Origin of the sequence: Plantactinospora sp. WMMB334 (genome assembly GCF_049179095.1) — a bacterium.
Taxonomy (GTDB): domain Bacteria; phylum Actinomycetota; class Actinomycetes; order Mycobacteriales; family Micromonosporaceae; genus Plantactinospora.
In genome coordinates, this window is record NZ_JBMHME010000002.1 from 6092351 (window position 1) to 6149542 (window position 57192).

50 protein-coding genes and 2 pseudogenes (1 of these 52 running past the window's edge) are annotated in these 57192 nt (G+C 72.7%); 23 read left to right on the forward strand and 29 right to left on the reverse strand.

What is annotated here, in order from left to right:
• Positions 1–1009: pseudogene (locus ACN27G_RS26135) on the reverse strand (hypothetical protein) (its annotated part extends 365 nt beyond the left edge of the window); the annotation flags it as partial.
• Between the two features lie 1845 nt (positions 1010–2854).
• On the opposite strand from ACN27G_RS26135, the gene ACN27G_RS26140 reads away from it, so the two are divergent.
• Positions 2855–3499: a TetR/AcrR family transcriptional regulator gene (locus ACN27G_RS26140; protein WP_421495392.1), complete on the forward strand. Its 645-nt coding sequence runs from the start codon at positions 2855–2857 to the stop codon at positions 3497–3499.
• A gap of 60 nt (positions 3500–3559) precedes the next feature.
• On the forward strand, positions 3560–3787 hold the full coding sequence (locus tag ACN27G_RS26145; RefSeq protein ID WP_421495393.1) for a DUF3107 domain-containing protein: 228 nt from the start codon (positions 3560–3562) through the stop codon (positions 3785–3787).
• Positions 3788–3869: 82 nt separating this feature from the next.
• Here ACN27G_RS26145 and ACN27G_RS26150 read toward each other — a convergent pair whose 3' ends face one another.
• Entirely contained in the window at positions 3870–4583 is a 714-nt protein-coding gene (locus ACN27G_RS26150; RefSeq protein ID WP_421495394.1) for a ferritin-like fold-containing protein, read from the reverse strand.
• 398 nt (positions 4584–4981) lie between these two features.
• On the opposite strand from ACN27G_RS26150, the gene ACN27G_RS26155 reads away from it, so the two are divergent.
• From ACN27G_RS26155 to ACN27G_RS26165, 3 genes are all read left to right on the forward strand, one after another.
• Entirely contained in the window at positions 4982–6724 is a 1743-nt protein-coding gene (locus ACN27G_RS26155; protein ID WP_421495395.1) for a DEAD/DEAH box helicase, read from the forward strand.
• Positions 6724–7869, forward strand: a complete 1146-nt coding sequence (locus ACN27G_RS26160) for a class I SAM-dependent methyltransferase (protein WP_421495396.1) — start codon at positions 6724–6726, stop codon at positions 7867–7869. The genes ACN27G_RS26155 and ACN27G_RS26160 overlap by 1 nt, the downstream gene beginning before the upstream one ends.
• A 241-nt stretch (positions 7870–8110) precedes the next feature.
• On the forward strand, positions 8111–8533 hold the full coding sequence (locus ACN27G_RS26165) for a helix-turn-helix domain-containing protein (protein ID WP_421497465.1): 423 nt from the start codon (positions 8111–8113) through the stop codon (positions 8531–8533).
• A 33-nt stretch (positions 8534–8566) separates the two neighbouring features.
• Here ACN27G_RS26165 and ACN27G_RS26170 read toward each other — a convergent pair whose 3' ends face one another.
• Positions 8567–9484 (reverse strand): hypothetical protein, encoded by a 918-nt coding sequence (locus ACN27G_RS26170; protein WP_421495397.1) that lies wholly within the window; start codon positions 9482–9484, stop codon positions 8567–8569.
• Between the two features lie 352 nt (positions 9485–9836).
• Here ACN27G_RS26170 and ACN27G_RS26175 point away from each other — a divergent pair, with 352 nt between their 5' ends.
• Positions 9837–10799, forward strand: coding sequence for an NlpC/P60 family protein (locus tag ACN27G_RS26175; RefSeq protein ID WP_421495398.1), 963 nt, complete (start codon positions 9837–9839; stop codon positions 10797–10799).
• Between the two features lie 111 nt (positions 10800–10910).
• Here the strand turns inward: ACN27G_RS26175 and ACN27G_RS26180 are convergent, their stop codons facing one another.
• Positions 10911–13094: a DEAD/DEAH box helicase gene (locus tag ACN27G_RS26180; RefSeq protein WP_421495399.1), complete on the reverse strand. Its 2184-nt coding sequence runs from the start codon at positions 13092–13094 to the stop codon at positions 10911–10913.
• A 243-nt stretch (positions 13095–13337) separates the two neighbouring features.
• On the opposite strand from ACN27G_RS26180, the gene ACN27G_RS26185 reads away from it, so the two are divergent.
• A complete protein-coding gene (locus ACN27G_RS26185) occupies positions 13338–16016 on the forward strand; it encodes a hypothetical protein (protein WP_421495400.1) in 2679 nt (892 codons plus the stop codon).
• 86 nt (positions 16017–16102) lie between these two features.
• Here ACN27G_RS26185 and ACN27G_RS26190 read toward each other — a convergent pair whose 3' ends face one another.
• Both ACN27G_RS26190 and ACN27G_RS26195 read right to left on the reverse strand, forming a co-directional pair.
• Positions 16103–16852, reverse strand: coding sequence for an SDR family NAD(P)-dependent oxidoreductase (locus ACN27G_RS26190; protein WP_421495401.1), 750 nt, complete (start codon positions 16850–16852; stop codon positions 16103–16105).
• A 168-nt stretch (positions 16853–17020) separates the two neighbouring features.
• On the reverse strand, positions 17021–17611 hold the full coding sequence (locus tag ACN27G_RS26195) for a TetR/AcrR family transcriptional regulator (RefSeq protein WP_421495402.1): 591 nt from the start codon (positions 17609–17611) through the stop codon (positions 17021–17023).
• Positions 17612–17831: 220 nt separating this feature from the next.
• Between ACN27G_RS26195 and ACN27G_RS26200 the strand changes: the two genes are divergently transcribed.
• Complete coding sequence (locus ACN27G_RS26200) at positions 17832–19166, forward strand: DHA2 family efflux MFS transporter permease subunit (RefSeq protein WP_421495403.1); 1335 nt, start codon at positions 17832–17834, stop codon at positions 19164–19166.
• Positions 19167–19239: 73 nt separating this feature from the next.
• Here the strand turns inward: ACN27G_RS26200 and ACN27G_RS26205 are convergent, their stop codons facing one another.
• The 13 genes from ACN27G_RS26205 to ACN27G_RS26265 all read right to left on the reverse strand — a co-directional run bounded on the left by ACN27G_RS26205 (position 19240) and on the right by ACN27G_RS26265 (position 33734).
• Complete coding sequence (locus ACN27G_RS26205) at positions 19240–20463, reverse strand: branched-chain amino acid ABC transporter permease (protein WP_421495404.1); 1224 nt, start codon at positions 20461–20463, stop codon at positions 19240–19242.
• Positions 20460–21350, reverse strand: coding sequence for a branched-chain amino acid ABC transporter permease (locus ACN27G_RS26210; protein WP_421495405.1), 891 nt, complete (start codon positions 21348–21350; stop codon positions 20460–20462). The genes ACN27G_RS26205 and ACN27G_RS26210 overlap by 4 nt, the downstream gene beginning before the upstream one ends.
• Positions 21347–22114: an ABC transporter ATP-binding protein gene (locus ACN27G_RS26215; RefSeq protein ID WP_421495406.1), complete on the reverse strand. Its 768-nt coding sequence runs from the start codon at positions 22112–22114 to the stop codon at positions 21347–21349. Before ACN27G_RS26215 ends, ACN27G_RS26210 begins: the two co-directional genes overlap by 4 nt.
• A complete protein-coding gene (locus ACN27G_RS26220) occupies positions 22111–22854 on the reverse strand; it encodes an ABC transporter ATP-binding protein (protein ID WP_421495407.1) in 744 nt (247 codons plus the stop codon). Before ACN27G_RS26220 ends, ACN27G_RS26215 begins: the two co-directional genes overlap by 4 nt.
• A gap of 3 nt (positions 22855–22857) precedes the next feature.
• Positions 22858–24063: a substrate-binding domain-containing protein gene (locus ACN27G_RS26225; protein WP_421495408.1), complete on the reverse strand. Its 1206-nt coding sequence runs from the start codon at positions 24061–24063 to the stop codon at positions 22858–22860.
• Positions 24064–24291: 228 nt separating this feature from the next.
• A complete protein-coding gene (locus ACN27G_RS26230) occupies positions 24292–26064 on the reverse strand; it encodes a protein kinase domain-containing protein (RefSeq protein ID WP_421495409.1) in 1773 nt (590 codons plus the stop codon).
• A 90-nt stretch (positions 26065–26154) separates the two neighbouring features.
• A complete protein-coding gene (locus ACN27G_RS26235; protein WP_421495410.1) occupies positions 26155–27720 on the reverse strand; it encodes a fused MFS/spermidine synthase in 1566 nt (521 codons plus the stop codon).
• A gap of 36 nt (positions 27721–27756) precedes the next feature.
• Positions 27757–28824, reverse strand: a complete 1068-nt coding sequence (locus ACN27G_RS26240; protein WP_421495411.1) for a coiled-coil domain-containing protein — start codon at positions 28822–28824, stop codon at positions 27757–27759.
• 182 nt (positions 28825–29006) lie between these two features.
• On the reverse strand, positions 29007–29828 hold the full coding sequence (locus tag ACN27G_RS26245) for an inositol monophosphatase family protein (protein ID WP_421495412.1): 822 nt from the start codon (positions 29826–29828) through the stop codon (positions 29007–29009).
• On the reverse strand, positions 29821–30273 hold the full coding sequence (locus ACN27G_RS26250) for a response regulator (RefSeq protein WP_421495413.1): 453 nt from the start codon (positions 30271–30273) through the stop codon (positions 29821–29823). Before ACN27G_RS26250 ends, ACN27G_RS26245 begins: the two co-directional genes overlap by 8 nt.
• A 27-nt stretch (positions 30274–30300) precedes the next feature.
• Positions 30301–31986 (reverse strand): sensor histidine kinase, encoded by a 1686-nt coding sequence (locus tag ACN27G_RS26255; RefSeq protein WP_421495414.1) that lies wholly within the window; start codon positions 31984–31986, stop codon positions 30301–30303.
• Between the two features lie 32 nt (positions 31987–32018).
• Complete coding sequence (locus ACN27G_RS26260; RefSeq protein ID WP_421495415.1) at positions 32019–33245, reverse strand: PP2C family protein-serine/threonine phosphatase; 1227 nt, start codon at positions 33243–33245, stop codon at positions 32019–32021.
• A gap of 114 nt (positions 33246–33359) precedes the next feature.
• A complete protein-coding gene (locus ACN27G_RS26265; RefSeq protein ID WP_421495416.1) occupies positions 33360–33734 on the reverse strand; it encodes a hypothetical protein in 375 nt (124 codons plus the stop codon).
• 195 nt (positions 33735–33929) lie between these two features.
• Between ACN27G_RS26265 and ACN27G_RS26270 the strand changes: the two genes are divergently transcribed.
• Positions 33930–36353, forward strand: a complete 2424-nt coding sequence (locus ACN27G_RS26270; protein ID WP_421497466.1) for a M28 family peptidase — start codon at positions 33930–33932, stop codon at positions 36351–36353.
• Between the two features lie 60 nt (positions 36354–36413).
• Here the strand turns inward: ACN27G_RS26270 and ACN27G_RS26275 are convergent, their stop codons facing one another.
• Positions 36414–38705, reverse strand: coding sequence for a glycoside hydrolase family 9 protein (locus ACN27G_RS26275; protein ID WP_421495417.1), 2292 nt, complete (start codon positions 38703–38705; stop codon positions 36414–36416).
• Positions 38706–39176: 471 nt separating this feature from the next.
• Here ACN27G_RS26275 and ACN27G_RS26280 point away from each other — a divergent pair, with 471 nt between their 5' ends.
• From ACN27G_RS26280 to ACN27G_RS26290, 3 genes are all read left to right on the forward strand, one after another.
• Complete coding sequence (locus ACN27G_RS26280; protein ID WP_421495418.1) at positions 39177–40133, forward strand: FAD-dependent oxidoreductase; 957 nt, start codon at positions 39177–39179, stop codon at positions 40131–40133.
• Positions 40134–40322: 189 nt separating this feature from the next.
• Positions 40323–40718 carry a hypothetical protein gene (locus ACN27G_RS26285; protein ID WP_421495419.1) on the forward strand — a complete coding sequence of 132 codons (396 nt, stop codon included), beginning with the start codon at positions 40323–40325 and terminating at the stop codon, positions 40716–40718.
• Between the two features lie 163 nt (positions 40719–40881).
• A complete protein-coding gene (locus ACN27G_RS26290; protein ID WP_421497467.1) occupies positions 40882–41544 on the forward strand; it encodes an HNH endonuclease family protein in 663 nt (220 codons plus the stop codon).
• An 83-nt stretch (positions 41545–41627) separates the two neighbouring features.
• Here ACN27G_RS26290 and ACN27G_RS26295 read toward each other — a convergent pair whose 3' ends face one another.
• On the reverse strand, positions 41628–42185 hold the full coding sequence (locus ACN27G_RS26295; RefSeq protein ID WP_421495420.1) for a dihydrofolate reductase family protein: 558 nt from the start codon (positions 42183–42185) through the stop codon (positions 41628–41630).
• A 209-nt stretch (positions 42186–42394) separates the two neighbouring features.
• Positions 42395–42790 (reverse strand): hypothetical protein, encoded by a 396-nt coding sequence (locus ACN27G_RS26300; protein ID WP_421495421.1) that lies wholly within the window; start codon positions 42788–42790, stop codon positions 42395–42397.
• 256 nt (positions 42791–43046) lie between these two features.
• On the opposite strand from ACN27G_RS26300, the gene ACN27G_RS26305 reads away from it, so the two are divergent.
• The 3 genes from ACN27G_RS26305 to ACN27G_RS26315 are packed head-to-tail and all read left to right on the forward strand — an operon-like array spanning position 43047 to position 46001.
• Positions 43047–43268, forward strand: a complete 222-nt coding sequence (locus ACN27G_RS26305) for a hypothetical protein (protein ID WP_421495422.1) — start codon at positions 43047–43049, stop codon at positions 43266–43268.
• Positions 43269–43274: 6 nt separating this feature from the next.
• Positions 43275–43832 (forward strand): DUF6879 family protein, encoded by a 558-nt coding sequence (locus tag ACN27G_RS26310; RefSeq protein ID WP_421495423.1) that lies wholly within the window; start codon positions 43275–43277, stop codon positions 43830–43832.
• Positions 43833–43859: 27 nt separating this feature from the next.
• Positions 43860–46001, forward strand: coding sequence for an ATP-binding protein (locus ACN27G_RS26315; protein ID WP_421495424.1), 2142 nt, complete (start codon positions 43860–43862; stop codon positions 45999–46001).
• A 91-nt stretch (positions 46002–46092) separates the two neighbouring features.
• On the opposite strand, the gene ACN27G_RS26320 is transcribed toward ACN27G_RS26315, so the two are convergent.
• Positions 46093–46275 (reverse strand): DUF397 domain-containing protein, encoded by a 183-nt coding sequence (locus ACN27G_RS26320; RefSeq protein ID WP_421495425.1) that lies wholly within the window; start codon positions 46273–46275, stop codon positions 46093–46095.
• A complete protein-coding gene (locus ACN27G_RS26325) occupies positions 46272–47051 on the reverse strand; it encodes a helix-turn-helix domain-containing protein (RefSeq protein ID WP_421495426.1) in 780 nt (259 codons plus the stop codon). The genes ACN27G_RS26320 and ACN27G_RS26325 overlap by 4 nt, the downstream gene beginning before the upstream one ends.
• Before the next feature lie 656 nt (positions 47052–47707).
• Between ACN27G_RS26325 and ACN27G_RS26330 the strand changes: the two genes are divergently transcribed.
• The 3 genes from ACN27G_RS26330 (at position 47708) to ACN27G_RS26340 (ending at position 49244) form a co-directional block, all read left to right on the forward strand.
• Complete coding sequence (locus ACN27G_RS26330; protein ID WP_421495427.1) at positions 47708–47998, forward strand: hypothetical protein; 291 nt, start codon at positions 47708–47710, stop codon at positions 47996–47998.
• 336 nt (positions 47999–48334) lie between these two features.
• Complete coding sequence (locus ACN27G_RS26335; protein ID WP_421495428.1) at positions 48335–48865, forward strand: type II toxin-antitoxin system antitoxin SocA domain-containing protein; 531 nt, start codon at positions 48335–48337, stop codon at positions 48863–48865.
• 49 nt (positions 48866–48914) lie between these two features.
• Positions 48915–49244, forward strand: coding sequence for a Fic/DOC family protein (locus tag ACN27G_RS26340; RefSeq protein ID WP_421495429.1), 330 nt, complete (start codon positions 48915–48917; stop codon positions 49242–49244).
• A gap of 285 nt (positions 49245–49529) precedes the next feature.
• On the opposite strand, the gene ACN27G_RS26345 is transcribed toward ACN27G_RS26340, so the two are convergent.
• The 3 genes from ACN27G_RS26345 to ACN27G_RS26355 all read right to left on the reverse strand — a co-directional run bounded on the left by ACN27G_RS26345 (position 49530) and on the right by ACN27G_RS26355 (position 51009).
• Positions 49530–49784 (reverse strand): Smr/MutS family protein, encoded by a 255-nt coding sequence (locus ACN27G_RS26345; RefSeq protein WP_331205943.1) that lies wholly within the window; start codon positions 49782–49784, stop codon positions 49530–49532.
• Positions 49781–50149 carry a tetratricopeptide repeat protein gene (locus tag ACN27G_RS26350; RefSeq protein WP_421495430.1) on the reverse strand — a complete coding sequence of 123 codons (369 nt, stop codon included), beginning with the start codon at positions 50147–50149 and terminating at the stop codon, positions 49781–49783. Before ACN27G_RS26350 ends, ACN27G_RS26345 begins: the two co-directional genes overlap by 4 nt.
• Before the next feature lie 101 nt (positions 50150–50250).
• A complete protein-coding gene (locus ACN27G_RS26355) occupies positions 50251–51009 on the reverse strand; it encodes an ROK family protein (RefSeq protein ID WP_421495431.1) in 759 nt (252 codons plus the stop codon).
• An 86-nt stretch (positions 51010–51095) separates the two neighbouring features.
• Here ACN27G_RS26355 and ACN27G_RS26360 point away from each other — a divergent pair, with 86 nt between their 5' ends.
• The 4 genes and pseudogenes from ACN27G_RS26360 (at position 51096) to ACN27G_RS26375 (ending at position 55128) form a co-directional block, all read left to right on the forward strand.
• Positions 51096–52733, forward strand: coding sequence for an ABC-F family ATP-binding cassette domain-containing protein (locus ACN27G_RS26360; protein WP_421495432.1), 1638 nt, complete (start codon positions 51096–51098; stop codon positions 52731–52733).
• Between the two features lie 99 nt (positions 52734–52832).
• Positions 52833–53075, forward strand: a pseudogene (locus ACN27G_RS26365) (hypothetical protein); the annotation flags it as partial.
• 222 nt (positions 53076–53297) lie between these two features.
• Complete coding sequence (locus tag ACN27G_RS26370; protein WP_421495433.1) at positions 53298–54020, forward strand: methyltransferase domain-containing protein; 723 nt, start codon at positions 53298–53300, stop codon at positions 54018–54020.
• A gap of 202 nt (positions 54021–54222) precedes the next feature.
• On the forward strand, positions 54223–55128 hold the full coding sequence (locus ACN27G_RS26375; protein WP_421495434.1) for a quinone oxidoreductase family protein: 906 nt from the start codon (positions 54223–54225) through the stop codon (positions 55126–55128).
• 128 nt (positions 55129–55256) lie between these two features.
• Here ACN27G_RS26375 and ACN27G_RS26380 read toward each other — a convergent pair whose 3' ends face one another.
• On the reverse strand, positions 55257–55934 hold the full coding sequence (locus ACN27G_RS26380; RefSeq protein WP_421495435.1) for a Crp/Fnr family transcriptional regulator: 678 nt from the start codon (positions 55932–55934) through the stop codon (positions 55257–55259).
• A 75-nt stretch (positions 55935–56009) separates the two neighbouring features.
• Here ACN27G_RS26380 and ACN27G_RS26385 point away from each other — a divergent pair, with 75 nt between their 5' ends.
• On the forward strand, positions 56010–56279 hold the full coding sequence (locus tag ACN27G_RS26385; protein WP_421495436.1) for a YciI family protein: 270 nt from the start codon (positions 56010–56012) through the stop codon (positions 56277–56279).
• 73 nt (positions 56280–56352) lie between these two features.
• On the opposite strand, the gene ACN27G_RS26390 is transcribed toward ACN27G_RS26385, so the two are convergent.
• Positions 56353–57186 carry an alpha/beta hydrolase gene (locus ACN27G_RS26390; protein WP_421495437.1) on the reverse strand — a complete coding sequence of 278 codons (834 nt, stop codon included), beginning with the start codon at positions 57184–57186 and terminating at the stop codon, positions 56353–56355.
• Positions 57187–57192: the final 6 nt, after the last annotated feature.

Sequence of the window (57192 nt, forward strand, 5' to 3'; positions counted from 1 at the left end):
AGGTGCTCACCTGCACGTGGTCGATGATCACCCGTGGGCCGGGCGGCGCGCCCGGGTTCAGTGGCCGGGAGGGTGCCGTCTCGGTGGTGGTCACCGGGCTTCCGGAGTAGGAGCTGCCGACCGTGCTGGCGTTGCCGCTGATCGGCGACCCGCTCCGGCCGCCCTCCGCTGGCTGCTGCCCGACCGTTGCCCTGCCCCGGTGCCCCGGCCCCTGGCGCCGCCGACGCGGCTCCTCGGTCGCCGGCTCGGCCCGGGACGGGGACTCGGCCCGGGACGGAGGCTCGGCCCGGGACGGAGGCTCGGCCCGGGACGGAGGCTCAGCCCGGGTCTCCGGCTCGGCCGGCGGCACCTGCCGGGGCCGGGCCACGCCGGGCCGGGCCGGGCCGTCGGCGAGGCCCGGGTCGCCACCCGGCTGGGCGGGCAGGTTCTGCGGGGCGGCGGCCAGGCCCATCCGCTCCTGGAGCAGCCGCGCCACGTGCCGGCTCACCTCCGCCGGATCAGCTCCGTCGGCCAGGTCGAGGCGCAGGCTGTGTGCGCCGGCCGGAGTGGTACGCAGCGAAGCGTCGCGTACCCCGGCGACTCCCCGGACCGCGTCCAGGATCGCGTTGACGTCGAAGCCGTCCGGTCGCTCGCGCGGCTCTGCCGTTCCATCCTCCCGACGCAGATGAGTGGCGATCCGGGCCAGTTCGGGCGTTTCGGCGTGCGGCTCCGGGGCGAGCGGCTCCGGCACGGTGGGCACGTCCGGCTCGGCGGGCACCCGCTGCGGCAGCACGTCACCGGATTCCGCGGGCCGGACGGCACCGGGTTCCACCGGTGCCGGCTCCGGATCCGCCGCTGCCGACTCCGGATAGTGGTACGGCGAACCGGGATAGCTCGGCGCCGTGGGCAGGGCCAGGGCTTCCCGGCGGTACGGATAGCCGGGCGCCTGCCCGGTCGGCGGATGGCCCGGCGGCTCGGTGCCCGGCGGTGAACCGCCCCCTGTCGGCGGATAGCCGGCCGGCTGTCCCGGTTGCGCCGTCGGATAACCGGCTCGCTCTCCACCGGGCGCCGTACCCGGGGAATAGCCCGGGGAGTGCGCACCCGGCCCCGACGGCTCGGTGCCCGGCCCGGAGGGATAGCCCGCCGGTTCCGCACCGGGCGCCGATGCGGCCACCCCGCCCGGCCCCGACAGGTAGCCCGGCGACCCGGGTTCGGAGGCGACCGGCCCGGGATAACCGCCAGGGGTCTCCGGCGCGGCCCGCCGACCGGCGCCCTCCGGCGCCACCGGCTGGCTGTGCGCGGCGGCCGGGTAGCCGGCCGGCGCGGAGTGTCCCTCCCGGTGCGCCGGCCCGGCCGGCGGCGATTCGGGTGCACGCTGCGACTGCGATCCGGGTACGCGCGGCGACTGCGGGTCGGCCCAGCTCGGCGCCTGCGGGTCGGCCCAGCTCGGCGCCTGGGGATCGGCCCAACCCGGCGACCAGCGCTGCTCGGGCCCGCCGGAGGTCTCCGCCTCGCGGGTCGGCCCGGCCTGCGGGGCCGGCTCGGCGGCGTTCCGGCCCTCGAGGTGCCGGACGCCCTCCTGCTCCGGCTGCGCCCCGGAGGTGGCCCAGGGCGGCGCCCAACCGGAGGACCAGTTCGCCGCTTCGGGGCCCGGATAGGTCCCCGCTTCCTGGACCGGATAGCTCGCCGACTCCCGGACCGGGTCCTGGCCCGGATATCCTGCCGACTCCTGGACCGGATAGTCGGCCGGGGCGACCGGCGTCGTCCCCCGCTCGTCGGCCTCGACCGGGCGCCAGCCAGGTCCCGGACCGGCCTGCTCCGGACCGGTCACCTGCGACGACGAGCGGTCCGGTTGCCGGGGACCGGCCGGCATGAGCGCGGTCAGTCCGGTCACCGGCGGGGGATCGTGGTCGACGGGAGCCCGGAAGGTTCGGCCGCGTTCGGCCTCCGCCGCGCCGGCCGGGTCAGATGCCCCACCGGCACCCCCCTGGCCGGCCGGCGGGCCGGAGGTCATCGCCGGCGGTCCGGAGATCGCGGCCGGCGGCCCCGACGTCACGGCCGGCGTGCCCGGCATGGCGCCGGGCGGTCCCGAGACCGCGGCCGGCGGTGCCGAGGTCGGCTGCGGGTGCACCGGCTGAGCAGGCTCCCGCCAGCGCGGTGGCTGGCCGGCCGGCCCGATGCCGACGCGTTCCGGCTCGCCGTAGCCGCGCTCGATGTAGCCGCGATCACCGAAGGCGTGCCGCGCCGTGCCGGCGGCGTCCGGCTCGCCCGCCGGTCCGGACGGCTGTCCCGGATAGTCCACGGCGGCACCGGCGGGCAGGTCCGGACCGGCTCCCCACCGGTCGGCGGGCTCGACGACCTCCGCGTCGTACGCATGGCCCGGCTCGCCGGGCAGCCTCCGACCGCCGGACCAGCCCTGGTCGGGCTCGGCCACCTCACCCAGGCGCACGCCGTTGACCGGTTGCCGGAGTTCGCGGATCGGGATGCCGGGCGTGGCCGGGATCGGCCGGGGGGTGTAGGCGGCACGGTCGCCCCAGCCACGGGTCACCGCCGGCTCGACGACCGGGTGCCACTGCCGCCCCGACGCATCGACGCCGTTCTCCGCACCGGACCAGCCCGCGTCGCCCGCCCAGCCGTTGGCCGGACGGGCCGGGTCACCCTGCGGACCTGCCCCGTTACCGTGCTCTCCCGGTGTGGGGGCTCCGGGTTGCCCTGTTTCGTCCACCGTGCGCTCCTTGGTCGCCCCCGCTGAGGCTACCGTGTGGTGGCAGTGCCGATAAGTTACAGCGGCGGGCTAATTCGGCAGTCGAGTGATCTACCCACCGCTCTGCCGAGAAGCAAGGTCGGCGGCGTGCGAGGTGAAGCGGAGGTGACCATGACCCAGGTGGGAAACGGCGCGCAGACGGCTGGGCGGCCAACGCGCCTACCGCGCTCGGCACGGCGTAAGCAGCTGCTGGCGGCGGCCCAGGAGGTGTTCGTCGCCCAGGGATACCACTCGGCCGCGATGGACGACATCGCCGAGCGGGCCGGCGTTTCCAAGCCCGTCCTCTATCAGCACTTCCCGGGGAAGCTGGAGCTGTATCTGGCGCTGCTGGACACGCACTGTGACGCGATCGTGGCCAAGGTCCGGGACGCGATGGCCGCGACCACCGACAACAAGGAGCGGGTCAGCGGGGCCGTCCGCGCCTACTTCGACTTCGTCGATCACGAGAGCGGTGCGTTCCGGCTGGTCTTCGAGTCCGACCTGCGCAACGAGCCGGCCGTGCGCGAGCGGGTCGAACGGGTGGAGCAGGGCTGCATCGCCGCCATCACCGACACCATCATCTCCGACACGGGGGTGAGCCGGTCCCGGGCCGAACTGCTCGCCTCCGGGCTGGTCGGCGCCGCCGAGACCGCGGCCCAGTTCTGGCTGGCGGGCGGGCGGAAGGTGCCGAAGGCCGAGGCCGAGGCGCTGCTCGCCGGCCTGACCTGGCGGGGGATCGCGAGCTTTCCCCTGCAGGGCGAGTCGGCCTCAACGTAAGCCGCGCCGATCGGATAGCCTTTCCGACGGCGGATCTTTCGCCCCGAACAAGGAGGTCACGTGGAGGTCAAGATCGGCGTGCAGTACGCGCCGCGCGAGCTGGTCCTGGAGAGCGCGCAGACGCCGGCCGAGATCGAGCAGATCGTGACCGACGCCCTCGGCAACAGCGAAGGCACCCTGTCGCTGACGGACGAGAAGGGCCGCCGGGTGATCGTGCCGGTCGGCAAGGTGGCCTACGTGGAGATCGCCGAGGCCTCTCCCCGCGCCGTCGGCTTCGTGGCCCGCTGATCTCCCGCTGACTCCGGCCGACCGGCCCAACGGTCCCCGGTCGCCCGACCGGCCCTTCAGCCTGACCGGTCGGGCCGCCGGATCAGTTGTTCAGGCCGACCGCTGCCATCCGCGTGGTGTGCGCGGCGGTCAGTCGCCTGAACAGTGTCTGCACGCCGGACCGGTCGTCGAAGCCGGTCGCGATCAGCGCGGTCAGCGCCACCCGCTCGCCGGCCGTCCGGCCCGCCTGGGACAGCCCTTCCCCGACCAGTCGCCGGGCCCACATCGAGAGCCGGTTCGCCACCTTCGGGTCCGCCTCGATGGCCAGCCGGATCTCCCTGCCGGCGAACTCGTCGTACCGGGAGTCGTGCAACACGTCGAGCACGAGCTGCCGGTCGGGCTCGGCGAGAAGCGTCGCCATCTCCCGGAAGAAGTCGTCGGCGATGGCGTCACCGACGTACGCCTTGGTCAGCGCCTCCAGCCAGTCCTTCGGCTCGGTCGAGTCGTGGTACGACTGCAGGGCCGGCACGAACGGGGCCATCGCGTCGCCGGGCGCGACGCCGAGTGCCGTCAGCCGGTCGGCGAGCCGCCGGTAGCTGCCGATCTCGATGGCGGCCATCTCGCTCAGCACGGCGCGCCGCGCCAGGTCGGGCGCGAGCCGCGCGTCGGCGGCCATCCGGTCGAAGGCCATCAGTTCGCCGTACGCGACCAGGCCGAGCAGGTCCACGACCGCGGTGGACGGTTTCCGCCCGCCGGAGGCAGGGGCGGAGCCGGAGGCGGCAGAGGAGGCCGGGGCGGGTTCTGCGGGGGCGGACACGCCCGCAGGCTACCGCCCGGTGGAGCGGGCCGGGGTACCGTCCCGACCAGGACTTTCCGCGCGACACGTCTCGGCGGTCTCATTCCGGACACCTGCGTACCTGTCGGTAACTCGACGAACATGATCTGTAACGGATGTCACATCGATGGACCCCGGTCGCCGGAGGTGTCGCCGTACCGGAGACGCCGTTTGCCGGGCTCAGGTAGCATGGATCAGTTGCCGAAGGAGGCAGGGTCCAGGAGACCGTCATCGTCTCCGGAAAATCTGCCCTCCGGCGCGCGCGTGCGGCCCGGTCTTCCACTCGGCGTTCAGCCGTCGACCGTGTGGCCCGCGCCACAGAAGACACCGCGCCCTACGGACGAACGGGGCGCACCACGAGAGGGCACCCCCACAACCACATGAGCGAGCACATCGAAGACATCACACCCGGTCAGGTTCTGACCGGCGAGGAATCCATCGCCGCCGGTGACGCACTGGTGGCCGACGCGCCACTCCGCCCGGAGGCACCCACCTTCGCCGAGCTCGGCGCCCGCGCGGAGACCGTGACCGCGCTCGCCGAGGCGGGCATCACCCGAGCCTTCGCCATCCAGGAGTACGCCCTGCCGATCGCGTTGCGCGGCACCGACCTGATCGGCCAGGCGCCGACCGGCACCGGCAAGACGCTCGGCTTCGGCGTGCCCCTCCTGGAGCGGGTCTTCTCGCCGGCCGAGGGCGGCGACGGGCTGCCGCAGGCGCTGGTCGTCGTGCCGACCCGGGAGCTGGGACTCCAGGTCGCCAAGGACATCGCCGCGGCGGGCCGGACCCGGGGCGTACGGGTGCTGCCGATCTACGGCGGCGTGGCGTACGAGCCGCAGGTCGAGGCGCTGCGCAAGGGCGTCGAGATCCTGGTCGGCACGCCCGGTCGACTGCTCGACCTGGCCAAGCAGAAGCAGCTCCGGCTCGACCGGGTGCACGCACTCGTCCTGGACGAGGCGGACCGGATGCTCGACCTGGGCTTCCTGGACGACGTCGAGAAGATCCTGGCGATGCTGCCGGAGGACCGGCAGACCATGCTCTTCTCGGCCACCATGCCGGAGCCGATCGTCACGCTCTCCCGACGCTTCCTGCGGCATCCGGTGACCATCCACGCCGGGCACACCGCCGAGACCGGACCGTCGCCGCTGACCCGGCAGCTGGTCTACCGCACCCACTCACTCAACAAGATCGAGATCGTCGCCCGGATCCTCCAGGCGCGCGGGCGCGGTCTCACGATGCTCTTCACCCGGACCAAGCGGGCCGCCGACCGGGTCGCCGAGGATCTCGACTTCCGCGGGTTCGCGGTCGCGGCCGTCCACGGTGACCTGGGCCAGGGCGCCCGGGAGCGGGCGCTGCGGGCGTTCCGGTCCGGCAAGATCGACATCCTGGTCGCCACCGACGTCGCGGCCCGGGGGCTCGACGTCACCGGGGTCACGCACGTGATCAACTACGACTGTCCGGAAGACCAGGACACCTACACGCACCGGATCGGGCGCACCGGTCGGGCCGGCGCCACCGGAGTCGCGGTGACCTTCGTCGACTGGGACGACATGCCCCGGTGGCGGATCATCGACAAGACGCTCGGGCTGGAGATGCCGGAGCCTCCGGAGACCTACCACACCTCCGCCCACCTCTACACCGACCTGGAGATCCCGACCGACGTCGCCGGCACCCTGCCGTCGGCCGAGCGGACCCGCGCCGGGCTCTCCGCCGAGGTCGAGGAGGACCTCGGCGGGCGCTCCCGGGGCGCCGGTGGCCGGCGCGGCCCGGGTCGCGGTGACGGCGCGCGGAGGTCCCGCGACCGGCGCGGCGGCGGCAGCCGGAGCGGCGGTCCCGCCGACCAGGCAGGTCCCGAGGGCGAGTCCACGGGCCAGCAGGAGCCACGCCGCCGGCAGCGCCAGCGGCGCCGGGCGGGCGAGGTCGTCACGGGCACGGCGGAGGCGGGCGAGGCGGGCGGCGCCCGGACCGGCACCGAGCCGGGCGGCGCCACCGCGACCTCGGCCGGCGCCTCGGCCGAGAGTGGTGCCGGCGTCTCGACCGAGACCGGCACCTCCGCCAAGCCGCGCCGCCGTCGCCGTCGCCGGGGTTCCGGCGCGGGTGGCGATGCCGCTGCCACCGACGACTGATGCCCCAGCAGCTCGACGCCGCGCTCGCCGAGGTGCGGGCGCTGCTGCTCGATCCCGGGTTGACCCGCGCCGTCGCCGCCGGGCGACGGCGCGGACAGCTTCCCGCCGTGGTACGCGTCGAGCTGCGCCCGATCGCGCTCAGGTCGGGCGCCCGGCTGCAGATCGTCACCGACGACGGTGCCCGGCCGTACACCCGTAACGTCGTGCCGGGGCCGGAGGCGGACGCGGCGGTCGACGCGCTGCTGGCCGAGCCGTTCGGCAACTGGCACGTCGAGACGGCGAGCACCACCCTGCAACTGCGGGTGACCAAGCGGGGCGAGGCGCAGGTGCACCGGGTCGCCGCGCAGCGGGCCGCGACGCCGGCCGTCTCGCACGACCGCAGCCGGGAACACCTGCTCGATCCCGGTGACCCGCTCTTCGACGCGATCGGCGGCAGCGCGGCGAAGCGGCGGCAGGTCGACGCCTTCCTCCGGGCCCTCGCCGCCACCCTGCCGGCCGGGTTGACCGGCCCGCTGCGCGTGGTCGACCTCGGCTGCGGCAACGCGTACCTGACCTTCGCCGCCTACCGCTACCTGGCCGGGCGGGGCGTCGACGTGGAACTGGTCGGCGTGGACGTACGCGAGGACCAGCGGCGCCGCAACACCGCGCTCGCCGAGCGGCTCGGCTACGCCGACCGGGTCCGGTTCGTCGCCGGCACCATCCTGGAGGCGGCGGTGGAGCCCGCCCCCGACCTGGTGCTCGCACTGCACGCCTGCGACACCGCGACCGACGAGGCGCTGGCCCGGGCGGTGCGCTGGGGTGCCCGCTGGATACTCGCCGCCCCGTGCTGCCACCACGACCTCGCCGCACAACTGCGGACCACCTCGGCACCCGGCCCGTACGACATGCTGGTGCGGCAGGGCATCCTGCGGGAACGCTTCGCCGACGTGCTCACCGACGCGCTGCGGGCGGCGCTGCTCCGGCTGCACGGCTACCGGGTCGAGGTGGTGGAGTTCGTCGACTCCGAGCACACCCCGCGCAACCTGCTGCTCCGGGCCCGGCACACCGGCACCGCACCGACCGGGCGGCAGCGCGACGACTACCGGGCGCTGCTCGGCGACTGGCAGCTCACGCCACGACTGCAGACCCTGCTCGACTCGCCCTGATCCACCCGGGTCGCCTCTTTCTTCACCACGGTCGCCCTTCTCTTCACCCGGCCCACCGCACTGACCCGGCCCGTTTCGGCCGTATCGGCGGAACTGTCGGGCTGATCGGACGGCCGGGGGCGATGCCGGCCGGCCGATGGTACGGGCCGGGTGGGTTCGATCAGTCGGCTTTCCGACCCGCCCTTCCGGATTACTCTCGAAACGTCATCCGGACGCCGGGCGAAAGGGCTTTCCGCTGAGTATCGGTGCCGCACAGGACTCGCCACAGGCGGCATTCGCCCGCTTCGTACGGCGTGCCATCGACGACGCCAAGAGCGAGCGCGGCTGGACGGTCAGCGATGTCGCCGCGCACACCGGAGTGGGCCGCTCCACCCTGTTCCGCTGGCTCGCCGGAGACTGGCAGGACTATCCCGAGCTGGCCAAGGTGCGCGGGTTCTGCTCGGCCCTGGACGTGCCGGTCGGCACGGCCTTCCGGGCCCTCGGCCTGCCCGACGGCGAACAGCCCGGCGCGCACCGGCGGGACCGGATCGAGTCACCCGTGGAGGCCGATCTCCGGGTGATCATGGCCCGGTTGGCCGATTCCGGCGTGCCGCCGGAGGAGAAGAAGCTGATCCGGGACATGCTCCGCTACCTCGCCCACCGGCAGGTCCGCCGCGCCGGCTGACCGGGCCGGTCCGGTCGTGACGCGGGACCGGGGTCAGGGCACCGTCAGGGTGAACTCGGCGGTCCGCACCGCGCCGGCCACCTGGAAGTCGAAGTAGATGCGGTAGCTCCCCGGGCTCGGTGCGGTCAGCCAGAACTTGACCGCCCCGCCCGACAGCTCGGGCTCCGGATGGACGTGCACGTAGCCGAGGTCACCCTCCCGGACCACCACCAGGTGCCCGTACGCGCCGAGGTAGGGCTCCAGGGTGGTGACCGGGTTGCCACCGGTGAAGACCCGGAACAGCATCGGCTGGCTCGCCCCCACCTGCGGGGTTCCCTCGTAGGTGACGGTGAACCCGCCGACCGTCGCCTCCCGGGCCGGCGCGGGCAGCGGTCGGGGCTGGTAGTCGCCGCCGACCACCAGGTCGACCCCGAGGGTCGACGGGTGCTGCCCGCCCGTGGCGTCCAGGGCGGTGAAGTCGGCGTACGCCCGCCAGACCCCCGCCGACGGCAGGGTGAGCGGCACGCTCCAGGTGCCGTCGGGAGCCATCGTCGGGTGCAGGTGCTGGTAGCCGCCGAGATCACGCCGGATCACGATCATGTGCATCGGCTTCTCGTGCACCACGGCGTACCCGGTCACCGCCCGGCGGTCCGGCCCGCGCACCTGGAACCGGAAGTCCTGGCCCCGCCCGGCGGTGAAGGTCGTGGCGGCCGGCACCAGCGTGTAGCCGCCCGCGCTCACGCTCAGCCCGCCCGCCTCCGCTCCGCCCGGCCCGGCTGCCGCGCCGGCAGGATGCTCGTGCGGCCCGGTCCCCGGCGGATGGGTGTGGTCGCCGGCGCCGCTCGCCGGCGCCGAGCCGGCACCGGGCGCCGGATCGCCACCGGCGTTCACCCTGCCGAGGGCGAAGCCGGCGAGCAGGGTGAGGACCAGCGCGCCCACGGTGAGTGCGAGGCGCAGGGTCCCCCGGTCCACGACGGCGGACGCGGCCGGATCTTCTGCGGCCGGATCTTCTGCGGCCGGCCGCGTCCGCCCGCCGGTAGCGGTCGCCGCGGCCCGGGCAGCGCCCGGCGCAGCTGGAGCAGTGGCCGGCGCAACCGGAGCAGTGGCCGGCGCCGCCCGGTCCCGGCCGGTCGTCGGCGCCTCCGGCTGTTCACGCGTCACGATCCGCAGGTTACCGTCCCGGCCCGGCGGCACCGCGACGCCCGCCGCCGGCACCGGCCGAGGGCCGCCGGCCCGCCCCCGGGAGCCAGCGACACCGATCACCGTACGCATCTGAGTGGCTTCGATGCGTCGCCTATCCCGGGCATCGATCGTTAGACCGGTCGTGCCGACCACCGCATTGCCATGTCGCGCCGCCGCCCTCGCCGCCGGGATGACCGTGGCGTTGGCGCTCGCCCCCGCGCCCGGCCGGGCAGCACCGGCCGGCGATCCCGAGGAGCGGATCGCCAGGGCGGCGGAGCAGCTGGAGATCGTCGTCGAGCAGTACAACGACCTGCGCGAGGAGCTGCGGGAGACCCGGGCGCGCAGCGCGGCGCTACACGCCGAGATGATGCCGCTCGAACGCGAGATCGAGGCGCACCGCACCGAGATCAGCCTGATCGCCGCCCGCGCGTACCGGACCGGTGACATCCACGCCGTCGGGATGCTCGGCACCCTGCTCCGCGCCGCCGACCCGGAGAACCTGGTGGATCCGCTGATCCTGCTCGACCGGCTGACCCGGGAGCAGCATCGGATGATCGCCGCGCTGACCGAGGCGTACGACCGGCTGGCCGCCGCCCGCCGGGGCGTCGAGGCGCTCGCTGCCCGGCAGCGCGGACAGGAGCGACAGCTCGCCGCCCGGAAGCTGGCGATCGAGACCGAGCTGGCCCGGCTCGCCCGGCTGCCCGGGGGTGTCGAGCCGCGCGCCGAGGCCGCCCCACGGCTGCCCGGGCCGGTCGCCGGGGCCGCCGGCAGGGCCGTCCGGTTCGCGTACGCCCAGCTCGGCAAGCCGTACCGGTGGGGCGGCGAGGGTCCCGACGGGTACGACTGCTCCGGGCTGACCTCGGCCGCCTGGGCGGCCGCCGGCGTACGGCTGCCGCACAACGCCGCCCGGCAGTGGCGGGCGGTGACCCGGATCAGCCGGGCCGCCAGGCAGGCCGGTGACCTCGTCTTCTACTACCGCGACCTGCACCACGTCGCGCTCTACGTCGGAGACGGGAAGATCATCCACGCTCCACGCACCGGCACACGCATCCGGATCGACCGGGTCGACTACCAGCCGATCGTCGGCTACGGCCGGCCCGGCTGACGGTCCCGACAGGAGCCGGCGACAGGACGCGCGGGCTCAACCGGCGACGCGACGCGCGGGCTCAACCGGCGACGCGACGCGCGGGCTCAACCGGCGACGCGACGCGCAGGCTCAACCGGCGACGGCGAGCGTGAACGGGAGCACCCCGGGCGCACCGGCCCGGCGCAGCAGGCGGGCCACGATCGTCATCGTCCAGCCCGAGTCGACGAGATCGTCGACCAGCAGCACCGGACCGGCCAGCCCGGACAGCTGGGCGGCCAGCGGGGCGGGCACGTCGAAGGCGTCGTGCAGCGCGCGTACCCGCTGGGCGCTGTTGCCCCGCGCACCCGCGGCGGCGCCCTCTTGGGCCGGCACCTCGCCGAGCAGCGGCAGCCGGCCGACCCGGGCGATCCGCTCCGCCAGCCCCCGGACCAGCCGGGGTCGGCGCCGGGAGCCGACCGCGAGCACGGCGGCCGGGCGGGCGGGCCAGGGGTCGTCGCCGTGCGCCCACGCCTTCAGCACCTCGACCACGGCGGTCGCCACCTCCTCCGGCACCTCCGCGTCCGGCACGTCCGGCCCGGTCAGCGCGCGCAGCCTGGCCCCCCAGCCGAGATCGGAGAGCCGCCCGACGGCCCGCCCCGGGTACGCCTGCTCGTCCGCCCCGATCCGGCCACGCAGCGGTACGCCGACCGCCTCCAGCCCGGTCGGCCAGAGCTTCTTCGCCGGGATCTCCACGCCGGGGCGGCCGAGGAACGCCTGCGCGGCGGCGAGCGCGGGCGCCGACACCTGCGCGTCGAACCGCGCGCCGGTGCACCGGTCGCAGCGGCCACACGGGGTGGCCGCCGGATCGTCCAGGCAGCGGCGGAGGAACTCCATCCGGCAGCCGGCGGTGGAGGCGTAGTCCAGCATGGCCTGCTGCTCGGCGGCGCGGGCCTGCGCCACCCGGTGCAACCGGGCCGCGTCGTAGTGCCACGGCTCGCCGGTGGCGAGCCAGCCGCCCCGGACCCGGCGTACCGCGCCGTCGACGTCGAGGACCTTGAGCATCAGCTCCAGCCGGGTCCGGCGCAGGTCGACGATCGGCTCCAGCGCCTGCGTGGAGAGCGGCCGGTCGGGGCGCAGGGCGGCGAGCACCGAGCGCACCTGTTCCTCCGGCGGGAAGGCCAGCGAGGCGAAGTACCGCCAGATCGCCCGGTCCTCGGTGCCCGGCAGCAGCAGCACCTCGGCCGCGCCGACGGCCCGACCGGCCCGGCCGACCTGCTGGTAGTAGGCGATCGGCGACGGCGGCGCACCGAGATGCACCACGAACCCGAGGTCCGGCTTGTCGAACCCCATGCCCAGCGCCGAGGTCGCCACCAGCGCCTTGATCTTGTTGTCCAGCAGGTCCCGCTCGGCGGCCCGCCGGTCGGCGTCATCGGCCTGGCCGGTGTACGCCGCCACCGCGTACCCCCGGCCGCGCAGGAACTCGGCGGTCTCGCCGGCCGCCGCCACCGTCAGGGTGTAGACGATCCCCGAGCCGGGCAGCCGGTCGAGCTGGTCGGCGAGCCAGCCGAGCCGGTGCGCCGGGCTCGGCAGGTCGAGGACGGCCAGCCGCAGCGACTCCCGGTCCAGCGGCCCGCGCAGCACCAGCGCGTCGCCGAGCTGCTCGGCCACGTCGTCGGTGACCCGGCTGTTGGCGGTGGCGGTGGTCGCCAGCACCGGCGTCCCGGCGGGCAGCCCGGCGAGGAAGGTACGCAACCGGCGGTAGTCGGGGCGGAAGTCGTGCCCCCAGTCGGAGACGCAGTGCGCCTCGTCCACCACCAGCAGTCCGGTGGTGGCGGCGAGCCGGGGCAGGACGGTGTCCCGGAAGTCGGGGTTGTTCAGCCGCTCGGGGCTGATCAGCAGCACGTCGACCGTACCGGCCCCGATCTCGGCGACGATCTCGTCCCACTCGTCGAGGTTGGCCGAGTTGATGGTGCGGGCCCGGATGCCGGCCCGGGCCGCCGCCTCGACCTGGTTGCGCATCAGCGCCAGCAGCGGCGAGACGATGACGGTCGGGCCGGCGGGCGCCGCCCCGGCGCCGGCTGCCGGCGGCACCGCGTCGCTGCCGCTCTCGGCGGCCTCTGGTCCGGGGCGGACCGGCTGCCGCAGCAGTGCGGTCGCGACGAAGTAGACGGCGGACTTGCCCCAGCCGGTCCGCTGCACGCAGAGCACCCGGCGCCGGTCGACAACCAGCGCCTCGATCGCCCGCCACTGGTCGTCCCGGAGCCGGGCGTGCTCGCCCGCCAGCCGGCGCAGTACCGCCTCCGCCCGCTCGCGCACCGAAAACCGGTCGCGCACCGAAAACCGATCGCGCTCTGCCGGGAGCCGATCGCGCTCTGCCGGGAGCCGGCCGTGCTGTGCCGGGAGCCGGTCCTCCCGTGCCGGGAGCCGATCGCCGTCCGTCCTCCGGTCACCGTCCATCCGGCCTTTCTACCAGGGCACCACCGGGGCGGCGGGACGCGTGCCCGGCCACCCTTGTCCCCATCCGCGACACTGTGGTGATCTGTGAGCCACGCCCAGCGACGGTCGGAGGAGGTGCGCATGCGCTCGACGGCGTCCCAGGGACAGTCGACCTCCGGACGGGAACGTCTCCCGTCCGGCGGTTCGGAGTTTCTCGCCCTGCTGGCCCGGCTGCTGCGCCGGCCGCGACGCGGAGACCGGAGGCTGCCGCTGATCTGGCTGGTCCGCTCGGCCGGCGCGCCGGACGTGATCGCCCTGCTCCGCCGGGCGCTGGCGCGGGGCCAGCGCCGCCGCATCCCGCACGTCGTTCTCGACCTGGCCGAGGCGCCCGGCCTCGACATCCCCGGCGAGCTGCGGGAGATGCACCGGCAGCTCTCGCTGGAGGCGTTCGGGGGCGAGCGGCTGCGTTTCCGGCACTACCCGCTGGCCGACTGGCTGCTGCACCAGCCCGTCGCGGTGCCGGGAGAGGCGGGCGAGGACCGCCGGCCGGCCCTGGCCCGCCAGCTCCGGGACCGGCGCGGCGCCCGCCCCGGCGGCGACCCCTCCGGCGGCGACGACCTCTTCGCCACCGCCTACCAGCTCGCGTTCTGGCTGGTCCGGCGGGCTATCCCGAGCGCCGTCTTCCGGATCGCGGTCTCCGGTCGGGTGCCGCTGCTGGGGCCGCACTACCGGTGGTTCATGCGGCAGCAGTACCTCGCGCCCCGGCAGTCGGTCACCTTCCTCGGCTTCGCCGAGCGGCTCACCGCCGGCTGGCGGGACGGCGAGCAGCCGGACCAGGTGAACAAGCTTCTCGTGCACGCCTTCCTTGAGGATCTCCGGCAGGGCTACCGGAGACGGCTCTGGCGGCCGTCGAGCTGGCGGCGCACCGCCTATCCGGTGCTGCTACTCGGAAACGTGACCTCCGGCGACGCCGGGCACACCCTGATCCGCCTGGTCAACGACGTCCGCAACGAGACCGGACGCAACGATCCGCTCCTGGTGGTCGCGGCCGGCGCCGAGCCGCCGCCGGAACTGCCCGAGCCGTACGCGCTGGTCGACGCCGAGGAGGCGTACGACGAATGGGTCGACGTCCTGCCGGAGACCCGGCGGCTGCGCCGGCCGGCCGCCTGGCTCATCGCCCTGCTGCTCGGCGACCCGAGCGCGGGCTCGGAGCCACGGGGTGGCCTGCTCAACTTCACCCCGCCCGCCCCGCCGTGGTGGAGCCGGCGGCTCCTCCCCACCGCGCTGGTGCTGCTGCTCCTGGTCGGCGCCGGCCTCTGGGTGACCTCGCGGTGGAGCCCGGACTGCCATCCCCGGCCGTTCGGCGGCACCGTCTCGGTGGAGTTGGTCGGCGGCGAGTGCATCGGCTACAGCGACACCGCCGGGCACGTCTTCAACCGCGATCCCGGACAGGACCGGCTCCGGGCGGTGCAGCGGCGGATCTTCCAGCAGAATGCCGACGCCGAGCAGGTCTGGCAACGCAGCGCCCGGCGCCGGCCGCTGGTCACCCTGGTCTACCTCGGCACCCTGACCGGCAACCGGACCCGCGCCGACGAGGAGTCCTACGTCTCCGAGCGCGAGGAACTGGAGGGCATGGCGACCGCGCAGTACGCGCTGCTGCGGGAGTCGGCCGGTGCCGACGGCGCCGCGCTGCTCCGGGTGGTCGTCGCCAACGCCGGTCACCAGATGCGGTACGCCGGCCGTGCGGTGGCGATGCTGGAAGGGCTGGTCCGGGACGACCCGACGGTGCTCGGCGTGGTCGGGCTGGTGGAGAGCCGGCAGAGCACCGCGAACGCGCTGCGGGAACTCAACCGGATCGGCCTGCCGGCGCTCGCGCCCACCCTCTCCGCCGACGGCCTCTACCAGAACTCCCGGCTCTATCTCCAGATCTCCGCGCCCAACCGCGACCAGGTCGCGCTGCTCGACGAGTACGCCCGCCAGGTGCTGCGGGTCGACGGGGCGCACGTGTACTACACCACCGGCGAGAACAGCTCCCTGGAACGGGACCTCTACGTCGGCACCCTCGTCGAGGGCCTGCGCCAGCGTTTCGGGGACCGGCTGACCCGGGTCGAGGAGTTCCGGACCGGTCAGCGGATGACGCAGGAGTGCGGCTACGAGGGCATCCTGATCTTCGCCGGTCGCTGGTCCGAGTTCGACGGTTTCCTCCGGGCCCTCAAGGAGTGCGGCCCCAACCCGCCCCGGCACCTGGTCGGGGACGACTCGGTCAACCGGTACATGGCGAACCCGGTGCTCCGGGCCAGCGCCCCCGGGAACCTGCCGGTCACGTACGTCTCGAAGGCCGCCCTGGCCACCTGTGCCTCGCTGCGCGCGGCCCGGGACCGGCGCGACGACGTACGCGGCAGTTTTCTCTCCTGGGTCCAGGCCGACAACCTGCTCGATCCGCCCCGCTGTCGGGAGGAGGGGCCGAGCGTGCCGGTCGGCGAGCGGGTCAGCCTCGCCTACGACGCCGCCATGATGGTCGTGCGCGCGGTGGAGAGCCTGGCCGCCCGGCTGCGACACGGCAGCCCGCGCGAGGCGTGGGACCCCCGGGCGGTCAACCCGGCCGGCGTACACACCGAGGTGCTACGGCAGAACGCCGAGGGCGGCTATCCGGGGGTGAGCGGCCTCATCACGTTCGCGCCCGACTCTGGTGAGCCGGTGGCGAAGCGGCTCTCGCTGCTCAGGGTCGACCGGGTGACCGACGTGGACACCGAAGCCGTCGAGGTCTTCCACTGCGGCTCGGCGGACGACCCGGCCGACCAGCGCTGCCGCCAGCCCTGAACCGTACCGGCCGGCCGGGCGGGGGCCGGGTGGTCGCCACGGGGACTGCCACCCGCCCCACCGGCCGAGATGCGGTACGAACCGCCTCAGCGGCCGAACACCGAACCGCCGTTCACGCCCAGCACCTGCCCCGTCACGTAGCCGGCGGCCGGACTGGCCAGGTAGCGAATCGCCGCAGCGATCTCGCTCGGCTGGCCCGCCCGCTTCACCAGGGTCGCGTCGACCCGCCGCTGGTGCCCCTCCGGCGTCATCCGGCCCGCGAAGAACTCGGTGTCGACGACATATCCCGGGCTCACCACATTGGCCGTGATCTCCTCCGGCCCGAGTTCCTGCGCCAGGTGGTACGCCCAGCCGTGCAGCGCCGCCTTCGCCGCCGAGTACGGACCACCGCCGCCCCGCTGCGCGGCGATCGAGCTGATCAGCACCACCCGCCCCCCGGGCCGGCGCAACGCCGGCCGGAGGGCCTCGGTCAGGAGTACGGCGGTGAGCACGTTGCTGTCGAGGTTGGCCCGCCAGAGCGCGGCGACACCGTCCAACGTCGACGAGTCGCCGCCGAGATAGCCGCCCGCGTTGTTGACCACGATGTCGACGGTGCGCCCGCCCACCGCATCGACGACCCTGTCCAGCTGCGCCGGGTCGGTGAGATCGGCCGGCACCGCCTCGACCGAGCCTGGCCGGCCGAGGTCGGCCCCGATGCGGGCGGCGGTCTTGTCCAGCAGGTCGGCGCGGCGGCCGATCACGATGATGTCGTACCCGTCCTCGCCCAGGCCCTCGGCCACCGCCGCGCCGATCCCGGTCGCGCCGCCACTGACCACTGCCAGTCGTCGATCCGGCATACATCCTCCCCGTGCCGTCGTTTCCTGGTTCCGTCGCGTCCCACACCACCGGCATCGGGACGATGATGGTCTCCATCCCGCGCGGCCTCCGGGCGCCTACGCCGCCCCGAGATCGCGTCCCGGCGCCTACGCCGCCCCGAGATCTCGCCCCCGGGCCGGCGAGCCACGCTACCCGCCGTCCGACGGCTCCGCACCCGGGCCGCACACCGTCGCGCCCGACTTGTGTATACCCGCGGCGATCTCCGACATCCAGGGTTCGGGTGGCACCGCGCCGGGCCCGAGCACCTGCATCGAGGCCAGTACGGTGAGCAGCATCCCGCTGCCCAGGAAGGTCGCGGTCTCCTCGGCACCCGCCCCGGTCAGCTCCCGGATGAGGCGGTAGATCCGACCGAAGCAGTTGCGTACGACGCCACCGATCACCGGGTCGGAGCTGGCCGCGAAGCCGTGCAGGAGCACGGCGAGCAGGTCCCGCTCGGCCAGCAGTTCCTCGTACGCGTCCGCAAGGGTCTCCAGGTCCGCCGAGTCGCCGGCGGCGTCCCGGAACGCCTGCTCGATCCGGATGGCGGCGTGCTCGACCGCCGCGATGAACAGCCGTTGCTTGGAGCCGAAGAGCCGGATGACGTACGGCTGCGAGACGCCGGCCAGCCGGGCCACGTCGTCGGTGGAGGTGCCGGCGTACCCGGAGACGGCGAATGCCTTGACGGCGGCGTCGGCGAGCTGCTCACCCCGCTCGGCGGCGGTCAACCTGGTCCTGGTCATCGCCGTCCTCCTCCGTCGACGAGAGCGCTCGGACGTTGACATGTTATCAGTCGATAATTACCGTCAGAGAGGCTTAGTTATCATCGAATAACAACTTGGAGCTCCCATGAGCAGCCCACCTCTTCTCGGCGGCCGCACCACCCCACACGCGAGGGCCGACGAAGGCCGGACGGACACAGGCCGGACGGACGAAGGCCGAACGAGTGGGCACCTGGCCGCCGTGCTCGCGGCGGTCGGGGTGCCGATGTTCATGGTCACCCTGGACAACCTGGTGGTGACCACCGCGTTGCCGGTGATCAGGACCCAGCTCGGCGCCTCCGTCACCGACCTGCAGTGGTTCGTCAACGCCTACACGCTGCCGTTTGCCGCCCTGCTGCTCAGCGCCGCCGCGCTCGGCGACCGGGTCGGCCGGCGGCGACTCTTCCTCGCCGGCATCGCGCTCTTCACCCTCGCCTCGGCGGCCTGCGCACTGGCCACCGAGCCGTGGATGCTGACCGCCGCCCGGGCGGTCCAGGGCGTGGCCGGTGCGGCCGTGATGCCACTGTCGCTGACCCTGCTCGTCTCCGCCGTACCCGACCGGCTCCGCAACGCCGCGATCGGGATCTGGGGTGGGGTCAGCGGCCTCGGTGTCGCCGTCGGTCCGGTGGTCGGCGGTGCGGTGGTCGAGGGGCTCGACTGGACCTGGATCTTCTGGCTCAACGTGCCGATCGGCGTGCTCGCCCTCGGGCTCTCCGCGACCGTCCTGCGGGAGTCCACCGGGCCCGCGTCCCGGCTGGATCCGGTCGGGCTGCTCCTCTCCACGGCCGCCGTACTCGCCCTGGTCTGGGGAGTCGTGCACGGACAGGAGCACGGCTGGACCTCCGCCCGGATCCTCGCCGCCCTGGTCGGCGGCACCCTGCTGCTGGGCGCCTTCCTCGGCTGGGAGAGCCGCACGCCGGTGCCGATGCTGCCACTGCGGCTGTTCCGCTCCCGGGGCTTCGGCGTGGTGAACATCGTCGCCTTCACCTTCTCCGTCGGAGTCTTCGGCTCGGTCTTCCTGCTCGCCCAGTTCTTCCAGGTGGCGCAGGGGCACAGCCCGCTGCACGCCGGGATCCGGACGATGCCGTGGACGATGGCGCCGATGCTGGTGGCCCCGCTGGCCGGGCTGCTGGTGAGCCGGCTCGGCATCCGTACCCTGGTCGTCGCCGGCCAGGCGATGCTGGCCCTCGCACTCGGCTGGCTCGCCCTGGTCAGCACCGCCGAAGTCGCCTACGCCGCGCTCGCCGTCCCGCTGGCGCTGGCCGGTGTCGGCATGGGCCTGACGTTCGCGCCGATGAGCACCGCCACCATGGCCACCGTGCCCCGCGAGTCACGCGGCCTGGCTTCCGGCACCTACAACACCGTCCGGGAGCTCGGCGTGGCCGTCGGGGTCGCCGCGCTCGCCTCGATCTTCGCCGCCAACGGCGACTACTCCAGTCCCGCGTCCTATGTGGACGGCGTCCGCCCCGCGGTCCTCGCCGGCGCGGCCGTCGTCGCCGCCGGCGCCCTGCTCGCCGTCCGCCTCCCACACCGGTGAGTTCCGGATGATCAGGTAGCGTCCGGTCTGCTGGGGCGGGCCGGACGCTACCTGATCACGGGGAACGGGCGGGTCAGCGGGTGCGGTGGGGGGTGGGTCGGAGGGTGCGGAGGGGGGCGAGCCGGGTGGAGAGGCTGGCCAGGCCGCCGGGGAAGAAGTAGACCGCCAGGATGAAGACGGTGCCGAGCACGAAGAGCGGCTGTGACAGCGGCCCGCTCAGCACTCCGGGCAGCGACTCGACCGCCGACGAGGTGCCGAACGCGGTCAGCCGGTGGTCGAGGTACATGTAGAGCATGCCGCCGAGCACCGGACCCCACCGGGTGCCCGGCCCGCCCAGCACCACCATCACCAGCAGCGACAGGGTCAGCTCCGACGAGGTCACGTGCGGCGAGGCGCCCCCGACCAGCAGGCAGTAGACCGTCCCGCCGGCGGTGGCGAGCCCGCCCGCCAGGGTGAACGCGAGCAGCCTGAACCGGTACGGGTCCAGCCCGAGCACCCCGACCCGTCGCTCGTCGTCGCGCAGCCCGGCGAGCACCCGCCCGGTCGGCGAAACGGCCACCCGGTGCACCACGAAGACGACCAGGGCCAGGTAGGCCAGCGCCAACCAGTACAGGTTGACGGTGTTGCCCACCCCGACCAGCATCGCCGGCAGCCCCGAGACGTCCAGCGACAGCCCCTCCTCGCCACCGGTGAGCCCGCCGAAGTCCCGGGCGACCAGGATCGCGCCGACCTGGGCGAAGGCCAGGGTCACCATCGCGAAGGCGATCCCGGCGGTACGCAGCGCCACCGCGCCGAGCAGTGCGGCCAGGATGGTCCCGCCGGTCAGGGTCAGCAGCGCCGCCTGCCACAGCGGCAGGCCGGCCCTGGTGACCAGGATGTCGGTGCCGTAGACACCGGCGGCGAAATAGAGCGCGTGCCCGAAGGAGAGCATGCCGGTCCGACCGAAGAGCAGGTCGTAGCCGGCGGCCAGGCCGCCGAAGACCAGGCAGATGGCGAGCAGTTGCAGGGTTCCCGGCCCGTTGACCGGCCCGTCGAAGACTCCGGGCACGGTAAGCGTCGAGTACGGCAGCACCGCGAAGACCAGCAGTAGCAGCAGCGGTGACCAGATGTGCAGGGCCGACCGCCAGTTCCGGCGGGGTGCCGGCGCGGAACCGGCGGTCGGCGGTGCGACGGGCGGGTTCGCCGCCGCCGTCTTCGGTCCGGTCGTCATGCCGGCCCCCTCGCTGCGCTCGTCGACGCCGGCACCGCCACGCCCGGCCCTCTCGCTCCGCTCCGTTACCTCGCTGCGGTCGGTCACGTGGTCGCCGCCCTTCCGGCGATGCCCTGCGGGCGGAGCAGCAGCACGATCGCCAGCAGCGCGACCACGCAGACGTCTCCCGCCCCGGAGGTGCCGTAGTAGTTGACGAACTGCTGCAACAGACCGACCGCGACGGCGGCGTACGCGGAGCCGACGACCGAGCCCATCCCGCCGATCACCACCACGATGAAGGCGAAGATGAGCAGCGAGCCGCCCTGGCTCGGCGTGACCGAGCCGAAGTAGACGCCTCCGAGCGCCCCGGCCAGCGCCGCCGCGGCCCCACCGATCGCGAATACCAGGGTGAACGCCTTCCGGACGTCGATGCCGAGCGCGGTGACCATCTCCCGGTTCTCCACCCCGGCCCGGATCACCAGGCCGTACCGGGTGTAGCGGAGGAAGCCGAGCAGGGCCGCCAACACCAGCGCGGCGGCGAGGATCAGCAGGAGGCCGGAGTTCGGCACCTTCGCGCCGAGGACGGAGGTGACCCGCTGGGTCCAGTCCGGGCGCGGAAAGGGTCGCGGATCCGCGCCCCAGGTGGCCTGGAGCAGTGCCACCCCGGCCAGGGAGAGCCCGACCGTGACCAGCACCTGCTCGATGGTGCGGGAGTAGAGCGGGCGGATCATCACCAGTTCGACGGCGATCCCGACCACCGCACCGGCGACGACCCCGAAGGCGACCGCGAGCACGAAGCCGAGGCCGTCCGGGCCGGCACCGGGCAGGTTGCCCGCGGCCCACCAGGTGGCGTACGCACCGACGGAGAGGAAGAGCCCGTGCGCGAAGTTGAGCACGTCGGCCAGCCCGAACACCAGGGAGAGACCGGAGGCGACCAGGAAGTAGAGCGCGGCCAGGCCCAGCCCGGTCAGCGTCAGCAGCACGATGGTGCTCATCCGGCCGGCACCTCCCGGGCGGGCTCGACCGCCGGGTGCGGCTCGCCGGCCACGCCGACGCCGAGCAGGGATCTGGTCAACTCCGCCTCCCGCAGCAGGTCGTCGGCGGCGCCGGACCAGGCGACCCGGCCGGCGGCGAGCACCACCGCGTCGGCGGCGAGCCGGCGTACCACCGCGAGGTTCTGTTCGACAAGCAGCACCGGGACGGCGCCCGCGACCCGCTCCAGCACCTCGGTCACCTCGGTCACCACCTTCGGGGCCAGGCCCTTGGTCGGCTCGTCGACCAGCAGCAGGCGGTTGTCGTTGAGCAGCACCCGGCCGATCGCCAGCATCTGCTGCTGCCCGCCGGAGAGCGAACCTGCGCGCTGCCGGGACCGCCGCCTCAGCTCGGGAAAGAGTTCGAAGACCCGGTCGTACGCCGGGCTGCCGCCGCGCCGCTCGGCGAGTCGGAGGTTCTCCGCCACGGTGAGGCCGGCGAAGACGCACCGGTCCTCGGGGACGTAGCCGAGGCCGTCCCGGACCAGCCGGTGGGTCCGCTCCCCGGCCAGTGACCGGTCGCCGAGGCGCACCGTGCCGCGTACCTCGCCGCCGCGCGGGGTCAGGCCGAGGATCGCGCGCAGCGTGGTGGTCTTGCCGACGCCGTTGCGGCCGAGCAGCACGGTCACCCCGCGCGGCGCCACCGTGAAGGTGACGCCCTGCAGGATGTGCAGCCCGGCGATCCGCACCGACAGGTCGGAGACGGCGAGGACGGGCGCCTCAGTCATAGCTGCTCACCTAGGTACGCCTCCTGCACCACGGGGTTGGCCATCACGGTCTCCGGGATGTCGCAGGCGAGCAGCGCGCCGTGGTGCATCACCGCGATCCGGTCGGCCAGCCCGAGGATCACGTCCATGTGGTGCTCCACCATGAGTACGGCCCGGTCACTGTCGCCGGTCAACGACCGGATCACCGCGACCAGCTCCGGCACGTCCTCGGCGCTCACCCCGGCCATCGGCTCGTCGAGCAGCATCACCCTCGGCTCGCCGGCCAGCAGCAGCGCGATCTCCAGCTTCCGCTTCTCGCCGTGTGCGAGGGTGCCGGCCAGCGCCTCGGCCCGCTGCGCCAGGCCGACCCGGTCCAGTGCCGCGTCGGCGGCGGCGACCACCTCCCGGTCGGCCGCCGCCCGCCGCCACAGCTTCATCGAGCCACCCCGCTGCGCCTGCACCGCCAGCCGGACGTTCTCCCGCACGCTCAACGAGCCGAAGACCGAGGAGGCCTGGAACGTCCGGCCCAGCCCGAGCCGGGCCCGCTTGTGCGGCGGCAGGGCGCTGATGTCCGTCCCGTCCAGCAGCACCTGGCCGGCGGTCGGCCGGCGCAGCCCGGAGACCAGGTTGAACAGTGAGGTCTTGCCGGCGCCGTTCGGCCCGATCACGCCGAGGAACTCCCCCGGTGCCAGCGCCAGGTCGACGCCGTCGACGATGGCGACCTCGCCGATCCGCCAGGTCAGGTCGCGGGTGGCGAGCACACCTCAGCCCTTCATCGCCACGGCCGGCGGCGCCGTCTCGTCCGGGGTCAGCGTCTTCTGCGCCGCCGCCGTCATCGCGTCACCGGTGCCGCCGAGCGTGGCCTGGAACATCGGCTGGAGCAGGGCGTGGTCCTCGGCACGGACCGTCATCTTGCCCTTGATCCCGTCGAAGCTCCAGCCCTCCAGCCCGGCGACCATCCTGTCGACGTCGTCGCCGCCCTCCTGCACCGCCCGCACGATCATCTGGGCGGCGGCGAACCCGTCCGGGTGGAACAGGTCCAGCACGCCACCGGGTACGGCCGACTTGGCCGCCTGGGCGGCCGGGTTGTCGGCGGCGCCGTCGAAGAAGTGCGAGAGGAAGGAGATCTTGGTGCCGGCCGCGCCGAAGGTCGGCCAGGAGGCCCGGATGTCCAGCCCGGTGACCACGGTGGTGGAGCCGAGTACGCCCTGCTGGTCCAGGGTCTGCCACATCGCCGGGGCGGTGGTGCCGGCCCAGGCCACGAAGAGCAGGTCCGGCTTGGCCGCGGTCAGCTGGCTGGCGAACGGCGTGAAGTCGGTGGCGCTGGCCGGGGCGAGCACGCTGCTCACGGTGGCACCGGCGCCGCCGATCACCGCCTTGACCGCCGCCTCGTTGCTCTTGCCGAACGCGCTGTCCTGGGCGAAGACCACGACCTTCTTGCCGGCCGCGTCGCCGATGAAGGACTTCGCGGTCATCACGTCCTGGTACGACTGCCGCCCGGACCGGAAGGTGTATTTGTTCACCCCGGTCACCCCGTCGGTGGCGGCCGGCCCGGAGACGAAGAGCACCTTGTTCTGCGCGGCGATCGGCGCGACCTGGAGGGCGACGCCGGAGGCCGTGGAGCCGGCGAGGATCTTGTAGCCCTTGCCGATCAGGTCCTTCGCCGCCGACACCGCCTTGGCGGGGTCGCCCGCGTCGTCGACCTCGGTCACCTCGACCGTACGGTCTCCGATCTTGTTGGTGCCGTCGGTCGCGTACGCGAGGCCGGCCCGGAAACCTTCGATGTACTGCTTGCCGTAGCTGGCCAGCGCGCCCGACTGCGAGTAGACCAGACCGACCTTGACCGGGGCGGCGCTGTCGCCGCCGCCGTCGGCGGTGTCCTGCGGGCTGCCGCAGGCGGTCGCGGCGAGCGCCCCTGCCAGCAGCGTGGCTGCGGCGACCACTACGCGCCGCGTCGTCCGGACCGTCATAATCGCTCCACCTGAGGGTGCCGTTGGGGAAAGCATCGTCGGCCCACGGTAGAAGTGACGTCACGCACGTGCTATGTGGCCGAAACCCACAAGTAACGGCAGGGGGATGGTCGCCACAGACAGGCGGGCCGGCCGGCGGTCGTGGACCGTGCCGGCGGTCCGGGCGAGCCGTGCGGGCGGGCCGTGCCGGCGGTCCGGGCGGGCCGGTTGGAGGTCCTGGAGAGGCGGTCAGCGATCGTCGGGCTTCCGCCCGTCGCCCTTCCCCTTCTCCGGGTGCGACCTGTCCGGGGCCGACCGCCGCGTCTCCCCCTTCTCCGGGTGCGACCCCTTCCCCTTCGATCCGGGGCGGGGGGCGGTCCCGGAGTGGTCCGTGGACGAGTTCGCCGGCGGCGGGTTCCCGCTCTTCGCGGGCGGCACGCTTCCGGTCGTGGCGCCGGCCGCCGTCCCGCCGCTGTCGCCGGGGACCCCGGAGACCCGGACGGCGCAGGCGGTGTCGCCGAGCGTGAAGTCGACGGGCAGCGGATTGCTGCCCGGGTGGTTGCCGGTCAGCGTGAGCTGGACGGCGCTGCCGGCCGGCAGCGTCGCCTCGGCACCTTCGGCGGGCCGGATCAACACGCCCCTGCCCTGCTGCCCGGACTCCGGCGACGGCTGGCCGGTCGGCGCCTGCACGTCCCGGGTCAGCACCTGCTCGCCGGGGAACTCGAAGCGCAGCGTCCAGTCCGGCACCGCTCGGGCGCCGAGGTTGGTGATGGTGAGATCGGCCTGGAACGACCGGCCGTTGTCGGCGCGCAGCACGTAGTCGACCCGGCAGGGGGCGGAGCCGCCCATCGCCATGGTCGTCGTGGTGGCGCCGCCGGCCGGCGCCGAACCGTCGCCGTTACCCGCCCAGACCGCACCGCCCATCGCGATCAGGCCGATCCCGACCGCCGCGATCCGGACCGGGTTGCGCAGCCGGCCGGCCGACCGGCGACGCCGGCCGGGCAGCGCAGGGTCGGTCGCCGCCATCGACCGGGGCAGGATCGCGGTCTCCGAACGCGGCGGCGGGGCGGGACGGTCACCCGGCGAGGTGTCGTCCGCTCCTCCGGCGGGGCTGGCGGCCCGGCCGGGCCGGGGAACCGGTCCCGATCCGGCCGCCACCGGCAGCACCACCCCGGCCGAACCGGCGAGCATCTGGGCCAGTTCCGCGCTCTCCGGCCGCTCCTGCGGCGCCTTCGCCAGGCAGCGGTCGATGGTCGCGACCACCTCGCCCGGAAGTCCCGGTACCGGCGGGAGTGGCGCCGGCTCGGCGTGCAGGTGTGCGCGGAGGACCTGGCTACGCGTCGACACCCGCCACGGCATCCGGCCGCTCAGCGCCCGGTAGAGCAGCAGGCCGAGCGCGTACACGTCGGTGGCGGGGCAGACCTCGCCCCGGTTGAGCCGCTCCGGAGCCACGTACGCGGGCGTGCCGAAGAGCCCGCCCTCGACGTCACCGTCCCGCTCGCCGACGAGTGCCGAGATGCCGAAGTCGACGACCTTGGCGCCGATCGGGGTCAGCATGACGTTGCCCGGGGTGATGTCGCGGTGCACCACTCCCCGGGCGTGTGCGGTGGCCAGCGCGGCCGCGACCTGGGCGCCGAGCACCACCGCGTCCCACCAGGGCAGTGGCCCGTCCCGGTCGAGCCGGCTCGCCAGCGACTCGCCGTCGACAAGTTCCATCACGACGTACGGCACGGTCCGGCCGTACCGGACCGACTCGCCGTAGTCGTAGACGCCGGTGATGTGCGGATGGCAGAGCCGGGCGGCGGCCCGCGCCTCGGCCCGGAGCCGGTGCCGGAACGACCGGTCGGCGGCCAGCCTCGGCGTGAGCATCTTCACCGCCACCGGCCGGCCGAGCACCTCGTCGTGGCCCCGCCAGACCACCGACATGCCGCCCTCGCCGAGTTCCTCGATCAGCCGGTAGCGGTCACCGACCAGTTCCGCGACATGCCGCTCGGCTCCGCCCCACCTGCCCCACCCGGTCATGCGAAACTTTCTTGCCCTGATCACGTCCGGCTACACCTGTCGGAGCCGATTGGTCCCCGACAACCCGAAATTGGTGCGTGGGGCGGGGATTCAGGCGGTGGCGAGCAGTTGGTCCACCGGGGCGTACTCGTCGGTCAGCACCATCGCGTCGTCGACGAAGTCGTCGAGCGCGGCACCGGAGAGAACGGTGACCGGGGCGCCCGCCGAGGCGATCAGCCGTTCCCGTACCGGATCCAGCGGCAGCGGCTGGTCGGAGGCGAGGATCACGAAGTTCGCGCCCTGCGCGCCGGAGAGCGCGGCCGGCGGCGCCACCAGGGCGACGTGGGCGAACTCGGCCGCCACGGTGGCCACCTCCGCCCGGATGAAACGCAGCGGCGGATAGTCGATCACGTTCTGCGCGTAGACCCCGCCGGGCCGGACCACCCGGTGGACCTCGGCGGCCATCTCCCGGGTCGCCAGGTGCCAGGGCACCACCAGGTGCCCGAAGGCGTCCCCGACCACCAGGTCGGCGCTGTGCCGGGGGCGCTCCCCGATCAGCATCCGCGCGTCACCGACCCGGGCCCGGAGTTCCGGCCCGGTCCGGACGTCCAGCTCGCGCCGGCCCAGCTCGACCAACTCGCCGTCGATCTCGTAGACCTCGTTGCGGGTGCCGGGCCGGGTCTCGGTCAGGTAGCGGGGCATGGTGAAGCCGCCGCCGCCGAGGTGCAGGGCGTCCAGCGGCGTCCGGGCCGGTGCCATCACGTCGGCGACCGCCCCGATCCACTTGGTGTACTCGAACTCGAGGTGGCCGGGGTCGGCGAGGTCGACGTACGAGTGCCAGGCCGAGTTGAGCACCAGCAGCCGGCCGGTGGAGTTGTCCGGGTCCTGCTCGACCGAGGCGCAGTGGTAGGCCGTCTCCACGTCGCACGGGGTCGGCGCGACGGCGGTGAGCGCGGCACCGGTGAGCCCGAGCACCGCCGCGGCGGCGGTGAGCCGGGACGGCTTCGGGCGGGTGCCACCGGCCTGCCGGTGCAGGTAGCCGGCGAGCGCCAGCCCGCTCGCCCCGAGCAGGATGGCCAGGCCGAGGATGATGGCGGTGCTCGGCAGGGCGGCGACCAGCACGAAACCGGTGCCCAGGGTCGCGGTGATCGCGCCGAGGGTGCCGATGCTGGAGAGCCGCCCGACCACCTGCCCGGTCTGGCGCAGGTCACCGAGTTGCAGCTTCACCACCAGCGGGGTGACCGCGGCGAGCAGGGCCGCCGGCAGGAAGATCGCCAGTGCGGTGAGCAGCAGGATGCCAACGGCGGCGCCGCCGCGCAGCACCTCGCCGGCGTACCGGACGATCGGCAGGGTCAGCGCGGTGCAGATGCCGGCGAGGACCAGGGCCGGGGCGAGCAGCCGGCGCGGGTCGCGGCGGTCGGCGAGCCAGCCGCCGGTCCAGGCGCCGTACGCGATCGCGGCGAGCGCCACCCCGATCACCGAGCTGGTGACCTGGAGGGTGACGCCGACGTACGGGCCGACCAGCCGCAGCGACGCGGTCTCGAGCACGAGCACCGCCCCGCTGGAGACGAAGACCAGGGCAGCCGCCAGGCCGGGCGGGAGTGCCCGGACCGCGGGTGCGACCGGCTCGTGCGGGACGGTGGCGGTGGCCGCCACCTCAGGCGGTGAAGAGTCCATCGCAGCGATGGTACGCAGGTCCGCGGCCGCCCCGGGCTACAACATCGACAGATGAACGTGGTTCGTGTGGTCGGAGGCGGGGTCGCCGTTGCCGTTGTAGCCCCGCCACCCGGTGCCGGGCATCCAGATCTGCCTGTACCAGATCACGTAGAGCACGCCGAGCCGGCTCGCGTTCTTGACGTAGAACGCGGCGAGGCTGTTGCCGTAGCTGCGGTCGCCGCCGCTCGCGTCGACGTTCTCGAAGCCGCCGGTGGCGGCGGAGAAGTCGCAGGCCCGTCCCTTGGGATGCTCCCCGCCACCGCCGCTGCGGTGGCAGGAGGCGTGCCGCTTGAAGCCGTTGGCCTTCGCCTGGTTGAGCGCGTGCAGGGTGCGCGGGGTGATGCAGCCGTTGGTGGTCGGGTCGTCGATGCTGCACGACTCCTTGGGCCAGGAGCCGTCGGAGTTGCGCGGGGCCGGTTTGGCCAGCGGCGAGTTGGCGCTGATCAGTCCGCCCGACGGGTTGCCGCCCACGGCGGCCAGGGCCCGTTCGGCGTCCTTCTTCTTGCGGGCGATCACCTCGACCTGCCGCTGCTGCTCGCGGACCTCGGCGTCGATCGCGTCCTTCGCCCGGGTCGCCTGGTCCAGCGACTCGGCGAGCTCGCGGAGCTGCTTGTCGTTGCGCTGGGCCATCATCTCGAGCCCGGCGGCCCGCTCCAGGAACGACTGCGGCGAGGCGCTGTTGAGCAGCGCCGAGATCGGGGTGAGCCGGCCCCGGCGGTACGACTCGGCGGCGATCACCCCCACCTCCCGGGTGAGGGTGGCGATCCGCGACTCGACCTGTTTGAGCTGCGCGCCGAGCTGGCTCTGCCGCTTCTTTGAGTTGGTGAGCTTGGTGGTCGCCTCGACGTGCCCCTTGGAGGCGGACTCCAGGGCGTCCCGGAGCTTCTTGGTGCCGCCCTCGTCACCCGGTGAGCTGGGCGCGGCGGACGCCGGAGCGGCGGCCGTGCCGGGCAGGGCCGCGGGAATGACGGCGAGGACCGCAGCGGCGAGGAGCAACGCCGTGAACCGGCGCGGGCCGCGCGGCCGGGGGTTGGCCGTTCTGCGCACGAGAGCCGTTCCTTCCATAGGCCGCCGACCCCGGAGGATCCACAGTGCCCATTCGGCGGCGGCCCCGCCGGCGCCCTCCACAGCGCCCCCTGGCGGAGACCGCCGGCCAGCCTACCGGACGACGGCCGCACTGTCGGCCCCGGTGCGACGGGGTACGAACGTCCCGGATTGGGCCGGACAGGAGGCCGGTGTCGCCTTTGTCAGCCGGTGGCGAGGAGCGTGGCGTGCACCGTGTCCCAGATCGACTCGTTGGCGGCGACCAGCAGCCCGGCCCGCCCGTCGGTCGGGTCGTAGGCGCTGCCGTCGAGACGCCGGACCACCCCGCCGGCCGCCTCCGTCAGCAGCGCTCCGGGGGCGTGGTCCCAGGGCAGGGTGCGCCAGAAGATCGCGAAGTGCTGCTGATTGTCCACAATATCCGCATATTCCTGACCGGCGCAGTGCTGTCCGGGCAGTACCGCACCGATCCGCCCGGCACCGGCCGCCACCCGCTCCCGCAGTTCGGCCGGGAGGAACCGCGTCGCCACCACGCCGCGCAGCGACCCCGCCGGCAATGCCTCGGCGGTGGTCCGCACCGGATCCCCGTCCCGGTACGCCCCGGCACCGGCCCGCGCCACCAGCAGGCGGTCCGCCATCGGGTCGAGGATCCAGGCACCCTCGGTGCGCCCGGCCCGGCGCCGCGCCGCCATCACCGCGAACGGCTGCCGACCGGCCGCGAAGTTCGCCGTGCCGTCCAGCGGGTCGACCAACCACACCTCGGCCGCCCGGGTGAGCCGGTCCAGCACCGCCGGATCGGCGGCCACCCCCTCCTCGCCGACCACCTCGGAATCCGGCCTGAGCCGGCGCAGTCCGGCCGTGATGATCTCTTCAGCCCGGCGGTCGGCCACCGTGACCACCTCGCCCGGGGCCTTCTCCACCACGTCGGAGTCGGCCAGCCGCCGGAACATCGGCAGGATGGCGTCGGTGGCGGCCCGGCGCAGCAGCGCGCCGACCTCGTCGACGAGCCGCGCCTCGGGGTCAGCCACGCGGCGGGAGCTTCACGACGCTGACGAAGAACTCGTCGATCTGCCGCACCACGGAGATGAACCGCTCGAAGTCGACCGGCTTCGTGACGTACGCGTTCGCGTGCAACTGGTAGCTGCGGAGGATGTCCTCGTCCGCCTGTGACGTGGTCAACACCACCACCGGGATCCGGCAGAGCTCCTCGTCCCGCTTGATCTCGGCCAGCACCTCCCGGCCGTCCCGGCGGGGCAGGTTGAGGTCGAGCAGGATCAGGTCCGGCGGCACCGCGTCGGCGTACTCGCCCTGCCGGCGGAGGTAGTCCAGGGCCGCCGCACCGTCGGAGACGACGGTCAGCCGGTTGCGCAGCTTGTGCTCCTCGAACGCCTCCTGCGTCATCAGCACGTCGCCCGGGTCGTCCTCGACCAGCAGCACCTCGATCGGGCTCCTACCGTCCGCCGGTGCCGTCATCGACCCCTCCTCGTTGATCCAGCCCCGCTACACAGTTTCCTTCATGCCGCCGTCCGGGCGGGCCGACTCCTCCGGGCCGCCGTCGGCCCCGGCGGGAGCCGCAGCCGGCCCGGTGGCCTCCGAGGGCTCCACCTCCGAGGGCACACCCTCGGCGGGCTCGACCTCCGAGGGCCGCGCCTCGGAAGGCTCGGCCGAGCTGCGCGGCTCCGGCGGTACGGGAAGGGTGAACCGGATCATCGTGCCATCCGTCACGGCATCGGGCTCGACCCAGACCCGGCCGCCGTGATATTCGACGATTTTCTTCACGATGGCCAGGCCGATGCCGGTGCCCGGATAGGCGTCCTTGGCGTGCAGCCGCTGGAAGATCACAAAGATCTTGTCGGCGAACTCGGGTTCGATGCCGATCCCGTTGTCCTGGCAGCCGATCTCCCACTCCTCGCCGACCCGCCGGGCGGAGACGTGCACCTTCGGCGCCACGTCCGGCCGGCGGAACTTGAGCGAGTTGCCCACCAGGTTGGCCAGCAGGTTGGTCAGCAACGTCTCCTCGCCCCTGATCACCGGCAGGTCGGACCAGGTGAGCTCGCCGCCGACGTACCGCCGGGTGGCCTCGGTCTGCGCCGCGACCTCGGTCATCACGGCATTCAGGTCCACCTCGGTGAAGCCGGTGGTGAGCCGGCCGATCCGGGAGAAGGCCAGCAGGTCGTTGATGAGCCGCTGCATCCGCTGCGCACCGTCGACCGCGAACGAGATGTACTGGTCGGCCCGCTCGTCGAGCTTGCCCGCGTACCGGCGTTGCAGGAGCTGGCAGAAGCTGGCCACCTTGCGCAGCGGTTCCTGGAGGTCGTGCGAGGCGACGTAGGCGAACTGCTCCAGGTCCCGGTTCGACCGGACCAGCTCCTCGGCCTGCTTCTCCAGTTGGCTGTTGACCCACTCGATCCGCTCCCGGGCCTGCCGGACCTCGGCGAGGTCGGCCGCGATCCGGCGGCGCATCGCGTCGACGTCACCGGCCAGCCGGGCCAGCTCCGGCGGCCCGACCTGCTCGATGTCGCGCTGGTAGTGGCCGGCGGCGACATCGCGCACCTGGCCGGCGAGCGTGGTGACCGGCCCGATGACCAGCCGGTTGAGCGAGGTGACCAGGGCCAGGCCGGCGAGCACCACGACGATCGCCGCCAGCACCAGGAGCAGCACCAGGGTGTTGCCGGTACGCCTGGCGTCGTCGGCGACGGTGTTGCGCAGCGCCAGGATCGATTCCTGCAACGCCTGCACCTCGCCGCGCAGCTCCGTGAAGCGGCTGCCGGTCTGTGCGGTCAGGAACGCCTGCCCGGCGTCGGGGCCGCTGCGCGCGGTCAGCTCGATCGCCGGCTCGGCCACCGCCTCCCGCCACTGCCGGGCGTGGTCCCGGACAACGTGCAGTTCGCGGCGGATCTCGGGCTGGTCGCCGAGCCGCGTCTCCATCGAGGCGATCAGCGCCGCCTCCCGTTCCTGCCCGTCCCGGTACGGTGCCAGGTCCGCCTCGTTCGCGGTGACGGCGTAGCCCCGGACCCCGGCCTGCTGGTCGACCAGGGCGCCGAGCAGCGCCAGGCCGTCGATGCGCAGCGGCCCGGTCTTGGTGAGCAGGGTGTCGAGGTGTTGCCGGTTGTTGGTGGCGACGACGGCGGCGCCGACCGCGAGCAGCCCGAGCACCACGCCGACGATCACACACAGCGCGGTCACCCGACGACGCAACGTCCATGAAACCCGTGAACTCACCGACCCACCCCCCGGCTCACCAGCAACATCGCCACGTCGTCGGCGAGCGGGCCGCCGTTGCGCTCCTCGGCCCGCTCCACCAGCCAGCCGGGCAGCTCCGGCAGCGCCACCCCACGGGTACGGTGGTCGGCCACCAGTTCACCCAGCCCGGGTACGTCCAACCGGTCGTCACCCTCGCCGGTCCGCCCCTCGATGAGCCCGTCCGTGTACATCAGCAGTGACCAGTCCTCGGCCTCGAAACGCAGGTCGTACGCGACCGGCGGTCGCGGCCGTACCCCGAGCAGCAACCCGTGCGGCGCCGGCACCGGCACCACCCGCTCCCCGGCGAGCAGCAACGGCGGCGGATGACCGGCGAGCCGGACCGTGGCCCGGTTGCCGGCCAGGTCGAGCCGGACGGCGGCGACGGTGGCGAAGATCTCCCGCGCCGACCGCTCGCTCATCAGCACCTGCTCCAGCGCCGGCAGCACCTGCTCGTCCGGCACCCCGGCGAGGACCAGGGCCCGCCAGGCGACCCGGAGCTCGACGCCGAGGGCCGCCTCGTCCACGCCGTGCCCGCAGACGTCGCCGACGATCAGGTCGATCCGGTCCGGGGAGGTCTGCACCACGTCGTAGAAGTCGCCGCCGATCAGCGCCTCGTGCCGGCCGGGGCGGTAGAAGGGGTGCACCTGCACCAGGTCGGTGTCGATGAGCGGCTGCGGCAGCAGGCCGCGCTCCAGCCGCGCGGACTCCGCCTGGCGCAACTCCACCTCGCGCAGCCGCCGGGCGTTCTCGTCGGCCCGCTTGCGCTCGACCGCGTAGCGCAGCGACCGGGCCAGCAGTATGCCGTCGACCTGACCCTTCACCAGGTAGTCCTGGGCACCCTCGGCGACCGCGCCGATGCCGAGGTGCTCGTCGGAGCGCCCGGTGAGCACGCAGACCGCGGCGCCGCCGGGGATGGCGAGCACCTGGCGGAGCCCGTCCATGCCCTGGGCGTCCGGCAGTCCCAGGTCGAGCAGGACGCAGTCGACCCCGGGCACCTGCGGCCGGGCGGCGTTCAGGCTGGTCGCGACGAGCAGGTCGATGCCGGCGTCGGTCTCGGCCAGCAACTCGCCGACGAGGAAGGCGTCCGCGTCGTCGTCCTCGATCAGCAGTACCCGCAACCGCTCCCGGGGCGGCAGCTTGGCGTGCCGCCCGAGCCCGCCGTGCGGGTACGCCGGCGCGGGCACGACGGAGGACCCGGTCACCGGGTCGTCCCCCTCCGCTCGCTCACCACGCCTCCTCGCTGCGCTCGACGCGCCGATCCTGTCCCACCCAACGCTGCCACACAACACAGGTAGCGCCGACGCCCCGCCGCGATGTCACGGCGTGTGTCCCGATCCCCGCTCGGTCTCGTACTCCCGCTCGGCCCGACGGATCCGCTCGGCCTGGTGGGCGAGCACCTGGCCGAGCACCCCGTGCAGCCGGCCGCAGTCGGGGCAGTGCAGGTTCTCGTCCAGCCGCCGCCCCCCGCAACCCGCGCAGCTGCCCCGGTCGGAGCGGTCCCGGTGGCCGGCCAGCGCCTCGGCCACGGCCCCGGCCAGGTACGGGGTGAGCGGGACCGTCACCGTCTTCCCGTCGAACCGGACATCGAGGCTGCCGACCGCCCCGGCTTCCGGCTCGGGGTCGTACGGCGCCACCCGTGCGGCGAAATCGCGCAGTACGGCGAGAAGATCGGGCGCTCGGTACCTGGACATGCGTATCACGCTATGCGACCGGTCGCCAGCAGGGTGACCCGGCCGGCCGGCGACGGGATCACCCGCGATGATGGCAGTCGCTGCCGACCCCTGGAGGCACCCGTGCCCACTCCCGCGAGTCCCGAACCCGTCGACGCTCCACCCCCACCGGCCGGCCCACAGCCCTCACCGGCCGGCCCGCCGGACGCCGGGCGCATGCCCGCCGCCGACCGGGCGCTGACCCGACCCGTACGCCGGCCGCTGGCCGCGCTGGCGGCCCTGGCCGCGCTGTTCGCGGTCGGCACCGCGACCGTGCTCGGCCTCCGCGCCCCGGGCCCGGCCGGCCTCGACACGCCCGCCGACGAGTTCAGCGCCGAGCGGGCGTACCAGCACCTGCGGACGGTCGCCGCGCAGACCCACCCGGCGGGCAGCCCGGCCAACGACCAGGTCAGGAGCCACCTGGAGGGCACGCTGCGCGAGCTCGGGCTCACCCCGGAACTGCAGGACACCGTCGCCGGGGAGGCGGGGCAGCTCAGCGGCGGCTCCGGCGGCGCGACCCTGGCCCGGGTACGCAACGTGGTCGCCCGGATACCCGGCACCGACCCCACCGGCCGGGTCTTCCTGGTCGCCCACCACGACTCGGTCCAGGTCGGCCCGGGCGGCAACGACGACGGGGCCGGCACGTCGGCGCTGCTGGAGGTGGCCCGCGCCCTCACCGCCGGCCCGCGCCCACGCAACGACGTCGTGCTCGTCTTCACCGACGCCGAGGAGGCCTGCCTCTGCGGCGCCTCGGCGTTCGCCGCCGACCACCCGCTGGCCGCCGACGGCGGGGTGGTGCTCAACCTGGAGGCGCGGGGCAGCACCGGTCCGGTGATCATGTTCGAGACGTCGCTGCGCAACGCCGGTCTGGTGGAGGTCTTCGGCCGGGCCGCGCCGTACCCGATCGGCACCTCGTTCGCGGTCGAGGTCTACCGGCTGCTGCCCAACGACACCGACTTCACCGCCTTCCTCGACCACGGCTTCACCGGGTTGAACGCCGCCTACGTCGACGGTGCCGCGATCTACCACACCCCGCTGGACACGCCGGAGAGCGTCGACCGGGGCAGCCTGCAACAGCACGGCGCCAACACGCTCGCACTGGCCCGGGAGTTCGGTGCCGTCGACCTGACCCGGCTGCCGGCCGGCGGGGACGCCACATACTTCCCGCTCCCCGGCGGGCTGGTCCGGTATCCCGGCTGGCTCACCCTGCCCCTCGCGCTGCTGGCGCTGGCCGGTGTCGCCGGGCTGGCCTGGGCCGTCCGGCGTCGGGGGCGGGCCTCCTGGCCCCGGCTCGCCGCCGGCTTCGGCCTGGCGCTCCTGCCGGTCGTGCTGGCCCCGCTCGGGGCACAACTGCTCTGGGCGGCGGTCACCGCCATCAGGCCGGGTTACGCCACGCTGCTCGACCCATACCGTCCACTGTGGTATCGACTGGCGGTGGTGGCGCTCGCCGCCGCGGTGCTGTTCGGCTGGTACGCGCTGACCCGCCGCCACACCGGCCCGGCGGCACTCGCCGTCGGCGGGCTGGGCTGGCTCGCCGTACTCGGAGTGCTGCTCGCCGTGGTGGCACCCGGCGGCTCCTACCTGACGGTCCTGCCGGCGCTGGCCGGCGTGCTCGCCGGGCTGGTGGCCCTGGCCGTGCCCCGGGACGGCCTGTGGCCGGTGGTCGCGGTGACCGCCGGTGCGGCGGTCGGCGTACTCGTGCTGCTCCCCACCGTGGTGCTGCTCTTCCCGGCGCTCGGCATGGCGATGGGCGGTGTCGCGGCGCTCTTCGCGGTCCTGCTCGGCCTGGCCGCGCTCCCCGTCGTCGACCTGCTGCATCCGGAAGCCGGCGGGCAGCGCGGGATGGCCGCGCTCCGGGCCCGGCGGCGCGGCGCCCTGCCGGCACTCGCGGCGACCCTCGGCGCGGTCCTCCTCGCCGGCACCGGCCTCGCGGTCGACCGGTTCGACGCCGCACACCCGGTGCCGACCCACCTGATGTACGCGCTGGACGCCGACACCGGCACCGCCCGCTGGCTCAGCCAGGAGACCGATCCACAGCCCTGGACCGACCGGTACGTCGACGGCCCGACCCGGATCGGGGACGCCTTCCCGATCCTGGGCGACCACGAACTGCTCGCCGGACCCGCCGAACCGGCCGCGCTTCCCGCGCCCCGGCTCGACCCGCTCGCCGACGTCACCGAGTCCGGCGTGCGTACGCTGCGCGTCCGGCTCGTCCCGCAACGCCCGGTACGCCTCGCCGCGCTGCACGTCGACCCGGCCACCGCCACCGTGCTCGGGGCCCGGGTCGCGGACCGCCCGGTGGAGATCGCCGGGGAGTCCCGAGCCGACGGCTCCGCCGGGCCGGACGGGGCCGACGAGCCGGACGGGGCCGACGAGCCGGCGCCGTTCGGAGTGGTCTTCCACGCGCCACCGCCCGAGGGGATCGAGATCGAGCTGCGGCTGCGCCCGACCGGCACCGGCGGCCCGGTCCGGCTCCGCGCGATGGACGCCAGCGACGGCCTTACCGGGCTGCCCGGCTTCCGCCCGCGCCCGCCCGGCGTCGGGATCGCCGGCTCGCACAGCAGCGAACTGGTCGCGGTCGCCCGCAGCTATGTGTTGTAAGGCGGGGGCCCTTCTTATCGTTTTCTGTTGTAGAAGGGCCCCCGCCTAACAGCTCTCGGCTCAGCGGGCGTTGCCGCTGTCCTGGTCGGCGACGAAGGCGGCGATCCAGGCCAGCGGCGCGTTCCAGTTGATGGTCAGCTCGTTCGTCGCCCAGGACTCGATGTCGTCGATGTAGCAGAACTGCGGCGCGCAGCCGCGCAGCTTCTGCTGGGCGACCGGGTCCTGGATGGCCGAGTTCGGCCCGCCGGAGAGGGTGCCCCGGGGCGGGTTGGGCAGCTCGGGGTTGAGCTGGCGGGCGTACCAGCGGCTGTGCTGGTTGCGGGAGGCCACCTCGCCGTAGCCGGTCACGTACGACTGGTTGAGGGCGTTGCGGCCGAAGATGTAGTCCATCGTCTCCAGTACGCCGTCCCGGTAGCGGTCCTTGCCGGTCAGGTCGAAGGCGGTGGCCAGCACGATGGCGTTGTTGACGATGAGGTTGTTGGAGCCCCAGTCGAAGACGTTGTCCGACGGGTTGTACGGGATCCCGTACGGGTGCGCCTTCAGGGTGCTCAGGTAGCGGTCGGCGCCCTCGGCGACCGAGGCGCGTACCCGGTGCCGGTCCGGCAGCCCGTTCGGGACGGTCGCCAGTTGCAGCCGGCCGAGCGCGGCGGTGTTGCCCCAGTCCATTCCGCGCTCCCGCCAGACGTCGCCGGTGTGGTGCGGCGAGCGGAGCACGAAGTCGCGGTACTCCCGGGCTCCGGTGGTCAGGTACAGCTCGGCGGCGGCCCAGTAGAACTCGTCGCTGACGTCCGGGTCGCTGTAGGCGCCGCCGCCGTTGGCGTCGGCCGGGTCGGCGTACCGCTCGGGGTTGGCCCGCGCCGCGGCCCAGGCCGTCTTCGCGGCGGCCAGGTTGCGGTCGGCGAACTTCCGGTCGTACGGCCGGAAGACCCGGGCCGCCTGCGCGGCGGTGGCGGCCAGGTTGAGGGTGGCGGCGGTCGACGGCGGGTGCAGCTCGCGCCGCCTGTCGTCCAGGTGCGGCAGCAGCGGCAGCCCGGTCCAGGAGTCGTCGTGGATCTTGTGGTGCGCCATCCCGGCCAGCGGCTCGCCGGCCGGAACCTGCATGCTGAGCAGGAACTCCTGTTCCCAGCGCGCCTCGTCGAGGATGTCCGGAATTCGGTTGCCGCTCTCCGGCAGGGCCAGGGTCCGGTCGCCGAGCCGCCAGGGCTCGCCGGTGCGGGCCCGCAGCGAGCGCTCGTACTCGCTCATGAGCTGGTGCACCGAGATGCCGCCGTTGACCACGTACTTGCCGTGGTCTCCGGCGTCGTACCAGCCGCCGGAGACGTCCAGGGTGTAGTCGCAGACGCCGGGCTGGCAGGGCACCGCCGTGTCGCCCTGGTTGGGCGCCACTCCGACGTGTCCGGCCGGTCGGCCGTAGCCGGGGCGGAGCGCGTCGGAGATCGCGGTGCCGCTGCGCTGGGTGTAGTAGAACTTCAGCGCGTCGGTGCGGAGCTGCTCGTAGAAGCCGGTGCCGATGTCGAAGGGTCGGCTGGTCTCACCGTCGGCGGTGAGCGTGTAGCCGGTGCCGGGCCGGGTGACGTGTCCGAAGTCGATGGTGTGCACGTGCTGCCCGGAGGAGGGGTCGAGCCCGCGCGGCGTGCTGCGGCCGTACCCGACGACCCGGCCGGCACCGTCGCGGAGCTGGTAGGGCAGCGCGGCGGTCGCCTCGGTGACCACGGTGGCGTTCTTCGGCCCCTTCGGCAGGTAGCCGACCTGGTTGACCCGGACCCTCGGGCCGGTGTCCGGGACGTAGACGTCCGGCTCGGCGCCGCCGGTCAGCGAGATGTTGTCCAGGCAGACCGTCCACGGCTCGGCGCTGCCGCCGAGTTGGAAGACGACCTGCGCGTCGGGCAGGTCGACCGGGGAGGTGAAGGTGTAGCGGTAGTCGTTGCCGGAGACGCTCAGCTCCGGGCTGGCCGACAGATACTGGGTGTACGGGTCGACCGGCAGCTGCACCAGCGCCCGGCCGACCTTGTTCGGGGTGGCCTGGCCGAAGAAGCGGAACTCGTACGACTCGCCGGCGACAAGCGCGATGTCGTTCTGGCCGATGATCACGTCCCAGGGGTTGGCGGTGCCGCCGGGGATGTCGGCGCAGAGCTGGCCGGTGCTGGAGTCGAGGGTGAGGTTGGCTGTGCCCCACCAGGGGGCGTGCCCGTCGTCGAAGGTGCCGTTGACGATCTGCTCCGGAGCGTCGGCTGCCGCCGCCGGGGCGTACCCGGCGGCGGCTGCGGTCGATGTGCTCAGGGTCGCGGCGGCGAGTGCCGCGACGGCTGCCGCGGCGAGTGGGACGGTATGTGGTGAGCGGGGTCTGCGCACGTCATTCCTTCCGGTGGGGCGTGCGGTGACCGGTCGAGGGCCGGGCACCGCAGGGCGGGGTGGCACGACGTGGACCAAGATCTATGGAAGCGCTCCCAGTCCGAGAATACCGGGAGATTGACATCGAGTTTCCGAACTGTCAACCACCCCGCGTCGGCGCTCCGCCGACGGGGCCCCCCGGGCCACCCCTCCGACGCCGCCCGCCCACGGCCACAACCAGGCGCATCCTCTCGCTCACCGTCCGTAGTTGAATGCGGAACGGGTCGAAAGGATTCCCTGGTCTCCGCGAATTCGGCCGGGCGGCGACCGGGCCGTCCACCACTCACGGTAATTCATGACTCGCAATTTCCATCCGGTGGCATCGGCACCGAATATGCATTGACGGGGTGAAGTGTCCGACGCCGGTCGCGCAAGCAGGTATCCGGCAGCGCGTGCCCGCTGGACCGGTAAGACCTCCGTTAATATGGCCTGATGGCGCAATCCCGACAGCCCGACGCTCTGGTGATCGGCGCGGGCGTCATCGGGCTCTCCACCGCGGTCCGGATGGCCGAGGCGGGGCTCTCCGTCCGGATCCGCGCGGCGCGCCCTCCGCAGGAGACCACCTCCGCCTCGGCCGGCGCGAGCTGGGGGCCGTACGAGTTGACCGACGAGCGCGTCCTGCACTGGAGCGAGCAGACCCGGCTGACCCTGGAGAAGATCGCCGAGGACGGGTCGTCGGGCGTCCGGCTCGTCCGCGGCCTGGAGGTGGCGCCATTCCCGCTCGACCCGCCCGCCTGGGTCCGCGACCTCAGTGACTTCGCGATCTGCCCCGCCGAGGAGCTGCCGCCGGGGTACGTCAGCGGCTGGCGATACACCAGCCCGCTGGTCAACATGCCGCGCTACCTCGAATACCTGACCCGCCGACTGCTCGGCAACGGCGTCGACATCGACATCGGCGCGGTGAACTCATTCAAGGAACTCACCGGTGCCGCCCGGGTGCTGGTGAATTGCACCGGACTGGGCGCCCGATATCTGGTCCCCGACGACCAGGTCTATCCCACCCGGGGTCAGCTCGTCGTCGTGGACAATCCGGGAATAGACACGTTCTTCCAGGACTGGGCCGCGCACGAGGACATGACCTACATCCTGCCGCACGGCGACGTCGTCGTCCTCGGCGGCAGCGCGACACCCGGCTCGGAGAGCCTCACCCCGGATCCCGCCAGGGCGGCGGCGATCGTCGAGCGGTGCGCGGCGGTCGAGCCCGCGCTGCGGAACGCCCGGGTCCGGCGGATCCTGGTCGGGCTGCGGCCGAGCCGGCCGAGCGTACGCATCGAACGCGAGCTCGTGGACGGAAACGTCCTGATCCACAACTACGGTCACGGCGGGTCGGGGCTCGCCCTCTCCTGGGGATGCGCCGACGAGGTCCTGTCGCTGAGCGAGCCGGCCTGATCGACCCGTACGGCCCTCCGCCAGGCTCGGCGGTGCCAGCCGGAGATCCGACCGCGGTGCGGCAGATCTCGGACTGACGGATGCCGAACCGTTGATGCAGCATCTCGACAGAACGGACGATTGTATCCGGGTCCGGGCAGACGGTTGTATCTATCTCCGGCTGACCGGTAACGGGAAAGGCACACGAAGATGAGCATCATCCGCAAGTACGGCAAGGCCCTCGCCGCGGTGGCCGGGGCGGCGCTGACCGTCGCGTACGGCGCACTCTCCGGCGACCAGCGCATCGAGTCCGACGAGGCGGTGCAGATCGCCATCGCCGCCGCCACCGCCATCGGCGTCTACCTGGTGCCGCTGACCCCGCAGTACCGCTGGGCCAAGACCGGGGTCGCGGTGGTGCTGAGCGTGCTCCAGGTGCTGGCCACGGTGATCCTCGGTGGACTCGACTCCAACGAGTGGATCGCGCTGCTGCTGGCCGCGCTCACCGTGCTGGGTGTCGGTGCCGCGCCGGCGGTCTCCAGCAACGGCACCGGCAACCAGGCTCCGCGCCAGCCCACCACCGAGGCGAGGCAGCCCGCCCGGCAGTGAGGAGGAGGTAGGGCGGGTCACCGGGAGCGGGGAACGCCGTTCCGGGTCCACTCCGGCGACCGGCGCACGTCGATGGCTTGTTACGTCGCCGTGGCGGACCGGCCACGATGATCAGCTACGTTGATGCCTCCCGTACCCCCAAAAGCCTCGGGAGGCATCCGTGCTGCACGTCCGACGTCGCCGAATCCGGCTGACGCTTCTCGCCACCGCCGCCACCGCCGCCACCGCGGCGATCGCCGGTTCCCTGCTCGTCGCCGCCCCGGCCGGCGCCGCACCGCCCGGCATCCCCTCCAAGGCGACCGCCCAGTCGAACCTGAACGCGCTGACGGTCGCCGCCCAGGGCTCGATGAGCGGCTACAGCCGCGACCTCTTCCCGCACTGGATCACCATCAGCGGCTCCTGCAACACCCGGGAGACGGTGCTGCGGCGCGACGGCAGCGGGGTGAGTGTGGACGGCTCCTGCTATCCGACCTCGGGGAGCTGGTACAGCCCGTACGACGGGGCGACCTGGAGCAACCCGGCCGACGTCGACATCGACCACATCGTGCCGCTGGCCGAGGCGTGGCGCTCCGGGGCCAGCTCGTGGGCGACCAGCCGCCGGCGGTCCTTCGCCAACGACCTCAACGGGCCGCAGCTCATCGCGGTCACCGACAACGTCAACCAGTCCAAGGGCGACCAGGACCCGTCCACCTGGAAGCCGAGCCGCAGCGCCTACCACTGCACCTACGCCAAGATGTGGATCCGCACCAAGTACAACTGGGGCCTGCGGCTCCAGTCCTCGGAGAAGAGCGCCCTGCAGACGATGCTGAACACCTGCTCCTCCTGACGTCTCCGCCGATCCGGCCGGCCCTGGAGTTTCCCGGGGCCGGCCTCCGGTGCGTTCGGGCCGAGGGTGTCCCGTCCTGTGGTTCAGCGCGCGCGGCGGTAGTGCATGGCCACCGCGCCGTTGCGGAGCGGCTCCGCCGAGAGCAGCTCGAGCTGGCGCGTGCCGGGCAGCCCGCCCTGGTACAGCGTCGGGCCGTGGCCGGCGATCCTGGGATGGACGAGCAGCTTGTACTCGTCGATCAGGTCCAGCCGGTCGAGCTCGGTCGCGAGCGTGCCGCTCCCGAGAAGGACCCCGGCCGGGGTCGCGTCCTTGAGCTTCTGCACGCCCTCGCGCAGATCGCCGGCGATGCGGTGGCTGTTGGTCCAGGTGAAGTTCGTGCGCGTCGACGACACCACGTACTTGGGTTTGGCCTCCAGCTTGACCGCCCACTCGCGGATGGCCGGCGGCGCCTCCTCGTCGCCACGGGCGACGGCCGGCCAGGAGCTCTCCATCATCTCGTAGGTGACGCGACCCCACAGCATCGCTCCGGCCTCGTCCATGAGACGGGTGAACAGGGCGTGCGTCTCGTCGTCGGCGATCCCCTCCTGATGGTCGACGCAACCGTCGAGAGTGACGTTGATACTGAAGGTGAGGAGCCCCATGGCCGGCGAGTCTAACGCCACGACGACGACGTCGCGGCCCAGGCGACCGGTCGCATCAAATGGAGTCGCCGCAATTTCGATCTTCCCGGGCCAGGGTGCACTGTGCTATTCGGAAGCGCCAGGCCGACCGCTATCGATCGGTGGGTCCAGGCTGCCGGGCGGCCTGCCCGGGAAGGAGGAACACATGGACCCGGGCCGCCGAGTAGCAGTCAGGGACGTACGCTTTCGCCGCCGAACGAGATGGCTCCGTGGATGTCACGCGCCTGCACGACAGGGCCGCCGACGTTACCTGAGACAGAGTTCGCCACGCCGTCCGGACCTGCCGCAACGGCCGCGTTGGCCTGCTCCCACCGAGTCCGGAGTTCTGCGCCGAACGCCGGGTCGCGTCGCGCCTCGCGATTCAGCAGTTCCGCAAGTGTACGAGCGGCGTCCCGTGACGGCTGGTGTAGCACGTTTTCGATGACCTCCCGCGCCTCGGGCTCACGCCGGAATCGGTCTCGGAGAAAAGCGATCAGCGCGGACACCGCTACCCGGCCGCCCTGGGCGAGCTCGGTGGTCGTCCACGTGACGAGCGATGTCGCCGCTGTGGCGATGAGTGGGTCCACCGTCCGTTCACCTCCAGCGTCCGGCGCCAGCCGATATCAAGATCAACCAGGTAGAGACATCCCATTCACTACCCTCGATGGTACTACCCCCTCCAGGCCCACCTCAGCTACCCATCGCGACTCAGGCAGGCAGGCCAGGCGCGCACCCAGGACACCCAGTCACATAGAGGCATTTGACTTGTTCGGCCACTACGCTACGCACTACTGTCCTCACCGACGGCGCTCGCTCGTCGTCTGATTCCGAAGGAGGGCCGCGGTGAAGGTGACCAAGCTCTACAAGGACGTCGTGTCGGGGGGCAACGGGTGCCCGACGGTCTACCTCGCCGATAGTGGAGAGCTGGTCGTCCAGGGGCACCTGGTCGACGAAGACACCTTCGGCGAGCTGGAGAATGTTCTTCCTGGGGAGGGTGCGGTTCGGATTTCTGCCGAAGTGGTGCTCGGTGCGATCGAGCGCTACCGCGAGTCCGGGCAGCGGTGAGCGAGGTTGACCCGATCGTTCACGTCGCTGGATGACGCCGAGTTCAACCAGCTGTTCCGCGACTTCCGATACACGGCCTACCGGCTGGAAACCCTTCAGCGGTACGACGTGTCGTACGAGCAGGACGAGTTCGCCCGGTTCCTGGCGGGCGAGTCCCGTGGAGAGTTTCCCGGGATCGCGGCCTGGTGCGACACCGTGCGGGCAGCAATGTCAGCGGGCAAGCGCATGCACCGAGTCCACGTCGTCGCCGAGCCGCTGTCGGACTACGTTCGGTTCGAATGCGGCTGGGCCTACGAACACACGGTCCATGCGGGCGAGGACGTCCGCCTCATCGTGTTCGCCGGTGATGACTGGCCGGCTGCGCTGCCTCACCACGACTACTGGCTGTTCGACTCCTCGCAGCTCGTGGCGATGTACTACGACGAGGAGGGACGGTTCGTCTCCGGCGAGTTGATCAGCGAACCAGAGAAGATCGTGCAGGCCAACCTCTGGCGCGACGCCGCCGTTTCGGCGTCCATCCCCTACCGGACGTACGCAGCCCAGCTCCAACCCAGCTCCCCATAGCTCCGCCACTCACGGGGGAGGAACAGCGTGCCCAGCGCGCACAACCAGTCGTCCGGCGATGCCGAAGCTGTCGTTCAGGCCGGGACGGTGCATGGTGGCATCAACCTGTTTGGTCGCGCGGGACAGCCGCCTCCCCCGCCACCTCGTCAACTGCCCCTCGACGCGACCCGCTTCGTCAACCGCGAGCAGACCCTCAACCGCCTGGACGCGGCACTGCCCGCCGACAGCACGGCTGCGGGCGGCCCGTCGATGAGCGTCGCGGCCATCGCGGGCGCCCCCGGTGTGGGCAAAACCGCGTTGGCTGTGCACTGGGCTCACCGGGTCCGAGGGTGGTTCACCGACGGCGACCTCTACGTCGACATGCGCGGCTACGGGCCGGGACCGGCCCTGGATGTCGGACAGGCACTGGACACATTCCTGCGCGCCCTGCACGTGCCGGCCGAGCAGATCCCAACCGATACCGAGGGACGCGCCGCCCTCTACCGGTCCGTCCTGACCGGCAAGCGTGTACTGATCGTGGTGGACAATGTGTCCGCCGTCGGCCAGGTCAGGCCGCTGCTACCCGCCACGCCGACCTGCATGGCGATCATCACCAGCCGCAGCCGGCTCTCCGGCCTCGTCGCGCGGGAAGGAGCGTCACGCATGACCCTCGACGTCCTGTCCCCCGACGAAGCGATCGCGCTGCTCCGCGACAGCATCGGTGGAGATCGCGTCAACGCCGAACCACAGGCCGCCGCCGAACTCGCCCGCCGCTGCGCCTACCTCCCGCTCGCGCTACGGATCATCGGGGAACGCATCGCCAACACCCCCTACGCCACTCTCGCGGAGTTCGTGGACGACCTCGCGCTCGTCAACCAACAGCTCGACGCCCTCACCATCAACGATGACGAACTCTCGGACGTCCGGACCGTTTTTTCCTGGTCCTACCAGGCATTACCCGAGGCAACGGCACGGTTCTTCCGCCTCCTCGGGCTGCACCCCGGCTCCGCCATCTCCGTCGCCGCAGCGGCAGCCATCGCCGGCGTGAGCATCCCCCGCGCCCGCCACCTCCTCGACCAGCTCACCGCGGCACACCTCGTGCAGAACCCCGCCCGCGACCGCTACCTGTTCCACGACCTCCTGCGCGCCTACGCCCTGGAGCGCGCGCAGGCCGAAGAGACCCCCGCACAGCAACACCAATCACGACGTCGCGTCTACACGTGGTACCTGTGGATGGCAGAGGAAGGTCGCAAGGTCATCCTCCCCTACTCCCACGCCATCACCCTTCCCCCGGCCGGACCCGACGTACCACTCACCCCGCCCAGCACGGTGGCCGAGGCAATGACCTGGTTCGAGCGGGAACGGCTCAATCTCCTCGACACCATCCGCCAGGCAGACGAGCTTGGCGACCACGACATCGCCTGGCAGCTACCCGTCGTCAGCGACGGCTTCTTCGAACTCAAGTCGTACTGGGCCGACTGGCGCGACATCCACCTCACCGGCCTACGCGCCGCACGGTCCGCCGCATCACGCCTCGGCGAAGCCGCCAACCTCCGGTGCCTCGGCGACGCCTACTGGCGCATGAAACAACGCGGAACCGCGCTCGACTATTACCGCCGGGGAGTCAACGCCGCCCGCGACGTCAACGACCACTGGGTCGAAGGCTTCAGCCTGCGGGGCCAGGGCCTCATCCACGAGGAACTCGGACAAATAGACGAAGCAGTCAACCTGTACGGCCAGGCGCGGGAGGTCTTCCGTCACTACGGCATCACCCGAGGCGAAGGCATGTCCCTGCTCAGTCTCGGCAACTGCCACCGCGTACGCGGACACCTCGACACCGCCATCGCCCACTACCAGCAAGCAGTCGCGATCCTTGGCAGGATCAACGACCAATGGAGCGTCGCCTGGGCCTCCTACCCCCTTGGCCTCGCCTACCAACAGACCGGCCAACACGACGAGGCACTCAAACAGCATCAGCTGGCTCTGAAACTCTTCCGCACATTCGACGACCGACGGTGCGAGGGACTCACCCTCGCGGCCCTCGGCGACACCTACCACGCCACCAGCCAACACGACGTCGCGCGGCGCTACTGGCTGGAGGCACTTCGGATTCTCGATCCACTCGGAGATCCGCACGCCAGCGCCGTCCGTCGCCTCCTCGTGCAATCGGACAGTGTCGACGAAGCGTAGTCAACCCGCCGGACTGTGTACTACCTGCATGTTGGGGCCAACCCACCCGCGCAGCCTGACCCCAACACCTCAACCGTTCCTGGTCACGGCACTAGCCGTGCGTCTTTGCCAGGTTGACGAACGCCTGCCACGCGGCCGGGGGGAACGCCAGGGTCCCGCCGTCCCGGTCCTTGGTGTCCCGGACCAGCACCCGGCCCGGGACGTTGTCGGCGACCTCCACGCAGTTGCCGCCGTTCGTGTTGCTGCGGGTCGACTTCCGCCACATGGGGCTCATAGCTCGTTCGCCATCCTCGTTATCAGGTCCCGTGACATGTCCCGGGGTAGTGCTACCGAGCGTATCGCGTCCCACGCCCGCACCAACGCGGCAACGCGGTCCGGATCGGTGATCACGCGGCCCTCTGCCTGGTCCTCGAGAAACGCCACGTCGCCGCCGCCGGGCAGCGATGCCAGGACCAGCGGCCCGGTCTGTCCGACGTAGAGGCCGGCCGATCGCGGCACGACGTGCACGAAGATCAGTTGTTGCGTGGAGAGGTCGGCCAGGTGCTCCAGTTGGTCTTTCATCAGGTCGGCCGGGCCGCGCGTCAGGGCCAGCTCGTCCACTGTGAAGGTGCAGACCGGGGGACGCTCGCGGCGGAAGACGGCCGCCGCCCGTTCCAACCGGAGCGCCAGTTGTTTTTCTGCCTCGTCGTCGCTGAGCAGCCCGGCCCGCAGGACGGCCCGCGCGTACGCCTCGGTCTGGAGCAGGCCGGGCACGAAGTTCGACTCGTGGCCCCGCAGTGACGCGGCTTCGCGCTCGATCTCCGGCCACTGCTGGAACCAGTCCGGCGCCCCCTCCTTCCGCGCCCTGGCGGACAGCTTCTGGATCAGGTCGCCCGACTCGAGCGCCTCGTCCAGCCGTGGGGCGGTGTCCGGCATCGGCACCAGCCGGCCCGTTTCGAACTTGGCGATCAACGAGGTACTGACGCTCAGGCGCCCCGCGAGCTGCTCCTGCGTCATGCCCCGAGATCCCCGGAAGAACTTCAGGATCAGCGGAAGATCGCTGTTATTCACAATTCCTGGCCTTTCCTGTCAGCCGTTTGCTGCTGAATGCTCAGCGGTCCACACTCGTTATCTTTCGCCAATCCGGGCCGACAGTCCAGGGTGGAATTCAGGCACCCGCTCCGACCGCTCTCCTTACGACGCCCTCGCGGTCGGGCGGGCGCCCAACGGGGGCGGCGCCGGGGCGAGCAATCCAGGTGCCGTCCCCGTCCCATAACGCCTACGGGAGGCTTCCATTGAGACGCATCCGAAAAGTCAAGCCGCACCACCGTCGCGCGTGGTGGCGCCTCTGGCGATACTGCCGCTGCGGATTCCGCTGGCGCTGTCCGGACTCGATCGAACTGGTGCCGATGCCCTACCAGCCGGCGCCCGTGCGGCCGTTGGCCGGGCGGCGCCACCGTGCCGCCCTCCGCCCTCCGGCGCCCGTGGTCCCCGTCCCCGATCCGCCCCCGCTGCCCGACCCGCCAGCGGTCCCGGACACCCCGCCGGTCCCGGACACTCCGCCGGTCCCGGACACCCCGCCCCGGCCGGCTCGCGCCCGGCCGACCAACCGCCGTCCCGGGTGGAACCGACCGGCCGGGGTGGTACCCCGGCTGGCGAACGGCCGCGCGGGCAACCTGACACCCGCCCAGGAGCACCGCGCCCGGCACACCGAGCGGGTGTGAACGGTGGTCGGGCCGTGGGTGCGATGGGAGCGGCACATCGCCCGGCGGCGGGCGCGTGAGCGCCAGGCGGCCGGACAGCACGTCCCCACCAAGACGTACGCCTGCCGAGAGTGCGAACACGACTGGCCCTGCCCGCCGGCCCGGCTGTCCCTGCTGATCGGCTTCGACGGCGATCGGGTAGGGCTGATGATGTACCTCGCCGCACACCTCGCCCGCGCCCTGGAAGCGCTACCCGACCGGCACCCCGCGCTGATTGTCGGGCAGATTCTCTATTGGGTCCCCCGTCGCCGATAGCCCCTTCCGGCGCACCCCGAGACTGGGGTTGCGGTCGAGGGTCAGCCGGCCGACCCGCTGCACCGGCCGGTGCCGGCCCCTTCCCCCCGCATCCACCGAGGGCCGGTACCGACCGCTGACTCCGCCGACCCCGCCAGCAAAGAGAGGTCGCAGTTAGCACCTCTGTTCTAGAAGCGCGAGAGACCGTTCGGTAGACTGGAGGTCAAGCCGACACGCCGTGCCAGTTACGACGCCGCGTAGGAGATGGCGTTAGGCTACCCAGCGAAGGGGGTGACCATGGCAACAGTGCATGACGTTGCAGCCGCTGTAATCGAACATCTGGGCAGAATGTCAGCGATGAAGCTGGAGAAGGTCGTGTACTACTGCCAAGGTTGGCACCTTGCTCGCTTCGGCACCACCCTGTTTGACGAGTCGATTGAGGCTTGGAGGCAGGGCCCGGTCGTGCCCGTTCTCTACCGGCAGCACCGCGGTCGTTACAGCATTGATTCTTGGCCGTTGGGGTCGTCCGCCAACCTGAACAGTGACCAGCTCAACTGCATCGCGTGGGTCGTTCGTGAGTATGGCTCTTTTTCTGCAATTGAGCTGTCGCGTATGACCCACAACGAGCTGCCATGGCGCGTAGCAAGGGGCTCACTGCCCGAATCGGCGCCTTCGAATGCCCCTATCAGCGTAGAGATGATCAAAAACTACTATTCACGGCAGGTCGCCGAGCCGGAGACGGCTGTCACTCTCGCCAGCGCAAGCGCGGCCCTTGAGGGCATAGAGTTTGACGAAGAATGGGAGAATCAGCTGCGGGACGTCGCAGCGGGACTGATCAGTCCTGAGGAGCTGATTTCCCGAGAGATATCTCGGATCACTGGTGCCTGACCCCTACTGCTGGCCAGGCACGGAGTGCCTGGAAAACAAGCTCGGCATAATGGATCCCCTCGTCCTTCCAGAGGTGGAGGCTCGCCTCGTCTCCGTGCGAGACGTGCAGATCGCACGAACCACGATCCCGGGCGACTACGGTCTTGCACACCTTCAGCGGTTTCACAAAGCTTTGTTCAGCGATATCTATGATTGGGCCGGACAGACCCGGACTGTCGACATAAGCAAGGGCGTACGCTTCTGTCACTGGCGGTTTGTCGACGATCAGGTCTCGGCATTGCTTCGAAAGCTCGCTCGGGAGGACGGGCATCTGATCGGCTTGAATCACGATTCTTTCCTGGAGTCGCTTGCCGAGTACTACGGCGAGTTGAATGTCTGACACCCCTTCAGGGAGGGCAACGGAAGGACGCTTCGTGCCTTCTTCCGTCAACTCGGAGCAGCGGCCGGCTACCAATTGGACTGGTCAGAGCTTAGCGAGTCCGACAACATCGAAGCTTGTCGCACTCACCTGACAACCTTGGATAAGAGCCTCCTTGTAGCGGCGCTCCGGCCTGTAGTCCGCAGGTTGACTTAGGACGATCAGCGGGAAAGACTCAGCGGCCAAGAAAGGGCAGACACGCGATCTGCCAACCCACGGAAGTGCAAGTCAAGGGCGCTTTCGTCACTACTTCCAGCGGAAATGGACGAAGAGGCGGCCGAAGTTCTTCGAATCCTTCTCCACCCGGTGGTAGAGCTGCTTGATCTCCTTCTGGTCGAGGAAGCGCAGCACCCGCTTCTTGAGCTGACCCGACCCCTTGCCCGGGATGATCTCCACCATGGTGGCCTTCTTGGCGACCGCCTCGTCCATGATGCCGCGCAGCGCCCGGTCGATGTCCTGCCCACGATTGAAGATGTCGTGCAGGTCGAGCTTGAGCTTCACCGCCGACCGCCGACCCGGGTCTCGACGCGCTCCAGCGCGATCCGGTAGTCGTCGTTCTCGGCGTACATCGCGGCGGCGATCCGGAGGTGCCGCAGCGCCTCCTCGGGGCGGCCGACCCGCTCCAGGGTCCGGCCCAGCACGTGGTGCGCGTAGTGGTCGCTGGGGTCGCGCTGCACCAGGGTGCGCAACTGCTCCTCCGCCCGGGTGAGCTGGGCCGTCTGGAAGTACGCGCGGGCGAGCAACTGCCGAACGGAGGCGTTGTCGGGCTCGGCCTCGACGATGGGCTCCAGCAACCGGGCAGCTCCGGACGGGTCCCCGGTCTCGAAGTACATGGTCGCCCGCCGGTACTCGGCCAGAAGATCCACTAGACCCACCTCCTCGTGTCGCGACTACGTCCCCCCGACGCTGGCACAACACCGCCGGTACCGCGACTGTTCCGACGGACGACATATCGGTGTCCCTGAGGTCAGGCGCGCCGACGGCGCAGCTCCCAGGCGCGTACCCCGCCGAGGATGCCGGCGCTGTTCGGCACCACCACCACGTCGTCGCCCATCCGGGCCACCTGCTCGGGGCGGACCAGTCGGGAGTTGCCGCCACCAAGATAGAGCCGGTCCCAGAGGAAGACCGGGCGCAGCCCCTCCACCACCCCCCGGACCCGGCGGGACCAGAACGCGTCGCCGAGCCGGCGCCGCTCGTGCTCGCCGATGTAGGTGTCGTAGCTCATCCCCCACCGCACCGGCGCCTGCGACAGCTCCAGGTGCGGGGCGAGCACCCCGCCGTCGAAGAAGGCGCAGCCCAGCCCGGTGCCAAGGGTGAGCACCAGCTCCAGCCCGGTCCCGGCGACCACCCCGGCGCCGTGCACCTCGGCGTCGTTGAGCACCAGCGCCGGCAGGCCGAACGCCTCGCTGAGCGCGCTCTGCGCGTCGAAGCCGGACCATTCGGCGACCAGCTCGGGAACGGGCCTGGTGCGCGGCCCGGCCCGGGTGACGTAGTGCGGGGTGGCCACCACCACGCCGTGCCGGAGCATCCCCGGCATCCCGACGGTGATCCGGTCCGCCGCGGGCAGCCGGCCGCCGAGATCGAGCAGGGTCTTGACGAAGAGCGCGGTCGGAAACGGGTACGGGGTCGGCACCCGCAGCGGCCGGGTACGCATCGTGCCGGCGTCGTCGAGGACGGACGCCTTGATCCCGCCGCCGCCGCAGTCGATCGCCAACGTGGTCATCACACGATCAGTCTGCGCCTCCAGCACCGGATCGGTCCGCGCCTCCACCACCGGCCGGCGACCGGAGGACCGGATAGCATTCGGGTCTCATGAGCGCCACCCTGGTCGCCAAGGACCTCGCCGCCGGCCACGGCGACCGGGTCCTCTTCGCCGACCTCGAACTCGTCGTCGCCCCCGGTGACGTGATCGGTGTCGTCGGCGTCAACGGCGCCGGCAAGTCGACGCTGCTGCGTACCCTTGCCGGGCGGCAACCGGTCGAGCAGGGCACCCTGGCCCTCAACCCGCCGTCGGCGACCGTCGGCCACCTGCCGCAGGAGCCCGAGCGGCGGCCCGGCGAGACCGTGCGCGCGTTCCTCGGCCGGCGGACCGGGGTGACCGCCGCGCAGGCGGAGCTCGACGCGGCCACCGGGGCGCTGACCGAGGGGGCCGCCGGTGCCGACGACCGGTACGCTGCCGCGCTCGAACGCTGGCTCGCGCTCGGCGGCGCCGACCTGGCCGAGCGGGCCGACCAGATCGCCGCCGAACTCGGGCTGGCGGTCGACCTGGAGCAGCCGATGACGGCGCTCTCCGGCGGCCAGGCAGCCCGGGCCGGGCTGGCGTCGCTGCTGCTCAGCCGCTACGACGTCTTCCTGCTCGACGAGCCGACGAACGATCTCGACCTGGCCGGGCTGGACCGGCTGGAGGGGTTCGTCACCGGGCTGCGCGCCGGAACGGTGCTGGTCAGCCACGACCGGGAGTTCCTGACCCGGACGGTGACCCGGATCCTCGAGCTCGACCTGCACCAGCAGCAGGTGCGGCACTACGGCGGCGGGTACGCGGCCTACCTGGAGGAGCGCGAGGTGGCGCGCCGGCACGCCCGCGCCGACTACGACGAGTACGCCGAGACCCGCGCCGGGTTGGAGGCGCGGGCCCGGACCCAGCGGGCCTGGATGGAGAAGGGCGTCAAGAACGCCCGGCGGAAGGCGACCGACAACGACAAGGTGGGCCGCAAGTTCCGGGCCGAGTCGACCGAGAAGCAGGCGGCCAAGGCCCGGCAGACCGAGCGACTGATCGAGCGGCTGGAGGTGGTCGAGGAGCCGCGCAAGGAGTGGCAGCTCAAGATGGAGATCGCCGCCGCGCCCCGCGCCGGGGCGGTGGTGGCGGCGCTGCGCGGCGCGGTCGTCCGGCGGGGCGACTTCACGCTCGGCCCGGTCGACCTCCAGGTGGACTGGGCCGACCGGATGGTGGTCACCGGCGCCAACGGCTCGGGCAAGTCGACGCTGCTCGCCGCCCTGCTGGGCCGGCTGCCGCTGGACGCCGGGCATGCCGCGCTCGGCCCCGGAGTCGTGGTCGGCGAGGTCGACCAGGCCCGGGGGCACTTCGTCGGCGGTCAGCCCCTGCTGGACGCGTTCGGTGCCGCCGTACCCGATCTGGTGCCGGCGGACGTGCGGACGCTGCTGGCCAAGTTCGGGCTGCGGGCGGCGCACGTGCTGCGCCCCGCCGGCACGCTGTCGCCGGGCGAGCGGACCCGGGCGGCGTTGGCCCTGCTCCAGGCCCGGGGCGTGAACCTGCTGGTCCTGGACGAGCCGACGAACCACCTCGACCTGCCGGCGATCGAGCAGCTCGAGTCGGCGCTGGAGTCGTACCCGGGAACCCTCCTGCTGGTCACCCACGACCGCCGGATGCTGGAGACGGTCCGGACCACCCGGCACGTCCGGGTCGACAGCGGCCGGGTCACCGAGGTCTGACCGCCCGGCGGTGCCCGCGCCCGGTTGGCGCCGGGCGGACGCCCGCGGCCCTCATCGACCCCTGTTTCTGTCGCCGCGCCGCTGGGCAATAGCTACTCCATGCTCAGATGGGAGTACGCCCTGTTGGTGCGCCGGCGCCAGCCCCGGCTGGACGACACCGGCTGGGAACTCGTCTTCACCTGGTACGGCCCGGACGGCGCCGTGCTCGACGTCTCGCCGTACGGCGACACCGCGCTGGCCCATCTGAACCGGGCCGGAGCCGAGGGTTGGGAGCTGGTCTCGGTCAGCGAGGACCCCAGCATGCAGGGCAGCGCGGAACTACACCGCTACCACCTGAAGCGGGTGATCCGGCCGGTGAGCCCCCGACCGCGGCTCCGCAGCCTGGGCCGGACCGGCCGGCGCGCCCCCACCGGCTGAGACCCGAGTCGGCACCCACCGGCTGCAGACCCGAGTCGGCACGCCCCACCGGCTGAGCCCTTCCGACTGCTGACGGCCACCGGCAGCGGCGCCCGCGCCGATGCGTAGCGCGGGCGATTCCGGGTAGGTACCGCCGGGAGGTGGGCAATGGTCGCGCAACTGCACAGGGCGCCCTCCGGTGACCGGTTGCGGGCGATCGACGACTTCCTCGGCATGGCCTGTGCCGACCTGGTCAAGCACGACGACCGGCTGCGCGGGTCGGCGGTGGAGGTGCGGTTCGACCGGGGCGTCGCGCACCTGACCGGCGAGGTGGCCGACCGGGACGAGCTGGCCACCGTCCGGAGGCTCATCGGGCGGCTCGACGGGGTGCTGGCCGTCTGGTCCAGGGTACGGGTGGCCGGGCGGGACCCCGTGGTGATGGATCTGGGCTGCGGCGCCACCAAGCAGTATCCCGGAAACCTCGGACTCGACCTGCGGGTCGCTCCCGGGGTGGACGCCCAGGCCGACCTCTCCGGCGCGCTCCCGTTGGCCGGCGACTCGATCGACGTCATCTTCACGGTGCACATCCTGGAGCACCTGATCGACTTTCTGACCCTGGTCGACGAGTGCCACCGGGTGCTCCGGCCCGGTGGCGTACTGCACGTGATGAGCCCCTGGTGGGGGCATGTCAACGCGGTGGCCGACCCGACCCACGTACGGCTGCTGGACGTACAGACGATCAAGCACATGTGTGACCGCCATCCCGGCGCACCGCGCTGGTATCCGCTGCACGCCGGCTGCGACGGAGCATCGATCTTCGCGGACCTCACCCCGCTCGGCGCCGACGAGCCGGGGCCGGAGCCCAGTCATCTGGCCCGCTTCTTCGAGTGAGATCGGATCCGGCCCGGTGCCGGCTGCCGCCTACGCGGCTGCCGGCTGCGGGCCGCGGGCTGTCGACTGCGCTGCTGCCGGCTGCCGGACGGAGCCCGGAGGCATGTAGCGGGGAGCGGCGGGAATGGACCGGTGTCGGATCGGAAGAGCATTCGGGGGAGGCCGACTGATGCGTGCCGTGATGTCTGAGTCGTATGGGGCGATGCCGGAAGTCCGGGAGATACCGGAGCCGGAGCCCGGCGACGGCGAGGTGAAGATCGAGGTACAGGCGTCGTCCCTGAACGGCTTCGACGCCAAGCTCGCCCGAGGTTTTCTCGGCGGCGATGTCGAGCACCAGTTCCCGGTGATTCTCGGCCGCGACTTCGCCGGCATCGTGACCGAGGTCGGGCGGGGCGTCAGCGGTTTCATGCCGGGCGAGAAGGTCTTCGGCGTGGTGGCCAAGCCCGGGCTCGGCGACGGCTCGTTCGGTGAGTACGTGGTCGTACCGGAGGAGATCGGGCTCGCGCCGCTGCCGGCCGGGCTCCCCTACCGGGCCGCCGGGGTGCTCGGGCTGGCCGGCGTCGCCGCGCTGGCCTGCGTGGACGCGGTCGCGCCGGTACACGGCGAGACGCTGTTGATCTCCGGAGCCACCGGCGGCGTCGGACACTACGCCGTCCAGCTCGCCGCGGCGCGCGGAGCCGCGGTGATCGCCACCGCCGAGACCGGGCCGCAGGTCGACCTGATGTACCAGCTCGGCGCCGCACACACCGTGGACCACCGCGGCGACCTCGCCGCGCAGGTCCGGCAACTGGCCCCGGACGGGGTGGACAGCGTGATCCACCTGGCCGGTGATCCGGAGCTGATCGCCGACCTGGTCACTCCCGGCGGACGGTTCTCCTCGACGCTCGGCGTGAACTCCGCACAGCTCGGCGACCGGTCGTTGACCGTCACGGCGATCGAGGCGATCCCGGACCGGATCGTGCTCGACCACCTCGCCACCGAGACCGCCGCCGACCGGCTGCGCCCGTCCATCGCCCGTACCTACCTGCTGGACGAGGTACCGCAGGCGTTCGCCGACTTCAGCAACAGCGGCAACGTCGGCAAGCTCGCCGTCTCGATCGGCGGCTGAGTCCCGGGCGGGTGCGGCAACCCGCCCGCCGTCGTGGCTCAGTCGGCTGCCGTGGCTCAGTCGGCTGCCGTGGCTCAGTCGGCTGCGGTGGCTCAGTCGGCTGCCGTGGCTCAGTCGGCTGCCGTGGCTCAGTCGGCTGCGGTGGCGCGGGCGGCGAGGAGTTCGGGTGCCAGTACCACCACCGCGCCCGGCTCGACCCGGACCAGGCCGGCGTCGGCCAGGGCCCGCAACGCCCGGTTGACCGAGACCCGGGTCATCCCGATCGACTCCGCCAGCCCCTGCTGCGCGCCGGGCAACGGCACCCGGTGCCCCGTCCGGCCGGCCGCCGCGACCAGCCAGGCCGCCACCCGGGCCCCGGCGTCGGCGAAGGAGGTACGCACCAGCTCCGCCTGCCGGTCCCGCAGGCGGCCGGCCAGGTGTCGCAGCACGTGCCGGCGGACCGCCGCTACGTCGTCGACCAGCCGGAGCAGCTCGCCGGCCGGCACCAGCCGGCAGCGCAGCTCGGTGGCGGCCAGCCAGGTGGCGGTGTAGCCGGCCCCGTCCAGCACGGCGATCTTGTCCACCGCGCACGGCCCCCCGAAGTCGCCGAGCCGCCAGCGACGTCCGTCGGCGGTCTCGTGGACCCCGGTCAGGGTGCCCGCCTCCACCACGATCACGTGCTCGGCGGGCTGCCCGCGTACCGCCAGCACCTCGCCCGGCCGGGCGGTCCGGACCACCGAGCGGTCGAGCAGCCGGCGCAGCTCCGCCGCTCCGAGCCCGGCGAAGACGGGTACGGCCGCCAGGCGTCGCATCTCGGTCGCTTCCATCCCTGGATTGTTCCCGACCGCCGGTTGTATCAGCGGATACTGCGCCGGCCCGGCTGCCGGTCCTAGGGTCACGGCATGATCGTTGTGGAACTCCGCTTCACCGGCGACCCCGCCGCCCGGCTGACGGCGCGGCCGGCCCATCGGGAACTGCTGGCCCGGCTGCACACCGAGGGCCGGCTGGTGGCGGCCGGACCCTGGCAGGACGACTCGGGCGCGCTACTGCTCTTCGACGCGGACGAGGCCACGGTGCGGGAGGCGCTCGACGCCGATCCCTACTACCAGCGGACCCCCGGGGTCAGCGTGGTCGCCCTGCGGCACTGGAGACCGGTCGTCGGCGGTCCGTGAACCACCGGCGGGGACGGCTGCCGACGGCGGGACGGCACTCACGCCGGGGCCGTGATCACCGGCGGGGCCGCGATCACCGGCGGGGCCGCGGTTGGCGGGGCTGTGCCGCCTGGACGGCCCAGTTGAGCGCGTAGTCGGCCACCTCTTCCCAGCCGGCCTGCCCGACCGTGTAGTGGGGCCGGCCCGGGAACTCCTTGTATCCGGTGACCGCGGTCGACTTCCGGTAGCGACCGGCGATCGCCCGGGTCACCGAGGGCGGCACCACATGGTCCGCGCCCCCGGCGATCAGCAGCAACGGTGCCCGCCGTTCGTTGCCAAAGTCGACGCGCAGCGCGGCCCGCGGGTTCAGGTTCGCCAGCGCCACCTCGAAGAGCACATGCCCGGCTGCCGGTACGTGGTAGCGCCGGTAGACCTGCTCGGCCTCGGCCCGGGACATCGTGTTGGTGAAGGCGTAGTGGAACTCGTCCGGGCTCAGCGGCACCGCACGGTGCCGGTTCGCCGGGTTGCGCAGGACCGGCAGGCTGGCCCGCAGGGTCGACAGCGGCACTCGGCTGACTCCCTTGACGGCGGCCGAGTCGATCGCCACCCCCGCGGCGCCCAGTCCCCGGTCCAGGAGCATCTGGGTGAACGCGCCGCCGAACGAGTGACCCATGATGATCGGCGGGTTGGGCAGGTCGCGTACGACCCGCTCGTAGTGGTCCACGATCTGGCCGGCGGTCAGCTCGGCGATCGACCTGGGGTCCCGGTTCAGCGCCTCGACGTCCTCGTCCATACCCGGCCAGGCCGGAGTCAGCACCTGAAACCCGGCGGCGCGGTACCGGTCGGCCCAATGTTCCCAACTCCGGGCGGTGAGCCACAGACCGTGGATCAGCACCACGGTGTCGGGCCGGGTCGGTTCAGCGGGCATGAGGGG

What these genes read in the sequence shown, in the direction of transcription:
- ACN27G_RS26225 (WP_421495408.1), bottom strand. Translation starts at nt 24,063, where the DNA reads ATGACGGTCCGGACGACGCGGCGCGTAGTGGTCGCCGCAGCCACGCTG.
- ACN27G_RS26280 (WP_421495418.1), top strand. Translation starts at nt 39,177, where the DNA reads ATGGCGCAATCCCGACAGCCCGACGCTCTGGTGATCGGCGCGGGCGTC.
- ACN27G_RS26235 (WP_421495410.1), bottom strand. Translation starts at nt 27,720, where the DNA reads ATGGACTCTTCACCGCCTGAGGTGGCGGCCACCGCCACCGTCCCGCAC.
- ACN27G_RS26390 (WP_421495437.1), bottom strand. Translation starts at nt 57,186, where the DNA reads ATGCCCGCTGAACCGACCCGGCCCGACACCGTGGTGCTGATCCACGGT.
- ACN27G_RS26265 (WP_421495416.1), bottom strand. Translation starts at nt 33,734, where the DNA reads ATGTCCAGGTACCGAGCGCCCGATCTTCTCGCCGTACTGCGCGATTTC.
- ACN27G_RS26190 (WP_421495401.1), bottom strand. Translation starts at nt 16,852, where the DNA reads ATGCCGGATCGACGACTGGCAGTGGTCAGTGGCGGCGCGACCGGGATC.
- ACN27G_RS26340 (WP_421495429.1), top strand. Translation starts at nt 48,915, where the DNA reads ATGGATCCCCTCGTCCTTCCAGAGGTGGAGGCTCGCCTCGTCTCCGTG.
- ACN27G_RS26155 (WP_421495395.1), top strand. Translation starts at nt 4,982, where the DNA reads ATGAGCGAGCACATCGAAGACATCACACCCGGTCAGGTTCTGACCGGC.
- ACN27G_RS26375 (WP_421495434.1), top strand. Translation starts at nt 54,223, where the DNA reads ATGCCGGAAGTCCGGGAGATACCGGAGCCGGAGCCCGGCGACGGCGAG.
- ACN27G_RS26380 (WP_421495435.1), bottom strand. Translation starts at nt 55,934, where the DNA reads ATGGAAGCGACCGAGATGCGACGCCTGGCGGCCGTACCCGTCTTCGCC.
- ACN27G_RS26370 (WP_421495433.1), top strand. Translation starts at nt 53,298, where the DNA reads ATGGTCGCGCAACTGCACAGGGCGCCCTCCGGTGACCGGTTGCGGGCG.
- ACN27G_RS26240 (WP_421495411.1), bottom strand. Translation starts at nt 28,824, where the DNA reads ATGGAAGGAACGGCTCTCGTGCGCAGAACGGCCAACCCCCGGCCGCGC.
- ACN27G_RS26195 (WP_421495402.1), bottom strand. Translation starts at nt 17,611, where the DNA reads ATGACCAGGACCAGGTTGACCGCCGCCGAGCGGGGTGAGCAGCTCGCC.
- ACN27G_RS26360 (WP_421495432.1), top strand. Translation starts at nt 51,096, where the DNA reads ATGAGCGCCACCCTGGTCGCCAAGGACCTCGCCGCCGGCCACGGCGAC.
- ACN27G_RS26215 (WP_421495406.1), bottom strand. Translation starts at nt 22,114, where the DNA reads ATGACTGAGGCGCCCGTCCTCGCCGTCTCCGACCTGTCGGTGCGGATC.
- ACN27G_RS26250 (WP_421495413.1), bottom strand. Translation starts at nt 30,273, where the DNA reads ATGACGGCACCGGCGGACGGTAGGAGCCCGATCGAGGTGCTGCTGGTC.
- ACN27G_RS26230 (WP_421495409.1), bottom strand. Translation starts at nt 26,064, where the DNA reads ATGACCGGGTGGGGCAGGTGGGGCGGAGCCGAGCGGCATGTCGCGGAA.
- ACN27G_RS26385 (WP_421495436.1), top strand. Translation starts at nt 56,010, where the DNA reads ATGATCGTTGTGGAACTCCGCTTCACCGGCGACCCCGCCGCCCGGCTG.
- ACN27G_RS26160 (WP_421495396.1), top strand. Translation starts at nt 6,724, where the DNA reads ATGCCCCAGCAGCTCGACGCCGCGCTCGCCGAGGTGCGGGCGCTGCTG.
- ACN27G_RS26210 (WP_421495405.1), bottom strand. Translation starts at nt 21,350, where the DNA reads ATGAGCACCATCGTGCTGCTGACGCTGACCGGGCTGGGCCTGGCCGCG.
- ACN27G_RS26140 (WP_421495392.1), top strand. Translation starts at nt 2,855, where the DNA reads ATGACCCAGGTGGGAAACGGCGCGCAGACGGCTGGGCGGCCAACGCGC.
- ACN27G_RS26320 (WP_421495425.1), bottom strand. Translation starts at nt 46,275, where the DNA reads ATGAGCCCCATGTGGCGGAAGTCGACCCGCAGCAACACGAACGGCGGC.
- ACN27G_RS26270 (WP_421497466.1), top strand. Translation starts at nt 33,930, where the DNA reads ATGCCCGCCGCCGACCGGGCGCTGACCCGACCCGTACGCCGGCCGCTG.
- ACN27G_RS26335 (WP_421495428.1), top strand. Translation starts at nt 48,335, where the DNA reads ATGAAGCTGGAGAAGGTCGTGTACTACTGCCAAGGTTGGCACCTTGCT.
- ACN27G_RS26285 (WP_421495419.1), top strand. Translation starts at nt 40,323, where the DNA reads ATGAGCATCATCCGCAAGTACGGCAAGGCCCTCGCCGCGGTGGCCGGG.
- ACN27G_RS26295 (WP_421495420.1), bottom strand. Translation starts at nt 42,185, where the DNA reads ATGGGGCTCCTCACCTTCAGTATCAACGTCACTCTCGACGGTTGCGTC.
- ACN27G_RS26185 (WP_421495400.1), top strand. Translation starts at nt 13,338, where the DNA reads ATGCGCTCGACGGCGTCCCAGGGACAGTCGACCTCCGGACGGGAACGT.